Below are 42,968 nucleotides of genomic sequence, written 5' to 3'. Positions count from 1 at the left end.
CCCTCAACGCCCACAAGGCGGGCACCATCAAGGGCCTGACCGCGGAGGTCGGCGCCTCCGTCACCTCCGGCGCGGCGATCTGCGAGATCAAGGACGGGTCGTGAGCCGCGGCACCGGCCGTACGGACGCGGCCGCGCCGGGCTGGACAGTGCCGCTGCGCCGGGCGGACCGCCCGGCCACTCGCCGACTGCTCGTCCTTCCCCACGCCGGGGCGGGGCCGGGCACGTACGCACGTCTGCTCGACGTCCTGCCGCCCGACGTGGAACTGCTGGGGGTCACCCTCCCCGGCCGCGAGCACCGCACCGCCGAGCCACCCGGCACCACCCTGGCCGCGACCGTGTCCGGGGTCCTCGGTGAGCTCGGGCGCCGCGAGCCGCTGCCCACCGTCTACTACGGGCACAGCATGGGCGCGCTGCTGGCCGCCGCGACCGCTCGTGTCGACCCCGCCCGCTGCCGTGCCCTGGTGCTCACCGCGGGGGTGCCGGGGGCCGAGGCCCTGGACCTCCCCGTGGCGCTGGACAGTCCGGAAGGGCTGGAGCTGATGTTCGCCCGGCACCGGGTGCCGATGCGGGCGCTCGACACGGACCTGGCCCATACCCCCGAGGAGCACCGCCTCGCGCACGACCTGGTCCTGGCCCGGGAGGCCCTGCTCGCCGTCGGCGGGCTGCGGCTCGACTGCCCGGTCACGGCGATCGGCGGCCGTGACGACCGGCTGGCGCCGGCTGCCGTGGTTCCGGGCTGGCGGCGGTACACCACCGGGCCGTTCCGCCACGCGACCGTGAAGGGCGCCCATTTCTTCCCGTTCCTGCCCACCAGCGGACGCACCGTGCTGGCCGCGATCAACGAGGCGCTGGAACCGGCCCCCCTCGGCGCGGGGCCCGCCGAACCCGCCGGCGCCGTCCGGACCACCCTGACAGGAGCCATTGGATGACCACCCCTGCCAAGGAGCCCTTCCGCGGCGCGCTGAGACCGGTGACCGAAGAGGTCACCGCCTTCGACCTGCCCGTCACCGGCACCCTGCCCCCCGAGCTCACCGGCTGTTTCCTGCGCAACGGGCCCAACCCGCTGGTCCCGGACGAGCCCCGCAACCACCTGTTCCGGGGCGAGGGCATGGTGCACGGTGTGCGCCTGCGCGACGGCAGGGCCGAGTGGTACCGCAACCGCTGGGTGCGCTCCGCCGCGGTCTCGCGCGCCCTCGGCGAACGCCGGCGGCGCGGTGCTGCCGTCGCCCGCGCCGACATCTCGCCCAACACGCATGTCGTCGGGCACGCCGGTCGGATCCTCGCCCTCATCGAGTCGGGGTTCCGCCCGTACGAGCTGAGCCAGGAGCTGGAGACCTACGGCGCCTGCGACTTCGACGGGTCGCTGCCCGCCGGCTTCACCGCGCATCCCAAGCTGGATCCGGAGACCGGTGAGCTGCACGCCGTGGCGCACGCCACCCGGTTCCCCTTCGTGCAGCACCTCGTCGTCTCGCCGTCCGGGCTCGTCACCAGCGTGGTGAACGTCCCGGCGCCGCACCGCCCGGTGATGCACGATTTCGGCCTGACCCGGCGCTACGTGGTCCTGTACGACCTGCCGGTGGTCAACAGCCTGGCGGCCGCAGCGGCCGGGGAGCCGATGGTCTACGACTGGGACGACACCCGGCCGGCGCGGATCGGACTGCTGCCGCGGGGCGGCACCGAGGTGCGGTGGTTCGAGATCGAGCCGTGCTGGGTCTTCCACACGCTCAACGCCTACGACGACCGCGACCGCGTCGTGATCGATGTGATCCGCTATCCGCGGATGTTCGACGGCCTCCGGCTGGACGGCAACTCACTGCCGACGCTGGACCGTTGGGTGGTCGACACGGTCTCCGGGAAGGTCACCGAGACCCGGCTGGACGACCGTCCGCAGGAGTTCCCGGGCGTCTCCCCGGACCGGGTCTCGCGGCCGCACCGCTACGGCTACGCCGCCACCGTCCCCGATCTGCACGACTACTTCGGCCCGCACGCGTACGGGAGTGACGCGCAGACCGCCGGACCGGTCGCCGACGACACCCTGCTCAAGCACGACTTCACCACCGGCAGCACCGAGGTGCGGTCCTTCCGCCGGGGCCACTACACGGCCGAGCCGGTCTTCGTACCGGCGGCGTCCGCGCGCGGCGAGGACGACGGCTGGCTGCTCACCTATGTGTACGACCCCGAGCGAGGCGCCTCCGACCTAGTGGTGCTCTCCGCCGAGGACTTCATCGGCGCGCCCGTCGCGACCGTCCACCTGCCCGCCCGGGTGCCGCTCGGCTTCCACGGCAGCTGGATCCCCGACGAGGCCTGACCGGACCGCCCGAACCGAACCGACCGCAGGAGCCGCGTTGTCCGATCCGACCGACGCCCCCGCCGCCGTCGTCTCCGCCGCGCGGGCCGCCTTCACCGCGGGCCGCACCAGGCCCGCCGACTGGCGCGTCCGGCAGCTCACCGCCCTGCGCGCCCTGCTGGACGGCAACCGCCCGGAACTCGCCGACGCGCTCCACCAGGACCTGGGCAAGCCCCGTACGGAAGCCCTCGCCGTCGAGGTCGACTTCGTCATCCGAGAGATCGACCTCCTGCTCGGTCATCTCGACACCTGGATGCGGCCGCGACCGGTCGCGGTGAGCGGCTGCCCGACCGGTTCGGCGGCGGAGCTGCACCGCGAACCGCTGGGTGTGGTCCTCGTCATCGCGCCGTGGAACTATCCGGTTCAGCTCGCCCTGCTGCCGCTGGCCGGGGCGCTGGCCGCGGGCAACGCGGCGGTGGTCAAACCGAGCGAGCTGGCCCCGGCGTCGTCCGCGCTGCTGGCCCGGCTGCTGCCGCGCCATCTGGACCCGCAGGCCGTCGCCGTGGCGGAGGGCGGGCCGAAGGCGGCCCAGGAACTGCTCGCCGAGCGGTTCGACCACGTCTTCTACACGGGCAGCACGGCCGTGGGCCGCATCGTGATGCGGGCCGCAGCCGAGCACCTCACCCCGGTGACGCTGGAACTCGGCGGTAAGTCCCCCGTCTTCGTCGACCGGGACGCGCCGCTCGGGCACACCGCCAAGCGGCTGGTGCGCGCGAAGTTCACCAACGCGGGGCAGGCGTGCGTCGCCCCGGACTACGTCCTCACCGATCCCGAAACGGCCCGGGCGCTCGAACCGGAGCTGGTCCGGGCGCTGCAACGGCTCTACGGGCCGGACCCGTCGACGGCGCCCGGCTACGGGCGCATCGTCAGCACTCGTCACTTCGACCGGCTCACGGGGCTGTTGGGCGCGGGGCGGACCGTCGTCGGCGGCACCGGTGACCGGGCCTCCCGGTACCTGGCCCCGACCGTGCTGGCGGAGGTGCCGGCCGACGCCCCGGTGATGCAGGAGGAGGTGTTCGGGCCGGTGCTCCCCGTCACGGAAGTGGCCGGCCTGGACGAGGCCATCGCCTTCATCAACGGGCGGGAGCGTCCGCTGGCCGTCTACGCCTTCACCGGCAACGACGTCACCCGTCGGCGCCTGGCGGCGGAGACCACCTCCGGAGCCGTGGTGTTCGGCATGCCCGCGGTGCAGGTGATGGCCCCGGAGCTGCCGTTCGGCGGGGTCGGCCTGAGCGGCACCGGTGCCTACCGGGGTCTGCACTCGCTGGCCGCCTTCAGCCATGACAAGCCGGTGCTGGACGTGCCGTTCCGCGCCGTGCCCCGGCGCTGAGCAGCGCCCCGGCCGGCGTTCGCAACCGCCGCACACCCGCATTCCCCTCGTGAGGAGACAGACCGCGTGAAGATGCTGTTCGTGGCCGCCGGCAGCCCGGCGACCGTGTTCGCCCTGGCACCCCTGGCCACCGCCGCGCGCAACGCCGGACACCAGGTGGTGATAGCCGCCAACGGGGACATGATGCCGGTCGTCGCGTCCATGGGCCTGCCCGCCACCGCGACGACCGATCTGCCCATCAAGGAGTTCATCACCAAGGGCCGGGACGGGAAGCCCGTGGCGATCCCCTCCGGCCCGGACGAGGAGGCGCACTTCACCGGCAGCTGGTTCGCCCGCATGGCCCTGGCCGGACTGCCACCGCTCGAGGAACTGGCCGAGCGCTGGGGGCCGGACGTGATCGTCGGCGGCACCCTCAGCTATGTGGCGCCGCTGCTCGCGGCCCGGTTGGGCATCCCCCACGTCCGCCAGACCTGGGACGCCATCGACGCGGACGACATCCACGACGGCGCCCGGACCGAGCTCGCCCCGGACCTGCCCACACTGGGCCTGGACCGGATGCCCGAGCCCGACCTGCTCATCGACATCTGCCCGCCGAGTCTGCGGCCCGCCCAGGCCGCGCCGGCCCTGCCGATGCGGCACATATCGGCGGTCCGGCACGACGGTCCGCTGGAGTCGTGGATGTACACCCGGGGCGAGCGCCCCCGCATCTGCGTCACCTCAGGCAGCCGTGTCGCGAAGAACAGTTATGACGAGAACTTCGCCTTCCTGCGCACCCTTGCCCGCGATCTGGCCGCGTGGGACGCCGAACTGGTCGTCGCGGCCCCCGAGGCGGTCGCCGAGACCCTGCGTCCCGAACTGCCCGGGGCACGCGTGGGCTGGATGCCTCTGGACGTGGTGGCCCCGACCTGCGACCTGATGGTGCACCACGGCGGCGGCGTCACCACCCTGTCCGGTCTGGCCGCCGGTGTTCCACAGCTGCTGATCCCCAAGGGCGCGGTGCTGCGCACGCCGGCGCTCCGCGTCGCCGACCAGGGGGCGGGCATCACCCTGCTGCCCGGCGAGGACACCCCCGACGCCGTCGCCACGGCCTGCCGCGAGCTGCTGGAGAAGCCCGGCTTCCGGCAGCGGGCGGGTGAGCTGGCCGCCGAGATCACCCGGATGCCGGTGCCGGCACAGCTGGTCCCCGTACTCGAACAGCTCGCACGCAACTGACCCCTCAGCCACGCGAAAGGACCTCCCCCATGAAGGCACTGGTGCTGTCAGGAGGGTCGGGCACACGTCTGCGCCCCTTCAGCTACTCGATGCCCAAGCAGCTCATCCCCGTCGCCAACACTCCCGTCCTCGTCCACGTCCTGCGCAACATCCAGCAGTTGGGCGTCAAGGAGATCGCCGTGATCGTCGGCGACCGCGGTGCCGAGATCGAGGCGGCGATAGGTGACGGCTCCCGGTTCGGGGCCCGGGTGACGTACCTGCGGCAGGACGCCCCCAGGGGCCTGGCCGACACCGTCGCCGTGGCCCGCGACTTCCTCGGTGACGACGACTTCGTGATGTACCTGGGCGACATCATGCTGCCCGACGGCATCGCCGAGGCGGCCGCCGAGTTCACCGCCCGCCGGCCCGCCGCGCAGGTGCTGGTCCACAAGGTCGCCGACCCGCGCGCCTTCGGGGTGGTGGAGCTCGGCCCGGACGGCCAGGTGCAACGGCTGGTGGAGAAGCCCGAGCACCCCCGCAGCGACCTCGCCCTGTGCGGGGTGTACTTCTTCACCTCCGCCGTGCACGAGGCGGTGGCCACGATCGCCCCGAGCCCGCGCGGCGAACTCGAGATCACCGACGCGGTGCAGTGGCTGCTGTCCCACGGCGCGGACGTCCGGGCCCACGAGTACGACGGCTACTGGAGGGACACCGGCCGGGTGGAGGACGTCCTGGAGTGCAACCGGCATCTCCTCGACCGGGCGGTCCGTTCCGTGTCCGGCACGGTGGACGAGGACAGCGAGCTGGTGGGAGAGGTGGTGGTGGAGCAGGGGGCGCGGATCGTCCGCTCCCGCATCACCGGCCCCGTGATCGTGGGCGCCGGCTCGGTCGTCCGGGACAGCCGTCTCGGCCCGTACACCTCGGTGGGCCGTGACTGCGTGGTGACCGCCAGCCGCCTGGAGGACTCCATCGCCCTCGACGGCTCCTCGGTCACCGGCATCGACGGGCTGCGCCACTCCCTCATCGGGCGGTCCGCCTCCGTGGGTGCCGTCCGCGAGGACGGCGACCACGTCCGGCTCGTCGTCGGCGACCACACCCAGGTGGAGGTGGCGGCGTGAGGGTCCTGGTCACGGGCGCCGCGGGCTTCATCGGTTCCCATTTCGCGCGGAGCCTGCTGGACAACCACTATCCGCAGTGGACGGACGTCCGGGTCACCGCCCTGGACAGGCTCACCTATGCCGGGAACCGCGACAACCTGCCGGCCGCCCATCCCCGGCTGGAGTTCGTCCACGGGGACATCAACGACCGGGCCCTGCTGGACGAGCTCCTGCCCGGCCACGATGCCGTGGTCCACTTCGCCGCCGAGTCGCACGTGGACCGCTCCCTGGACGGCGCGGGCGACTTCTTCCGGACGAACGTGTGCGGGACGCAGACCCTGTTCGACGCGGTCGTGGCCGCCGGGACGCCCCGTGTCGTCCATGTGTCCACCGACGAGGTGTACGGCTCGCTGGCCGAGGGCTCATGGACGGAGGAGAGCCCGCTGCTGCCGAACTCGCCCTACGCCGCGTCCAAGGCCTCCTCCGACCTGGTGGCCCGGGCGTACTGGCGCAGCCACGGGCTGAACGTGTCCGTCACGCGGTGCTCCAACAACTACGGGCCGTACCAGCACCCGGAGAAGCTGATACCGCTGTTCGTCACCAATCTGCTGGAGGGACGGCCGGTCCCCCTGTACGGCGACGGCCGCAACGTCCGTGAATGGCTGCACGTCGACGACCACTGCCGGGCCATCGCCCTCGTCCTGGACGGCGGGCGGCCCGGTGCGGTCTACAACATCGGCGGCGGCAACGAACACACCAACCTCGACCTCACCCGGCGTCTGCTGGAGCTGCTCGGCGCGGGGGAGGAGAAGGTGCTGCGGGTGCCCGACCGCAAGGCGCACGACCTGCGCTATTCCATCGACGACACCAGGATCCGCCGGGAACTGGGCTACGCCCCGCGGATCGGCTTCGAGCAGGGCCTCGCCGACACCGTCGCCTGGTACACCGACCACCCGCACTGGTGGAAACCGGTGAAGCACCCGGTGGACGGTTCCGTCCGCTGACCCCCGCCCTCGCATCTGCCCGTACCGACCGGAACAGGACCACGGCATGCACATCGTGGGAAACGGCTTCCTCGCACGGAATCTGCGGCCCCTCGCCGGCCGCCACCCCGACACCGTCGCCCTCGCCGCAGGCGTCTCCTGGGCCAGCGGCACCCTCGAGAAGGACTTCGGCCGCGAGCGGGAGCTCCTCGCCGACACCGCCCGGCGCTGCGTCGGCACCGGCCGGCGGCTGCTGTTCTTCTCGACGGCCTCCGCGGGTCTGTACGGCCCCCTCGACGGCCCGGCCCGTGAGGACGGTCCCGTCATGCCCGCCACCCCCTACGGCGCACACAAGCTCGCCCAGGAAGACCTGCTGCGGGCCAGCGGAGCGGACCACCTGATCCTGCGCCTGAGCCACCTCGTCGGCCCGGGGCAGCCCGAGCACCAGCTCCTGCCGACCCTGGTGCGGAGTCTGCGCGAGGGCACCGTACGGATCCACCGAGGCGCCACCAGGGACCTCATCGCGGTCGCCGACGTGGTCGACGTCATCGACCGCCTGCTGGCGCTTCCGCTGCGGTCCGGCACGGTCAACGTCGCCTCCGGCACGGCGGTCCCCGTCGAGGAGATCGCCGGGCACCTGCGCCGCCGAATGGGCGTCCCGGCAGTCACCGAGTACGTGGACGCCGGTCCGGTCCACCCGCACACCGTGTCCATCGAGAAGTTACGCGCCCTCGTCCCCGGGACCGCCCCCCGGGGCCTGGACCCCGACTACCCACGCCGGCTCCTGGACGGCTACCTCGCCGAGGCGGAGTCGTGGCCCGCCCCCGTCTGATCCGCCCTCGCCGCCCCGAGACCAAGGAGACAAACGCGATGTCGCTCACGTCGCTTCACCCCGCCCCCGCCGTGCTCAGGCCACGCCAGAACGCGGACCTCGGCGCCCGCCTCGCCACCTCCGCCGCAGCCGTCGACGGCGTCCACCTGACCACCGCGGACATCGTCGACTGGCTGGCCGAACGGGGCCGCGCCCACACCTTCCAGGTCGACCGCATTCCCTTCGCCGCGCTGGACGGCTGGTCGTTCGAGCCCGACACCGGCAACCTGAGGCACCGCACCGGCCGGTTCTTCACCGTGGAGGGGCTGCACGTCAAGCAGGAGGGCGAGCCGCTCGGTGACGGCCCCGCCGCCGCCTGGCACCAGCCCATCATCGTCCAGCCCGAAGTCGGCATCCTGGGGATCCTCGCCAAGGAGTTCGACGGGGTACTGCACTTCCTGATGCAGGCGAAGATGGAGCCGGGCAACCCCAACCTCCTGCAGCTGTCCCCGACCGTGCAGGCGACCCGCAGCAACTACACCGGTGCCCACCGCGGCGCCGCCGTCCGGTATCTGGAGCACTTCCGGGGGCCCCTGCGCGGACGGGTGCTCGCCGACTCGCTGCAGTCCGAGCACGGCTCGTGGTTCTACCGGAAGTCCAACCGCAACATGGTGGTCGAGGCGACGGGCGACATCCCGCCGCACGAGGACTTCCGCTGGATGACGCTCGGCCAGATCAACGCGCTGCTCCACCACGACAACGCGGTCAACATGGACTCCCGCACCGTGTTGTCCTGCCTGCCGCCGGCCGGCGGCCCGCTCCCTCACGCCGTGCTCGGCGACACCGAACTGCTCTCCTGGATCACCGGTGAACGGTCCCGGCACCACGTGCGCGCCCGGCGTGTTCCGCTCGCCGGACTGCCCGGCTGGACCACGGACGAGCACGCCATCAGCCACGACGCGCAGCGCTACTTCCAGGTCATCGCGGTCGCCGTCCGGGCGGGCAACCGCGAGGTCTCTGGTTGGACCCAGCCGTTGATCGCCCCCGTGGGCCTCAGTGTCGCAGCCTTTCTGCGGCGGAAGTTCGGGGGCGTGCCCCATCTGCTGGTGCACGCCCGGGTCGAGGGCGGCTTCCTCGACACCGTCGAACTCGGACCGACGGTCCAGTGCACCCCCGGCAACCACGCCCACCTGGCCCCGGAGCAGCGCCCCCGTTTCCTCGACGCCGTGCTCGACGCCCCCGCGGAGGCCGTGCGGTACGAGGCCGTCCACGCGGAGGAGGGCGGTCGCTTCTACCACGCCGAGGCCCGCTACTTGATCGTCGACGCCGACGAGGACACGGCGCCCGCCGACCCGCCGCCCGGCTACGCCTGGGTCACGCCGGGCCAGCTGTCCGCCCTGGCACGGCACGGCCACTACCTCAATGTCCAGGCGCGCACCCTGCTCGCCTGCCTCAACGCCCTGCCGGAGGCACGGTAGATGACCGACGTCGTACGGATCGGCGTGCTGGGCTGTGCCGACATCGCGGTACGCCGGATGCTGCCCGGGTTCGCCGCGCATCCGGATATCCGGATCGCGGCTGTGGCCAGCCGCGATCCGGCCAAGGGCCGCCGGACGGCCGCCCGCTTCGGCGGCCGTCCCGTGCACGGCTACGCCGAACTCCTCGCCCGGGACGACGTCGACGCCGTCTACGTCCCGCTGCCCGCCGCCCTGCACGCCGACTGGACCCGCGCCGCCCTGGACGCGGGCAAGCACGTCCTGGTGGAGAAGCCCCTCGCCCAGGACGCGGCCACGGCCTCCGATCTGTGCGCCCGGGCGCGCGCGGCCCGACTGGCCCTCGTCGAGAACGTCCTGTTCGTCCACCACCCGCAGCACGCGGCGGTGCGGCGGCTGGTCGCCGACGGAGCGATCGGCGAACTCCGCTCGCTGGAAGCGGCGTTCGCCGTCCCCGCGCCGGGTGAGGGCGACATCCGCTACGACCCGGAGCTGGGCGGCGGCGCCCTGGCCGACATCGGCCTGTACCCGGTCCGCGCTGCCCTGCACCTCCTCGGCGGCGGGCTGCGGGTCGTCGGTGCGCATCTCTCCGCAGGCCCCGGCCGACGCGTGGAGACCTCCGGTGCCACGCTGCTGCGCACCCCGCACGGCGTCGCCGCCCAGCTGCAGTTCGGGATGGCGCATGCCTACCGTTCGGAGTACCAGCTGTGGGGTAGTGAAGGGAGTGTCCGGGTGCAGCGGGCCTTCACTCCGCCCGCCGACCACGTGCCCGACGTCGTCCTCACACGGGACGGCCGTACCGAGCGGATCCGGCTAGACCCGTTCGACCAGGTCGCGGCGGCGGTCTCGGCCTTCGCCGCAGCCGTGCGGGAGGCCGCCGCACCCGACGAGGACATGATCGCGCAGGCCGCGTTGCTGGACGCGGTCCGCACCTCGGCGTGACCCACGCCGAACGCGAGACACACACCCTGAGGAGAACCGGACATGGAGCAGCAGACCGCGGTGCGGGCGGAGATCGTGGTGGACGTGATCTGCGCCCACTCGTACATCGGCTGGACCCGGTACGCCCGGGCCGCCGCCCGCCTGCGCGAGGAGGGCGTGGACGTCCGGCTGGACATCCTGCCCTTCGAGCTGGCACCCGGCGCGCCGACCACCGGCGGCCCGCTGCTGGAGGTGCTGCGCCGCGTCTTCGGCGAGCACGCGGTGACCGATGCCCTGGCGCTCGCCGAGCGGGCCGCCGACGAGGGCCTGCGTCTCGACTACGAACGGGCCGTGGCCACCGGCACCTTCGAGGCGCACCGGCTGATCCTGCTGGCCGGCCGCCAGGGTCGCGCCGAGGAGATGACGGAGCGGCTGTTCCGTGCCCACTTCACCGACGGCCTGCACATCGGTGACCCCGAGGTGCTGGCCCGCCTGGCCGCCGAGGTGGGCGTCCGCACCGACGACGAGGCGTCCACCGGCAGCGCCGAGGAGCTGAAGCAGCGCCTGGAGTACGTCCGCGGCCAGGGCGTGCGGGGCGTTCCCGTGTTCGTCGTCGACGGGGTGCCGCCGATGTCCGGCGCGCAGTCCGAGGCCACCCTCTACGGGGCCCTGCGCTCCGGTGCGGCCCTCGGATAGCCCGGCCCGGACCGGCCGCACGGCATACCTGACACCCAGGCTCACACCCCCGCGCCCGTTCCCGGGCGGGGGGTGTTTTGCATTCACCTGATGTTCGTCTCACCCGTCTCTGTCGGCCCTGCGAATGCCTGACAAAACATTGCGCAGACCTGAAGGTGCGCGCATTGAAACGGCGTCCGATTCCGAAGAAGCTGATGTCTAGCCTCGCAATCCCTGGCGCGATCGACGCGTGGTTTCTCGCCCGCCATGTTGCCCGGGCACCGTCCGTCGGCCTGTTCCGCGGCGCCTCGTCCGCTGTGCGCCGGAACGAATTCTCTTTCTGACTTCGCAATTCCCATCAACAGCTCTCGCATCTCGTCCGCTGGCGTGCCCGCAGGTTCGTCCACACACGGATGCGCTGACTCGGAAGGAATCCCTTAGATGGCCGAGGAGAGGAACCTGGACGCCGAAGTGATCGTCGTGGGCGCGGGACCGGCCGGGCTCACGCTCGCCGCGGAACTGCGGCTCGCGGGGGTCGACGTCATCGTCCTCGAACGCCTCGACGAGCGCACCGGCGAATCCCGGGGCCTGGGTTTCACCGCGCGGACCATGGAGGTCTTCGACCAGCGGGGAATCCTGTCCCGGTTCGGTGAGGTCGAGACCAGCACGCAGGGTCACTTCGGCGGCCTGCCCGTCGACTTCGGTGTGCTCGAGGGGGCCTGGCAGGCCGCCAAGACCGTGCCGCAGTCCGTCACCGAGACCCACCTGGAGGAGTGGGCCACCAGCCTCGGCGCGGACCTCCGCCGCAGCCACGAGCTGCTCTCCCTCGACGAGGACGAGGACGGCGTCACGGTCGAGGTCCGCGGCCCCGAGGGCACCCACACCCTGCGCGCCGCCTACCTCGTCGGCTGCGACGGCGGGCGCAGCACGGTACGCAAGTCCGCGGGTTTCGACTTCCCCGGCACCCCCGCGACGATGGAGATGTTCCTCGCGGACCTGAAGGGCGTCGAGCTCCAGCCGCGCATGATCGGCGAGACCCTGCCCGGCGGCATGGTCATGGTCGGCCCGCTGCCCGGCGGCATCACCCGGATCATCGTCTGCGAGCGCGGCACCCCGCCCCGGCGGCGCGACACCCCGCCGCCCTTCACGGAGGTCGCCGACGCCTGGAAGCGGCTGACCGGCGAGGACATCTCGCACGCCGAACCGGTGTGGGTCAGCTCGTTCGGCGACGCGACCCGCCAGGTCACCGAGTACCGCCGCGGACGGGTCATCCTCGCGGGTGACTCCGCGCACACCCACCTGCCGGCCGGCGGACAGGGCATGAACACCAGCATCCAGGACGCCGTGAACCTCGGCTGGAAGCTCGCCGCAACCGTCAAGGACCGGGCCCCGCGGGACCTGCTGGACACCTACCACAGCGAGCGGCACGCAGTGGGCCGGCGGCTGCTGATGAACACCCGTGCCCAGGGCCTGCTCTTCCTCAGCGGCCCCGAGATCCAGCCGCTGCGCGACGTGTTCAGCGAACTCATCCGGTTCGAGGACGTCAGCCGGCACCTCGCCGCCATGGTCAGCGGCCTGGAGATCTCGTACGACGTGGGCAGCGGCACCCACCCGCTGCTCGGCAGGCGCATGCCGCACCTCGACCTGACCGTCGGCGACCGCCGGACCAGCAGCACCGAGCTGCTGCACTCCGCCCGCGGCGTGCTCCTGGACCTCGCGGACAACCCGAAGCTGCGCGCCCGGGCCGCCGCCTGGTCCGACCGGGTGGACGTCGTCACCGGCCTGCCGGCGGCCGTCTCCGAGGCAGCCGGGCTGCGCGGCACCACGGCCGTGCTGATCCGCCCCGACGGATACGTCGCCTGGGCCGCGCCCGGCACCCACCACGACCTGCCCATGGCGCTGGAGCGCTGGTTCGGCCGGCCCCGGTCGGCGTGACCGGCCGTGCACGGCAATCGGACCGTACATCGACCCAAGGAGCACTCATGGCCACGCCGACAGCAACGATCACCCGCGTCCAGGCGGGTTCGGCGGAGGAGCGGCGGGACGTCGTACAGGCGGCCCGTGACGTCTTCGCCCGCGAGGGCTGGACGCACACCACCGCCGAGGACATCGCGGCCCGGGCGGGCGTCGCACCGGAGACGGTCGAGCACTACTTCCGGGACAAGGAGCGGCTGCTGCTGTCCGTCCTGCTGGAGAGCGCCGCCCAGGTCGCCGCCGCGCTGACCGTCGCAGCCGAGGAACACCTGGTCGAGGTCACCGACCTGGAGCGGGACCTCGCTGCGCTCGGTCGCGCCTGGCTCGCGCCGCTGACGGACTTCCCCGAGCACTTCGCCATCATCCGGCACATCGGTGCCGAGATCGGCCGGCTGCCCGCCGGGCTGCTGGAGATGTGGCAGAGCGCCGGACCCCGGCAGGCCCGGCGGGAGCTGGGACGCCGGCTCGAACGCCTCGCGGAGCTGGGGCTGCTGGACATCACCGACGCCGACCACGCCGCCGAGCGGTTCATCCAGCTGGTCACGGGCGGCGTCGTCCAGCGCTCCTTCCACGGAGCGTGCCCGCTCCCGGAGTTCGAGACCGACATGCTCGTCGGCCGCGGAGTGGCCGACTTCATCCGTCTGTTCAGTCCCGCAGCTCCCCGTTGACCCACGAAAGAGAGACGAGATGCACAGCACCCTGATCGTGGCCCGGATGGACCTCGCCTCGAGCGCGGACGTCGCCCGGCTCTTCACGGAGTTCGACCGGACCGAAATGCCGCACCGCATGGGCACCCGACGACGCCAGCTCTTCGCGTACCAGGGCCTGTATTTCCATCTGCAGGACTTCGACGCGGACAACGGCGGTGAACTCATCGAGGAAGCCAAGACCGACCCGCGGTTCGTTCAGATCAGCCAGGATCTCAAGCCGTTCATCGAGGCCTACGACCCGGAGACGTGGCGTTCCCCGGCCGATGCCATGGCCACGCGTTTCTATGACTGGACGGCTTCTCGGTGAAGCCGTCGTACGCCGACATGAGGGGAGGTGCTCACTCGTGGGCCGCCGTGTAGTGATAACGGGAGTCGGGGTGCTGGCGCCGGGCGGTATAGGCGTCAAGAATTTCTGGAATCTGCTGAGCGATGGACGCACGGCGACCAGGGGCATCACCTTCTTCGACCCCACTCAGTTCCGCTCCAGGGTCGCGGCGGAGGCCGACTTCGACCCCGAGCTGCACGGGCTGACTCCGCAGGAGATCCGCCGCATGGACCGCGCCGCCCAGTTCGGCGTGGTGGCTGCACGTGAGGCGCTCGCCGACAGCGGGCTCGACCTGGCCGGGTTCGACCCGCACCGCACCGGGGTCACCATCGGCAGCGCGGTCGGCGCGACCACCGGACTCGACGACGAGTACCGGGTCGTCAGCGACGACGGCCGGCTCGACCTGGTCGACGACCGGTACGCCGCGCCGCACCTCTACAACTACTTCGTGCCGAGCTCGTTCTCGGCCGAGGTCGCCTGGGCGGTCGGTGCCGAGGGCCCGGCCACCGTGGTGTCCACCGGCTGCACCTCCGGGCTCGACTCGGTCGGTCACGCCGTCGAGCTGATCCGCGAAGGCACCACCGACGTGATGGTCGCCGGCGCCACCGATGCCCCGATCTCGCCGATCACCATGGCCTGCTTCGACGCGATCAAGGCGACCACGCCGCGCAACGACGATCCCGAGCACGCCTCACGCCCCTTCGATGGCACCCGCAACGGCTTCGTCCTCGGCGAGGGCGCCGCCGTCTTCGTCCTGGAGGAACTCGACAGCGCCAGGCGGCGGGGAGCGCACATCTACGCGGAGATCGCGGGCTACGCCTCCCGCTGCAACGCCTTCCACATGACGGGCCTGCGCCCCGACGGCCGCGAGATGGCCGAGGCGATCAAGGTGGCGCTGGCCGAGGCGCGGATGAACCCCGAAGAACTCGACTACATCAACGCGCACGGCTCCGGGACCAAGCAGAACGACCGCCACGAGACCGCGGCGTTCAAGCTGAGCCTCGGCGAGCACGCCTACCGCACCCCGGTGAGCTCCATCAAGTCGATGGTGGGCCACTCGCTGGGCGCGATCGGATCGATCGAGATCGCCGCGTCCGTGCTGGCCATGGAGAACAACGTGGTGCCCCCCACGGCGAACCTGCACACCCCCGACCCCGAGTGCGATCTCGACTACGTCCCGCTCGTCGCGCGGGACCAGCTGACCGACGCGGTGCTCACGGTCGGCAGCGGATTCGGCGGGTTCCAGAGCGCGATGGTGCTGGCCCGCCCCGAGAGGAGCGTCTCGTGAGTGCCAGGACAGTCGTCACCGGTATCGGTGTCGCCACCGCCAACGGGCTCGGCGTGGAGGAATTCTGGTCCGCCACCCGGGTCGGCAAGAACGCCATCGGCCCCATCGCACGGTTCGACGCCGCGCAGTACCCGGCCCGGCTCGCCGGTGAGATCCGCGGCTTCGAGGTCGGGGACCACCTGCCGAGCAGGCTGATCCCGCAGACCGACCGGATGACCCAGCTCGCCCTGGTTGCCGCCGACTGCGCCTTCGCGGACGCGGACGTGTCGCCCGGCGACATCCCCGAGTACGACATGGGCGTCGTGACGGCCTCCACCTCGGGCGGGTTCGAGTTCGGCCAGAACGAACTCAAGAAGCTGTGGAGCCAAGGCAGCCGGTACGTCAGTGCCTACCAGTCCTTCGCCTGGTTCTACGCGGTCAACAGCGGCCAGATCTCCATCCGCAACGGCATGCGCGGGCCCAGCGGCGTGGTCGTCAGCGATCACGCCGGCGGACTCGACGCCATCGCCCAGGCGCGCCGGCAGATCCGCAAGGGCAGCAAGCTGATCGTCTCGGGTGGCTTCGACGCCTCGGTCTGCCCCTGGGGCTGGGCCGCGCAGCTCGCCGGCGGCCGGCTCTCCACCAGCGATGAGCCCGACCGGGCCTATCTGCCCTTCGACGACCACGCCCAGGGCTATGTGCCCGGCGAGGGTGGGGCGCTGCTGATCCTGGAGGAGGAGCGCACGGCCCGCGAACGCGGCGCGGAGAACATCTACGGCGAGATCGCCGGCTACGGAGCCACCTTCGACCCCAGGCCCGGCAGCGGCCGCGAGCCCGGCCTGCGCCGTGCGATCGAGATCGCGCTCGCCGACGCCGGAGTCGAGGCCGGCGACGTCGACGTGGTCTTCGCGGACGCCGCCGCCACCCCGTCGCTGGACCGCCAGGAGGCCGAGGCCATCGCCGCCGTCTTCGGTCCGTTCGGGGTTCCGGTCACCGCGCCCAAGACGATGATCGGCCGCCTGTACTCGGGCGCCGCCCCGGTGGACGTGGTCTCCGCACTGCTCGCCATCCGCGAGGGGCTGATCCCGCCCACCACCAACGTCGAACGGTCGACCTCCTACGACATCGACCTGGTGACCGGGCAGCCGCGTACCGCCTCGGCACGCACCGCACTCGTGCTGGCCCGCGGCTACGGCGGCTTCAACTCGGCGCTCGTGGTCCGCGCGACCGACTGACCGCCTCTTCCCCGCATCCGCCCGGATGCGGCACACCTCATGAAAGGACCCCATGTCCGAGCAGAAGTTCACCCTTGAGGACCTCAAGCGCATCCTGCGTGAGGGCGCCGGCACCGACGAGGGCGTCGACCTCGACGGCGACATCCTCGACACCGACTTCGAGGAGCTGGGCTACGAGTCGCTGGCCCTGCTGGAGACCGGCGGCCGGATCGAGCGCGAGTACGGCATCTCGCTGGACGACGACGTCTTCACCGACCACCGCACCCCGCGCAGCCTCGTCGCGGGCATCAACGGCTACCTCCAGAAACTCGTCGCGTCGTAGCCCCACCTGGGCCCCCACCCCCACATCGGCCTCACCCCCACATATCGGCCGCCCCATCCCCACGCGGGACGTCCCAGCCCCACCGCGGCCGCCGGCCCCACCCGGCGGCCGCTTCCGTCACCTTGCCCCTCCCCCTTTGGAGAGAAGAGAACATGCCGCAGCAGGATCAGCGGGTCGCCCTCGTCACCGGTGCCACCAGCGGAATCGGGCTCGCCGTCGCCCGTCTGCTGGCCGCCGGGAACCACCGTGTGTTCATCGGCGCGCGCAACTCCGAGAACGTGGCCCGGACCGTCAAGGAACTCCAGGCCGAGGGCCTGGACGTGGACGGCACCACGGTCGACGTCCGCTCGGGCGACGACGTCGACGCCTTCGTGCAGGCTGCCGTGGACCGTTTCGGAACCGTCGACGTGCTGGTGAACAACGCCGGCCGCAGCGGGGGCGGGGTCACCGCCGACATCGACAGCGAGCTGTGGCACGACGTGATCGACACCAACCTCAACAGCGTCTTCCGGGTCACGAAGGCGGTGCTGAACACCGGCGGCATGCGCACCAAGGACCGGGGCCGCATCATCAACATCGCGTCGACCGCCGGCAAGCAGGGCGTCGTCCTGGGCGCTCCGTACTCGGCCTCCAAGCACGGTGTCGTCGGCTTCACCAAGGCCCTCGGCAACGAGCTGGCCCCGACCGGCATCACCGTCAACGCGGTCTGCCCGGGCTACGTCGAGACGCCGATGGCGCAGCGGGTCAGGCAGGGCTACGCCGCCGCCTACGACGCCACCGAGGAGCAGATCCTGGCGAAGTTCCAGGCGAAGATCCCGCTCGGCCGCTACTCCACGCCGGACGAGGTCGCCGGCCTGGTCGGCTACCTGGCCTCCGACACCGCCGCCTCCATCACCGCGCAGGCCCTCAACGTCTGCGGCGGCCTCGGCAACTTCTGACGGTCCCGTCCAACGTCCCGCGCTCAAGGAGTAGTTCACGATGACGACCCGTGAGGTCGAGCACGAGATCACCGTCGCCGCACCGGCCGAGGCCGTCTACCGGCTCATCGCCGAGGTGCGGAACTGGCCGCGCATCTTCCCGCCCACCATCTACGTCGACCACGTCGAACAGGACGGTGACACCGAGCGCATACGCATCTGGGCCACCGCCAACGGCGAGGCCAAGAACTGGACGTCGCGCCGGATCCTCGATCGGGAGAACCTGCGGATCGAGTTCCGCCAGGAGGTCAGCACCCCGCCGGTCGCCGCCATGGGAGGCACCTGGATCATCGAGCCCGTCTCCGCGACGGAGTCCCGGGTGCGGCTGCTGCACGACTACCGGGCCGTCGACGACGATCCCGAGGGTCTGGAGTGGATCGACGAGGCCGTCGACCGCAACTCCCGCTCCGAGCTGGCAGCGCTGAAGAAGAACGTGGAACTCGCCCACGCCGCCGAGGACCTGACTTTCTCCTTCGAGGACACCGTGCACATCGCGGGTTCCGCCAAGGACGTCTACGACTTCGTCAACGAGGCCGACCTGTGGTCCGAGCGGCTGCCGCACGTGGCGACCGTCCGGCTCACGGAGGACACTCCCGGCCTGCAGACACTGGAGATGGACACCCGCGCCAAGGACGGTTCGACGCACACCACCAAGTCGTACCGGGTGACCTTCCCGCACCGGAGGATCGCGTACAAGCAGGTCACCCTGCCGGCGCTGATGACCCTGCACACCGGCTACTGGACGTTCGCCGACACGGAGACCGGCGTCGCCGCCTCTTCGCAGCACACCGTCACGATCAACACCGCGAACATCGCGCGGATTCTGGGCGAAGACGCCACGGTCGAGGACGCCAAGACCTTTGTCCGGGACGCCCTGAGCACCAACAGCCGCGCCACCCTCGGCCACGCCAAGGACTACGCGGAAGCCCGGGCCTGACCATGGCCCAGGGCTGGATCACCACTCAGGTGATCGTGGTCGGCGCGGGTCCGGTCGGACTGATGCTCGCCTGCGAGCTGCGGCTCGGAGGCGCGGACGTCGTGGTCCTGGAGCAGCTGACCGAACCGACCACGGAATCGCGGGCTTCCACCCTGCACGCGCGCACCATGGAGATCCTCGACGGGCGGGGCCTGCTGGACCCGCTGGGGAAGATCCCCGACGAGCCGCGCGGCCACTTCGGCGGCCTCCCGCTGGACCTGACCCTTCCCAGCTCCCACCCGGGCCAGTGGAAGGTCCTGCAGACCCGGCTGGAGGAACTGCTGGGGGCCCGGGCCGCAGAGCTCGGCGCGGACGTGCGGCGCGGTCACGAGGTGACCGGGCTGCGGATCACCGATGCCGGGGTTGAGGCGGAGGTGCGCGGCCCGGCCGGGCGGATCCAGCTGCTCCGGGCCCCGTACCTGGTCGGCTGCGACGGCGAGGACAGCGCCGTGCGCCGGCTCGGCGGGTTCGGCTTCCCCGGTACCGACGCCGTCCGTGAACTGCTGCGCGCGGACGTGGCGGGCGTCCGGATTCCCAACCGGCGGTTCGAACGGCTGCCTGCGGGACTGGCCATCGCGGCCCGCCGTCCCGACGGCGTGACCCGGGTGATGGTGCACGAGTTCGGTGCCCGGCCGCGGCCCGGCCGGCCGGAGTTCGCCGACGTCGTGGACGCCTGGAAGCGGGTCACCGGTGAGGACCTCGGCGGCGGCACACCGCTGTGGGTGAACTCCTTCGGCGACGCGAACCGTCAGGTCACCGCCTACCGGCGCGGCCCCCTGCTGCTGGCCGGCGACGCCGCCCACCGGCAGATGCCGATCGGTGGCCAGGCCCTCAACCTCGGCCTCCAGGACGCGGTCAACCTCGGCTGGAAACTGGCCGCCCGGGTCACCGGGCGCGTCCCCGACGGCCTGCTGGACACCTATCACGCCGAACGGCATCCGGTCGGTGCCTGGGTGCTCGGCAACATCGCCGCCCAGGCGCGACTGCTGCTCGGCGGACCCGAGGTCAACGCCCTGCGCGAGGTGCTGGCCGAGCTGATGCCGCTGCAGGACGTCCGCATCCGGCTGGCCGGGATGATCTCCGGACTCGACGTCGCGTACGACATGGGCGACGGCGCCGGCCGGCCGCCGACCGGACGGCGGCTGCCGCCCCGCGAGGCGGCCCTCCGGGGCACCCCCGTGCGCACCGCCGAGCTGCTGCGCACCGGGCAGGGCCTGTTCATCGTGCCGCCCGGTGCCACCGAGCTGTACACCGCGGCAGCGCCCTGGGCGGAGCTGGTGCGCACCGTGGACGGCGGCCCCGGGGACACCGAGGCCCTGCTCGTGCGGCCCGACGGCTACGTGGCCTGGGCGGGCACCGGCGCCGCGCAGAGCACGGCGGCGCTGCGGCGCTGGTTCGGCGAGCCCTCCGCCGCGGGACCCGACACCGCCGGACCTGTCACCGCCGGGTCCGTCACCGCCGTCGTGGGTCCGGCGCGCGTGGCCCGGACGTCCGCCCCCGTAACCCCGAAGAACTGGAGAACCGACATGGCAAAGCTCACGGGCAGGACCGCGCTGGTCACCGGCGCGAGCCGCGGCATGGGGCGCGCCACCGCCCTGCGGCTGGCGGCCGAGGGCGCACTGGTCGCCGTGCACTACACCAGCAGCGAGGACGCCGCGGCCGACGTGGTCGAGACGATCGAGAAGGACGGCGGCCGTGCCTTCACCGTCCGCGCCGAACTGGGCGTCCCCGGCGACGTCCACGAGCTCTTCCTCGGTCTGGAGGAGGGGCTGCGCGAGCGGACCGGCTCCACCGATCTCGACATCCTGGTCAACAACGCGGGCGTGATGGGCGGCGTCAAGCCGGAGGACACCACGCCGGAGACGTTCGACCGGATCTTCGCGGTCAACGCCAAGGCGCCGTTCTTCCTCGTCCAGCGGGCCCTGAAGAACCTGCGGGACGGCGGACGCGTCATCAACATCTCCTCCGGCCTGACGCGCGTCGCGAACCCGGACGAGATCGCCTACGCCATGACCAAGGGCGCCGTCGAACAGCTGACGCTGCACTTCGCCAAGCACCTCGGACCGCGCCGCATCACCGTCAACAGCGTCGCGCCGGGCATCACCCGCAACGGCAACCCGGTCTTCGACATCCCCGAGGCGGTCGAGCAGATGGCGCAGCTGTCCGCCTTCGGCCGGGTCGGCGAGCCGGAGGACATCGCCGATGTGGTGGCCTTCCTCGCCACCGACGAGGCCCGCTGGATCACCGGCGCCTTCATCGACGCCACCGGCGGCACCCTGCTGGGCTGACCCGCCCGGCACCCCGACCGACCGGCCACGGACATCCCCCGACGTGGCCGGCCAACCTTCCCCACCCGGCCGCCGAGGCCGCCGCCGAAGCGGCCGGGCGCCCCTCGACCACCCTTCCGGCGGAGCGGGACCATGACCTTTTCGACGCACACGCGCACCACCACCCCGTCCGACGGCCGCCTCTCACCGGCCCTGTGGGGCCTGCTCTTCGTGCTCGCGGGCAACATGCTGATCGACGCCCTGGAGGTGTCCGTCGCCCTCGTGGCCCTGCCCGACATCGGCACTGACCTGGGGCTCGCCCCCACCCAGCTCCAGTGGGTGATCAGCGGATTCGCCGCAGGTTTCGGTTCACTGCTGCTGTTCGGTGGCCGCGTCGTTGCGATCCTCGGCCGCAGGCCCGTCTACCTGACCGCTCTCCTGGTCTTCGCCGCGGCCTCCCTGGCCGGCGCCCTCGCCGAGGGTCCGGAACTGCTCATCGCCACCCGGTTCGTCAAGGGATTCTGCGCCGCGCTCACCGCGCCCACCGGGCTCGCGATCATCGTGTCGGCGTTCCCGGAGGGCCCCGCCCGCAGCCGCGCGATCTCGGTCTACTCCCTGTTCGGCGCGGGCGGATTCGCCACCGGCCTGCTGGTCTCAGGGTTCCTCACCGAGATCGGCTGGCGCTGGACGTTCGCCTTCCCGGCCCCCGTCGCGCTGCTGCTGTTCCTCGCCGCCCTGCGTCTGGTCCCCGCCGACGCCGCGGGCCGCGCCAGGCCGCGCCGCTACGACGTGGCAGGCGCCCTCACCCTCGCGGCCGCGTGCCTGTTCCTGGTCCTGGCGATCAGCTGCGGACCGCGGGCGGGCTGGGACGACCCGCGCACCCTCGGCGGGTTCGCCCTGGCCGCGGTCTTCGCCCTCGCGCACGTACGGGTGGAGCGGACGTCCCCGGAACCCCTGCTCGGCCTGGACCTCCTCCGGCACGGCCCCCTGGTGCGGTCGGCGCTCGGCGCCGCGACGCTCAACGGCTCGTATCTGAGCCTGCTCCTGCTGAGCACCCTCCAACTGCAGCAGCGTGCCGGGCTCAGCCCCCTGCAGACCGGCCTCGCCTTCCTGCCGGCGAGTGCGCCGCTCGTGCTCAGCGCCCTGTTCTCCGGCCGGATGGCCGCCCGGTTCGGCACCGCCCGGCTGATCGCCGCCGGTGCCGCCGCCGCGCCGCTGGGCTATCTGCTCTACCCCGGTGACGCCTCCACCCAGCTTCGGTACGCGACGGATGTGCTGCCCACCATGCTGCTGCTCGGCGCCGCGTTCGTCCTCGCCTTCGCCGCCTTCCACATTCAGGCCACCGCAGCCGTTCCGGCACACCGTCAGGCGGAGGCGAGCGGGCTGTACCAGACCGCCGTCCAGCTGGGGGCCGCACTGGCCGTCGCCCTGACCGCCGCGGTGTACGCCTGCGCGGGCCACCGCCCGGCGCTGTGGCTGGTCATCGCCATCGGCCTGGCCGGTCTCCTCGTCGCCCTGCCGGGCCTGCGCCGCACCCACCGACCCTCTGCCCCCTCCTCCAGCACCACCTGAAAGGAAGCCCGATGACCAACGGACCCCTGCGCCTCGCGTTGATCAACAGCAGTGTCCGCGAGGGCCGCTTCGGCCCCGTGGTCGGCAACTGGTTCGCCGCCGAGGCAGCCGGACGCCCCGACCTGACGGTCGACGTGATCGACCTGGCGGACCACGAGCTGCCGCACGCGCTGTCGTTCAACCCGGCCCCGGCGGCCGCCGAGGCGCTGGCCCAGGTGTCGCCGCGCCTCGCGGAAGCCGACGCGTTCGTCGTCGTGACGCCCGAGTACAACCACAGCTTCCCGGCCTCGGTCAAGCAGTTGATCGACTGGCACTCCGTCCAGTGGCGCGCGAAGCCGGTCGGCTTCGTCTCCTACGGCGGTCTCTCGGGCGGTCTGCGCGCGGTGGAGCAGCTGCGGCCGGTCTTCGCCGAGTTGCACGCGGTCACGGTGCGCGACGTCGTCAGCTTCCACAACGCCTGGGAGCAGTTCGGGCCGGACGGCAGCCCGAAGGACGAGACGGGTCCGGCGGGCGCCGCCAAGGTCCTCCTCGACCAGCTCGTGTGGTGGGGCACCGCCCTGCGCGAGGCGCGTACCCGGAACCCGTACCAGGCCTGATGCGGCGAGCCCACCGGGCGGGGCACCGCGCCCTGCCCGGTGGCCCCGTCGAACGCCCCGCCCCGTGCCCACCCCCGCAGGGCCGCCGCCCGACCACCGACCCAGAAAGGGTGTGACCACACCATGCCTGCAACGCACGAGACGATCCAGTCCCGCATCGACGAGCTGGCCGAGATCAAGGAGTCCGCGCGGTGCGGTCCGGACCCCGCCGCCACCGAACGCCAGCACGCGAGGGGCAAGCTGACGGCCCACGAGCGCGTCGCGCTCCTGCTGGACAAGGGGTCCTTCAACGAGGTCGAACCCCTGCGCCGGCATCGGGCATCCGGCTTCGGCCTGGAGCGCAGGAAGCCCTACAGCGACGGCGTCGTCACCGGCTGGGGCACGGTTCACGGCCGTACCGTCTTCGTCTACGCCCACGACTTCCGGATCTTCGGCGGCGCGCTGGGCGAGGCGCACGCCGAGAAGATCCACAAGGTGATGGACCTGGCGGAGGCCGCCGGCGCCCCGCTGGTCTCGCTCAACGACGGGGCCGGTGCCCGCATCCAGGAAGGCGTCTCGGCGTTGGCCGGCTACGGCGGCATCTTCCAGCGCAACACCCGGGCCTCGGGCGTCATCCCGCAGATCAGCGTCATGCTCGGTCCGTGCGCGGGCGGCGCGGCCTACTCCCCCGCGCTCACCGACTTCGTGTTCATGGTCCGCGACACCTCGCAGATGTTCATCACCGGCCCCGACGTCGTCAAGGCGGTCACCGGCGAGGAGATCACACAGAACGGCCTGGGTGGCGCCGATGTCCACGCGGGCACCTCGGGCGTGGCCCATTTCGCCTACGACGGCGAGGAACAGTGCATCGAGGACGTGCGCTACCTGCTGTCGCTGCTGCCGGCCAACAACCGTGAGCTGGCGCCCGTGGTGCGCTCCGATGACCCTGCCGACCGGCTCACCGAAGCCCTCCTGGACCTGGTCCCGGCCGAAGCGGGGCGGGCGTACGACATCCGGCGCGTCATCGAGGAAATCGTCGACGACGGCGAGTACTTCGAGGTCCACCCTGCCTGGGCACCCAACATCGTCTGCGCCCTGACCCGCCTCGACGGCCATGTGGTCGGCTTCATCGCCAACCAGCCCGCCTCCATGGCAGGCGTGCTGGACATCGAGGCGTCCGAGAAGGCGGCGCGTTTCGTGCAGTTCTGCGACGCCTTCAACATTCCGCTGGTGACGCTGGTGGACGTACCCGGCTTCCTGCCGGGCGTGGACCAGGAGCACAACGGGATCATCCGGCGCGGCGCGAAGCTGCTGTACGCGTACTGCAACGCCACCGTGCCGCGGATCTCCCTGGTGCTCCGCAAGGCGTACGGCGGCGCGTACATCGTCATGGACTCCCGTTCCATCGGCGCCGACCTCGCGCTGGCCTGGCCCACCAACGAGATCGCCGTGATGGGTGCCGAGGGCGCTGCCAACGTCATCTTCCGCCGGGAGATCAACGCGGCGGCCGACCCCGACGCCGTCCGCGCACAGAAGATCAAGGAGTACCAGGACGAGCTGATGCACCCCTACTACGCGGCCGAACGCGGTCTGATCGACGACGTCATCGACCCGCGCGAGACCCGCTCGGTGCTGATCCGCTCGCTGGAGATGCTGCGCGCCAAGCACGCCGACCTGCCCTCCCGCAAGCACGGCAATCCCCCGCAGTGACGGAAGCGACAGCAGGGACAGCAGCGACAGTGACGACAGGAGTGTCAGAAGTGCCAAAAGGAGTGACAGGAGTGACCGGAGTGGCGGAAACGCAGGCAGGCGCGGCGACCGGAACCGGCTCCCTTCTCGACGCGGCCGGCGCCGTCCGCGTCGAGAAGGGGACACCCACGGAGGAGGAACTGGCCGCGCTCATCGCGGTTCTGCTGTCCTGCTCGGCCGGGGCGGCGGCCGAGGAGGACGTGTCCCCGGCGCCGCCCCGCTGGCGTCGGCCCGAGCAGGCTGCCGACCACCGCACCCCCCGCAGCTGGCGGGCGGCCCGTGCCCTGTGGAGCTGAGAGCCCCCGGGTGGACAGCCGGAACGACACGAAGCGTCATCGACACCGAGAGGTGCACTGCGTGACCACGAGCTTGGAAGGACCGACGGAGGAACTCGCGACCGAGGTGGCGGTGCTTCGCAGACAGGTTCGCGAGCTCACGGACCGGGCCGCGATCAGTGAGCTGATCGACCGCTATGTGATTCTGCTGGACACCCAGGACGAGAACGGTTTCGACGAGTCCTGGCCCGGCACCGTCTTCACCCAGGACGTGCGGCTGCACTTCCCCATCGGTACCCACGAGGGGATCGCGGGCGCGGCGGAGTTCCACCTCGCGGCCAAGCAGAAGTTCGACAGGACCCTGCACCTGAGCGCGAACCATGCCGTCCGCCTCGACGGAGACCGGGCGCAGGTCAGGTTCCATCTGATCGCGACCCATGTGCATCACGACGGTGGGGCGCCGCTCTTCGACATCGGCGGCCACTACACGGGCGAGGCCGTGCGCACGACGGCCGGCTGGCGATTCCGGGAGTGGGGCTTCCACCTCACCTGGGCGTCGGGTCCCGGTCCGGACGGCAAGCCCGTCATGTGAATCGCCTCCGGCGGCCGTTTCGCCGCCCGACCCGGCACGGGCGCCGGCGGCGGGAGCCCGGTGCCCCCGGCCGGCGCCCGGCGGGCCGTCAGCGCCCGGCGAAGATCTGCAGCAGCTCCGCGGGGAAGGCACCCGTCGCAGCGGCGGTGCCGGCGAAGACGCCCACCAGCTCGGTCAGCTGGGTCACGCCGGTGAGCCCCAGGGCCTCGTACGGAGCCCGGTCCAGCCGGTCCGTCTCGTCCTCGATGTCCTCGCGCAGCCGCACTCCCGCCGCCGTCAGGCGCCCCTCGGCGTCCATCAGGCCGCGGACCCGCAGCCGGTCCTCGGCGCCGGCCCAGTCCTCCTCCGTCCAGCCCCGCTTGCTCATGACGATCTCCTTCGGCATGCCGCTGCTGCTCGCCGAGTGGGAGACCAGGGCGTCGATGCCGCCGAGTTCGGCGGTCTGCAGCGCCGCGATGTGGCAGTCGCCGCGGTGCTCGCGCAGCAGCGTGGCGGCGTACCACAGCGTCAGGTGCGGCTCCTCGGGCACCGGCTGGTCGGCGTGGGCGGAGTACATCGGGCGCCCTGCCCGGACGCCCGCGCGGGCGGCCCGCAGGGCCAGCTCTGCGGCCTCGGCCATCTCCGGACCGTTGACGAGGGATTCGCCCAGATGGCGGCGGAGTGTGGCGTCGGCCGCGCGCAGCCTCAGTTCCAGGACGGTGGTGGGGGAGGCCTGGGCCCACACGCCCGGGATGTGCCGGGCGATCAGCTCGTGATGGAAGCCGTAGAACGCGGCCGTGACCACGCCGGGACCCACCGGTCCCAGGGCAGCGGAACGGCCCGCCAGATAGACGGCCATCGAGTCGTCGATGCCGTGGTCGGCCAGCCCGATTTCGAGGTCGGGGGAGAAGTAGACGGTCGAGTGCAGCGAGTTGAGGGTGTCCTGGCAGCGTCGCCCGACCTGCGCGGGCAGCGGGGTGATGGTCATGGTCATGCCGGTGACGCTATCGACGGACATCAGCCATTAGAAGCGGATTAACCAACATATATAAAAATTACAGCATATCTAATCTGAACTTATTGTATTTCATCGTCCCACCCTCTTTCCGAAACAGGAAGAACACCATGACGCTGCCTGTATCGCCTGAGGGCTCGCCAGTTCACGACATCGTCCTCGACGCGGCGGGCATCCCGATCTCCGCGCTGCTCGCCGAGCCGCGGCAGACACCGCCCCGCGCGACCGTGGTCGCCGTCCACGGCGGCGGAATGAGCGCGGGCTACTTCGACAGCCGAGCCCGGCCCGGGTACTCGCTCCTGGCACTCGGAGCCCAGCTCGGGTACACCGTGCTCGCGGTGGACCGCCCCGGCTACGGACACTCGGCCCTCCATCTGCCCGACGGGCAGGCCGTGCACGACCAGGCGGCCACCCTGCACGCCGCGCTGGCCCACTTCGCCGCCCGTCATGACACCGGCGCGGGCCTCTTCCTCCTCGCCCACTCCAACGGAGGCAAGCTGGCACTGGCCGCCGCCGCCCGGGGCGACAGCGCACTGCTCGGCCTCGACATCTCCGGACTGGGCAGCCGCCTCGCCGTGGAGCGGCACCAGCTGCCCGGCCCGGACGGGCGCGGAGACTGGCGCCGGCACTGGGGCGCCCTGCGGCTCTACCCGCCGGACGCCTTCCGGCTCAGCGGCGCCCTCGTACGGCCCGTTCCGCTCGAGGAGGCGCGCGAGGGACCGCTGTGGCCGGAGCTGTACCCCGACATCGCCGCGCGGGTCCCGGTACCGGTCCGCTTCACGTTCGCCGAGCACGAGCGGTGGTGGCGGTTCGACGAGGAGGCCGTCGCTGCCCTGAAGGAGCCGCTGGCCGCACCGAGGGTGACCGTCGACATCCAGCCGGATGCCGGGCACAACATCAGCCTCGGCTGGGCGGCCCGCACCTACCACCTGCGTGCCCTGGGCTTCCTGGAGGAGTGCCTCCTCGCCCGGGACGCCGCGCCGCCCGGCCGCGGAACGCAGCCTCCCGGCCCGGCGCCCCTCTCCCGCGGGCCCGCAGTGACCGTTCGGACCCGATCGCTCGCGAAAGGAAGGCAGACGTGACTCACGACGTTCTCGTGGAGGAGCAGCGGGCCTCCGAGGAGCCCGACACCCGACGGCCCGCGCTGCTCGCCGGGGAAGAAGGGGAGACCCCTGACCAGCACATCTTCCGTGGCATCGACTGAACCGCGGCGGACCGGGCCGCGCGGCGGCGGGGAGCGGACGGGGCCGCCCGGCGGCGGGAGAGCGGCGGCGAAGCGTGCCTTCGCCAGCGTCTTCCGGTCCTTGACGGTCCGCAACTTCCGCCTCTTCGCCACCGGCCAGGTCGTCTCCGTGGCCGGCACCTGGATGATGGTCGTCGCCCAGGACTGGCTGGTGCTCTCCCTCACCGGTGACTCGGGCGCGGCCCTGGGCGTGGTGACGGCTCTTCAGTTCGCCCCGCTGCTCCTGCTCACGCTCTACGCCGGAGCGGTCGCCGACCGGTACGACAAGCGCTTGCTGCTGACGGTGGCGAATCTCGCCTCGGCCACCCTCGCCGTGCTGCTCGCGGTCCTGGTCCTGACCGGCCGGGTACGGTTGTGGCACGTCTGTCTGTTCGCGCTCGGCCTCGGTGTGGTCAACGCGTTCGAGGTACCCGCCAGGATGGCGTTCGTCAGCGAGCTGGTCGGCGCCCCACTGCTGCCGAACGCGTCCGCGCTGAGCGCCGCGTACTTCAACTCGGCACGGGTCGTGGGACCGGCGGCGGCCGGACTGCTCGTCCAGTGCTTCGGTACCGGCTGGGTGATGCTGCTCAACGCGGCGAGCTATCCGGCGACCGTTCTCGCGCTGCGGATGATGCGCCCCGGTGAGTTGCACCGCGCCGAGCGCCGGCCGGAGCGCGCACCGGTGCGGGACGGTATCAGCCATCTGGCGGCGCGGCGGGACCTGGTGCTGCCGATGGTGCTCGTCGGCGTGGTCGGCATGCTGGGGTTCACCTTCCAGCTCACCCTGCCACTGCTCGCCAAGACGGTCTTCCACGCCGACGCCGCGGCCTTCGGCCTGCTGACGGCGTCGCTCGCGGTCGGCTCGCTGGCCGCGGCCCTCGCCACGACGCTGCGCCGCGGCCGGCCCGCCTTCACCCTGGTCACCTCGGCAGCGGCCGTGTTCGGAATCCTGCAGACCCTGGTGGGAATTGCGCCGACCCCGACCACCGCCGCGGTGCTGCTGTGCTGCACCGGCTTCGCGTCGGTGTTCTTCGCGCAGGCGGCCAACCACCGGATCCAGCTGGGCACCGATGCCCTGTACCGCGGCCGGGTGATGGCCCTCTACACCCTGGTGTTCCAGGGCACCACCCCGCTCGGGGCGCTGCTCGTCGGTTTCCTCACCGGCCGCTTCGGCGCCCGCGCCGGGCTACTCCTCGGCGGTACCGCCTCGCTGCTGGCGGCCGCAGCCGTCGGCTGGGCGGACCGCAGGGGTGTCCGGACGGCCGGGACATGACGGGCCGCCGCAGTCCATGGCGTGGGGTGGCCTGAACATAGCAACCCGGGCCGAGCGCGCTTGACCTGAACTTCGGTTCAGCTCTTAGCCTCGACCCGAGTCGATCAACCGGTCGGCTCTCTATGGCCTTGGGAGCACTCATGTCCGAACAGCCGCTGCGTATCGCCGTCATCCTGGGAAGCGACCGGGACGGCCGCTTCGGCCCCGTCGTCGCCAAGTGGTTCACCGAGCGCGTGCACGAGCACACGGGAACCGAGCCGGACCTGATTGACCTGAAGGAGGTCGGTCTGCCCACGTCCCTTCCCGCGTTCGGCGCGCAGCCGGAGGGAGACGTCGCCACTGCCGCCGCGGCGGTGCGCGAGCGCCTGCGCGCGGCCGACGCCTTCGTGGTCGTCACCCCCGAGTACAACCACAGTTACCCGGCCTCGGTGAAGAACATCATCGACTGGCACAACCCCGAGTGGCACGCCAAGCCCGTCGGTTTCGTCTCCTACGGCGGCCTGTCCGGCGGCCTGCGCGCGGTCGAGCACCTGCGCCCGGTCTTCTCCGAGGTGCACGCGACCACCGTCCGGGACACCGTCAGCTTCCACAACGTGTGGTCCCAGTTCGACGGCGAGGGCAGGCCCACCGAGCCGGAGGGCTGCAACACCGCGGCCAAGCTGCTGATCGACCGGCTGCAGTGGTGGGGGCTGGCGCTCCAGGAGGCGCGTGCCAAGAGCCCCTACACGGTCTGACCGGTCACGGACCGGCGAGCCGGCGGGCCCCCGGGCCCTCCTGGCTCAGGGTGTCCCCGGGGTTGGCGAGGGCACAGCTGCCCAGCGACATGCAGCCGCAGCCGATGCACTCCGCGAGCCGGTCCCGCAGGCCCTCCAGCCGCCGGATGCGGGCACTGAGGTCGTCGTGCCAGCAGTGCGAGATCCGCGCCCAGTCCTCCTCCGTGGGCGTCCTTCCCTCCGGCAGCAGGCCGAGCACCGCCTTGACCTCCGACAGCGGGATGCCCAGTTGCTGGGACATCCGTATGAAGGTGACCCGGCGCAGCGCGTCCCTCGGATAGCGGCGCTGGTTGCCGGCGGTACGGTCGCTCGCGAGCAGAGCGCGACGCTCGTAGAAGCGGAGGGTGGAGATGGGCACGCCACTGCGTGCCGCGAGTTCGCCGATGGTGAGCTGGGCCGGCTGCGGTGCGGGCGAAGGCGTCTTCATGGGGAACCTGGGGGTACGAGACGGCGAATGCGGGGCCTGCGCGGCCGAGTTCATCCCGTGCGTGCCGTGCGGCGCATCGCCTGGAAGCTGTCCTCGACGTCCTGGGCCCAGTAGTACGTGCGGCCCGCGCGCTTGTCGCGGCGCCACCGGTGCTCGCTGGCGAGCCGGTACACCGTACCAGGGGGGACGTCCCGCAGCCGGGCGACGTCGGCGGCGCTGAGCCACTGCGCGGCCCGCCGTGCGGTGCCCGCCGCACCGGCCTCGTCGAGGTGGCGCCCGAGGCGGGTCCACTCCGCGGCCGGCCAGCGGTGTGCGGGCTCGGCGCTGCACACGATCTCGGAGCGGGCCGGTCCCGCGGTGCGGACGAGGGCGACCAGGCTGCCCGTGCAGCCGGTCTCGGTGCAGGACCCCACCTCCATACGGCGGTTGGCGTCCGGCTCCACGACCCGGCGTGCGGCACCGACCAGCCGGCCCACCTCTGCCGTCGCCTCGGCCGCCGTCTCGTGCGCAGCGAGCCAGGAGGCGTGCCGGCGGAGGAACAGCGCGAGGGCCGTCACGGTCCGGGACGGCGCGGTGATTCCGCGCTCCTGGGCCACCAGCCCGCTCCAGGACCCGAGCACCGACAGGATCGACGCCCGCACGTCGGCGGCCCGTGCGTTGAAGGGCATTCCCGGCATCGGCCCGCCGGTGCTCCGCCCTTGCGGCGCGATCCCGCCGCTGCGGCTGCCGAGCAGCGCGGACTCGCAGGAGCGGTAGAGGCCGGGCAGCCGCTCCAGGTCCGTGAGGAACCGTCGCTCGCAGGCGGCGCAGAGCCGGCTGTGCGGGGCGGCGGGGTGCGGCTGTGCGGCGCACCCGGCCCCGCCGCACAGCCGCACCGTCGTTCGTTCCGTGTCATGGATGTCCATGGTCGAAAACGGTAGGCAGCGTGTTCGGATCCGGACAATGCGCGCGGCTCTAAGCTTTCGCTAACCGGTCTTCACTTCCCGGTGCGCGCCGGCCGGGCCGGATGCGCGGGAAGCGGCCGGACTCCGGTCAGTGCTCGACGGCGGCGGCGATGCTGTCCAGCACGCGTTCGAGCCCGAACCGGAAGCGGGTGTCCGCCTCCAGGCGCAGGGTGGCCGTCTCCGCCAGGATCCGGTTGAACATCGGGTACTTCCCGCTCTCCGTCAGGTGACGTGCGTACGGCTCGGACCGGCGGATCCACTCCTGCATGTCCACCTTGGTGCGCCGCGCCTCCTCGGCCCAGCCAACCTCGTTGCGGATGAATCCCTCGACGTATCCACTGAACAGCCCAACCACACTGAGCAGTTCATCGACGGACAGCCCGAAACCGTCCAGGGTTCCGAGGACGAACTCCTGCTGGCGCAGCGTGTTGGGCCCCCAGATGGGGTGTCCGGGGGTGCGGGTGGCCAGCCACGGATGCCGCAGCCACAGTGCGCGCCGCTGGTGGGCCGTGACCGTCAGGTCGGCCCGCCAGTCGCCGGAGGGCCGCTCCGGCAGCTCGACCTCTGCGGCGACGTGATCAACCATCAGTTCGGTGAGGTCGTCACGGTTCGGGACGTAGTGGTAGAGCGTCATCACCCCGGTACCCAACTCGGCGGCGATATGGCGCATCGACATGCGCTCGAGGCCCTCCTCGTCGGCGATCCGGACAGCGGCGGTCACGATGTCGGCCCGGCTCAGACCGCGACGCGGGCCCGGCCCCCGCCGGGTCGGGGCATCGGGGCGCATCCAGATGCTCACGTACTCCTCGTCGGCCACCGCTCTCCCTGTCATCCGCCACCTCGACAAGCGCTCGCACACTCGCGCACACGCTACCCCCCGGCACCGCCGCGCCGTGACCGGGCGCACACCGGATAAAGGTCGCCGCGCGATTCGACAAGGCTGTGTCATGTCAACTATATGAGAACGTCAGATTCTTGATCCTGTGCGAGTGGTGTTCTAACGTTCTGAGAGTCGCGACGGGGGGAAGCAAGTGTTGGCGACTTTTCGATACGTGCCGTGCGTGAATTTATCGTCAGGTAATTCCGCTGTCGGCTCGCTCCCCTGCCGTGTCCTTACCCGAAACGCACGGTCCTGGAATCCGGTCGGGAGTGAGTCCACGTGCTGATCCTGATAGTGACGAACGACTTCGAATTCGCCGCCGAACTGGCCCCGGGGCTGGAGAGCAGCGGCCACCGGGCCGAGGTGGAGCACCGGCCCGACGCGGCCCTGGCCCGTCTGGCCGAGGTGGACGCCGTCCTGCTCGATCTCCACCTCCCGGGTGCCGACGGCTTCGAAGTGTGCCGGGCGATACGTTCCGCCTCGCCGGTGCCGCTCATCGTGGCCGACGCGCACGACGACGTGTTCGACCGGGTGCTGAGCTTCAAGCTGGGGGCCGACGACCACGTCCGCCGCTCGTGCAGCGTCCGCGAACTCACGGCCCGCCTGGAGGCGGTGGTGCGGCGGGTGGACACCTCGTGGCAGCCCTGGAAGCAGGCCGGCGCCCAGCCCGATCGGGTCCACGAACTCGGCGAGGTGCGGATCGCCCTGCGGGATCGGGTTGTCACGGTGGGCGGCCGTGGGGTGGCGCTGACCCGCAAGGAGTTCGACATCCTCGCCCTGCTCGCCTCGGACGCCGGACGGGTCTTCGGTCGGGAGGACATCATGCGGGAGGTGTGGGGCCACGACGGGGCCGGCGACACCCGGACCCTCGGTGTGCACATGGTCGGGCTGCGGCGCAAGCTGGGCGCTCCCACCCTCATCGAGACGGTCCGGGGCATCGGCTTCCGCCTGAGCGTGCCGCGCCGCCCCGAGCGCATGGGCGAGAGGGGGGCCGCCGATGCCGCCATGCGTGCCGGATAGCACGGCCGTCCCCATACGGACCGCAGGCCGCGGTCACCGCTCGTCCGGCGGTGGCCGCGGTCTTTTCCGTATTCCGGCGGGAACGCGGAATCCTCGCAGGTCCCGGTGTTCTTGTGTTCCCGTTCTCCCGACCTGATTCCAGGGAACCTAATGAAAACCTAGAAAGCAGCTGCTTGTTCTTTGTGTGCTTACTCACGAAGCTGTTGATCAATGCTCCGTTGACTGATCACGGGGCGCAATCCCACGGACAAGCGGAGGCAGTCCATGACTGCGATGACGACGGACGACAAGCAGCAGATCAAGGAGATCATCTGCGACATTCTCGAGCTGGAGGAGGACGAGATCAGCGAGACCAGCCGGTTCGTCGAGGAGCACGACGCCGACTCCATGCGCCTGATCGAGATCCTCTCCTCGCTGGAGCTCAACCTCGGTGTCACCATCGAGCAGGCCGACCTGCCGCGCATGGTGAACCTGACCGGTGTGTACGAGGTTGTCGCGGAAGCCGGTCGATGACCGCGGCCGGCACGCCGCGCCCGCGGCTGGACATCGTCGGCTGGTCGGCGACCTCGCCGTTCGGCACCGGTCGCCGGGCCTTCGCCGACGGGCTCCGTGAGGACCGTGTCACCACGGCACCGCTCGACTCCGAGCGGTGGCAGGTCCCGCCCGGCCCCGCCTGCCTGGTTCCGGACTTCGACGTCCGCACCGTCCTGGGCAAGAAGGGCACCCGGGTGATGAACCGGGTGACCGGGCTAGCCGTCAGCACGGTCGGTGATCTGCTGGCCGGCCTCGACCGCACCGAGCTGACCCCGGAGAGCACCGGCCTGGTGCTCGGCACCACCGGCGGCAGCGTGCAGAGCACGCTCGACTTCACCCGGGGCTCCCTGACCGGCAGGCGTCCCTACCTCGTCGAGTCGGGCCTCATCCCGTACGGGGTGATGAACGGGGCCGCCGGCCAGGTCGCCATCTGGCACCAGCTGAAGGGCCCGAACGCCACGCTGGCGGCCGGGCGCTCCGCCGGGGTGCTCGCCCTCAACTACGCGCGACGGCTGCTGCTCACCGGCCGGGCGGGCACGGTACTGGGCGGCGCGGCCGAGGAGTACTCGACCGCGCGGGCCTGGCTGGCCCGGCACTCCGCGGAGGGTGACCCCGACGAGCTGGTCCTCGGTGAAGGCTGTGCGATGTTCGCGGTCAGCGCCGCTGCCCCCGACTCGCCCCCGACGGGGACCTCACTCGTCGGTGCCAAGGCCATGACGTGCAGCGACGGCGACTGGGAGACGACCGTACGGCGTTGTGTCGAGCGCCTGCTGTTCGACGCGGACGCCAAGCCGGACGACTTGTGGGCCGTCAGCCCTTCCGGCGCTGCCGGTGCCCCCGGCCGGGCGGAACAGGCACTGGCCGAGGAACTGGTCGAGGCCGGCGGCACCGTCCTGCCCGTCGCCCATCTGGTCGGTGAGGCGCACGCCGCCTCGGCCGCCTTCCAGCTCGCCGCCGTCCTCAGCCGGGCCGAGGAGGACGACCGGTCCGCGGGCCGGCTGTCGCTGGTCACGAGCACGGACGAGGGCGGAACCGTCGCCGCCGTACTGCTGCGCCACCACTGAGCACTCCCGGCGCACCCGGGACGGGTCCGCGTGCCGTCCCGGACGACCGAGCGGCGGTCTGTGTGCCGTCCCGGACGGGCGGCTTGTGCGTCGTGCAGGACGACCGGACGGATGGTCTGTGTGCCCACCGCGACGACGGGCGGTCCGCGTGCCGTCCCCGGCGGCCGCCGAGCAGGTTCCCGGCGCCGTATCCGCGCCCCAGCCCGTATGCCCCGGCGGCCGGACCCGACCGGACCGGGCCGGGCCGGGCGGCCACCACCCGAGAAAGGCCGCAGTTGATCACCCTGGAAGCAGTGGAGTCCCATCTCCCCGAGCGCACGGTCACGGTCGAGGACCGTGCGGCCGAGCTGGGTCTCACCCCGGAACAGACGCACATGTTCCGCCGCCACTTCGGGCTCGACCGCATGCACTACGACCGGTCCGTGGACCTGGTGGAACAGCTCGTGCAGGTCGCCGAGCAAGCCCTCGGCGACACCCCGCGCACCGACGTGCGCCACCTGATCCTCGGCCACGCCCTGCATGGCGCCGGCCACCTGGACACCGACATCCTCCAGGTGCTGGCCCGGCGGCTTGGCCTGGAGCACGCCACGGTCTTCGCTCTCACCCAGCAGAACTGCGCGGTGTCGATGTCCGCCGTGGACGTCGCGGGCGCGCTGCTGCAGACCGAGCCGGATGCGTCCGCGCGCGCCCTAGTCCTCGTCGGCGACAAGCCGCGCACCCGGCAGGCCCAGCTCATCATGAACACGTGCATCGTCGCGGACGGCACTGCCGCGGCGCTCGTGGCGTGGGACGGGCCGGGCGTGCCCGTGCGCTCCTTCGCCACCCGCACCCTCGGTCAGTTCTCCGACGGCATGCTCTCCTCTCCCGAGACCCTGCGTGCCTCCGCGGAACTGCGGCCCCGGGTGCTGGCCGAGGTGATGGAGGAGGCGGCACGGCGGGCCGGCCACACGCTCGCCGACATCCAGTGGTTCGTCCCCTCCAATCCCAACCTCGTGTTCTGGCGGGACGCCGTCCCGGACGAGGAACTGCGCGGCAGGTTCTTCCTCGCGAACGTTCCCCGGTACAGCCACTGCCTGGCCGCCGACGTACTCGCCAACTACGTGAGTCTGCGTGAGGAGAAGCAGTTGGAGCCGGATCGCCCGGTCATGTTCGTGGCCATCGGGGTGGGGATGACCTTCTCCGCGATGGTCGCCACCCCCCGAGTCGAGCACGGGGCGGTCCACCGATGAGCCTGCGCCTGCACAATGCGGTGGAGTACACGGCCGGGCCGGACGACCCCGACCTGCAGCCACTGCACCACGTGGACATCGTCGACCGGTTGCTGGAGCGGGCCGCGCAGCGGGAAACGGCCGTCGGGCCGGGACCGGACCTGGTGGTCCTGGTCTACTCCGACGCGGACACCCAGGGCCACAAGACCACCGCCTCCCACCTGAACCTGCGCACCGGCGGGGCGGCGCACAGCTTCGCGCTCACCGCCCCGGGCACGGGCGGGCCGTTCGCCGCGCTGCGGGTGGCCGACGCCTGCGCCCGGACCGGCCGCGGCTCGTCGTCGGTGCTGGCCCTCGTGGAACGCGCCGGCGCGGACGGGGTGTCGGTCGCGTCCGGTGTCCTGCTCCGCCTGGACGGGGGGCCCGGCTACGGCGTGGCCGCCACCCTTTCCGTCCCCCTGACCGAACTCGCCGATTCCTGTGCGGCCCTGGCGCCCGAGCGGGGCCGAATGCTGCTCGTCCTTGGTCCGGGAACGGACCCGGCGGCAGCCCCGATACCGCGGACGGACATCCGCACGCCGCCCGCCGACAGTTCGAGTACCGCCGTGTGGCGGCTGCTGGCGACGGAGTCGGAGGCATGGCGGGAGCAGTACCCGGTGGTGGCGCTGTGCGCCGCGGACCCGGAGACGGGCACCGGCCACCTCGCCGTACTACGTGACCTGGATCAATGAGACACGCCTGCGGGCGGGACCGAGGAAGAGAGATGCGACATGACTGACGTGACGGCGCCGGCCGGGCAGCGGCCTGCGCGGGACCGGGTGGTAGTGACCGGACTGGGGGTGTTCTCCAGCATCGGCGTGGGCGTCTCGGAGTTCAGCGAGGGACTGCGCGCCGGGCGCAACGGTGTCTCACCGATCACGGCGTTCGACACCTCGGGCTTCGACCACGCCAACGGCTGCGAGGTGCGGGACTTCGAGCCCGGCCCCTGGCTGCGCCGCTGGCAAGAGGAGGATCTGGGCCGGACCGCGCAGTTCTCGGTGGCCGCCGCGCGGATGGCCGTCGCGGACGCGGGCCTGACGGACGAGCAGCTGCGTGCCGCCCGCGTCCAGGTCACCGTGGGCACCACGGACGGGGAGTCGCAGGACCTGGACCGGCTGGCCGCCGAGTGGGTGGCCGAGGGGCCGCAGTCGTGGAGTGCGCAGACGGCCGGCCGGGTCGGCGCGGGCCGCCTCTCCGCCGCCGTGGCCTGGGAGTTCGGGCTCACCGACAGCGAGGCCGTCACCCTCGCCACGGCGTGCTCGGCCGGCAACTACGCGATCGGCATGGGCCTGGACGCGATCCGGGTCGGTGACGCGGACATCGCCCTGTGCGGTGGCGCCGACGCCATGTGCCAGAAGTCCTTCGCGGCCTTCTACCGGCTGGGGACCATCGCTCCGGACTTCTGCCGGCCCTTCGACAAGGACCGGCAGGGCATCCTCACCGGCGAGGGCGCCGGGGTGCTGGTGCTGGAGCGGCTGGAGTCCGCGCTGGCGCGCGGTGCGTGGATCTACGCCGAGGTGCTGGGCTACGGGCTGAGCTGCGACGCCCACCACCCGGTGCAGCCGGAGCAGTCGAGCATCGCCCGCTGCATGCGCGCGGCACTGGACGACGCGGGCGTGCGCCCGGAGGACGTCGACCTCATCTCCGCGCACGGCACCGGCACCCGGACCAACGACGTGACCGAGTCCCGTGCGATCCGCGAGGTGTACGACGGCGAGCCGCCGCGGACCGTCTCGCTCAAGTCGATGCTCGGGCACACGATGGGTGCCGCCAGCGCGCTGGCGGCGGTGGCCTGTTCGGTGGCGCTCACCGAGGAGTTCATCCCGCCGACCATCAACCACCGGGAGACGGACCCCGAGTGCGAGATCGACTGCGTGCCGAACCACTCGGTGCCGGCCCAGCTGCGGGTGGTGCAGAACAACGGCCTGGCGTTCGCGGGCAACAACGCGGTCGTGGTGCTGGGCCGTTACCCGGATTCGCAGGAGACGCCGACCGCGTAGCAGCTGCCTCCGAGGCAGGAGAACCGCTTGCGTACGTCGTACGAAGATGGCACAGTGAAGTATCTTCGTGCGGCGTACGAAAATAGCTGGCAACCGGCCGGCTCCCACGTCGCGGAAAGTGAAGGAGAAGCCATGGAGAAGGAAGAGGACTCCACGGCGGTGCTCGGCGACGCCCGTTCGCCCCGTGCGGTACCGGACGCGAAGGCGCCCGCGGCGCGCGGCAGCCGCACCGCGTTCGGTGTGCTGTCGCTGCTCCTGGGCATGGTGCTCGGCGTCCTGGACCAAGTGATCGTCGGAACCGCGCTGCCCACGATGGTCGGCGAGCTGGGCGGGCTGAGCCTGCTGCCGTGGGTGGTGACCGCCTACGGGCTCGCGACGGCCGTCACCACCCCGCTGTGGGGCAAATTCGGTGACCTCTACGGCCGCCGCCGCACCTTCATCAGTGCCATCGCCCTGTTTCTCGTCGGCTCCATGGCGGCCGGCCTGGCCCAGGACATGACCCAGCTGATCGCCTTCCGCGTGGTGCAGGGGCTCGGCGCCGGCGGGCTCATGGTCGGCGCCTTCGCGCTCATCGGCGACCTGATCCCCGACCCGGCCGACCGGGTCAAGGTGCAGTCGGTGATCGGTGCCGTCATCCCCGTCGCCCTCGTCGGCGGCCCGCTGCTCGGCGGAATCCTCACCCAGCACGCCAGCTGGCGCTGGGCCTTCTACCTCAACGTCCCGGTCGGCGCCGTGGCCCTGGCCGCTGCCGCCGTCGGCATCCCCGCCGCCGCCCGGAAGGCCAAGCAGCGCATCGACTACCCGGGGGCGGCGCTGCTCACCGTCGCCGTGGTCGCGATGACCCTGCTCGCCGGCTGGGCCGGCACCCGGTACGCCTGGGGCTCCTGGCAGATCGCGGGCCTCGCCGTCGTCGCGGCGGCGGCCCTGGCGGCCCTGGTCCGGGTCGAGCGCAGCGCCGCCGAACCGATCTTGCCGCCCCGGCTCTTCCGTTCACGGGACTTCAACCTCGCGCAGGTGCTGGGCCTGCTGGTGGCCGCCGGCATGCTGGCCGTCATGGTCCACCTGCCGCTCTACATGCAGAGCGTGCGGGGCGCCTCCCCGACCGTCAGCGGTCTGCTGCTGCTGCCCTTCATGGGCGGGATGATCAGCGCGCAACTGCTCTCCGCCCGCCTGGTGCTGCGCACCGGCCGGGTCCGGGTGCTGGCGCTCACCGGCACCGGCACCGCCGCCGCCGGACTGGGCCTGCTCACCCTCCTGGACACCGGGACGGCGACGGCACTTGCCGCCGGCCTCGGCCTCGTGGCGGGCTTCGGGATCGGCATGACCCTCCAGAGCACGCTCGTCATCACCTTCGGCAGCGCGGACCGCCGTGACATCGGGGTGGCCAGCGGCCTGCTCAACCTCTTCCGGGCCATCGGGGGCTCCCTGGGCCTGGCCCTGCTCGGTTCCCTCTACGCGTCTTCGGCCGAGGACACCCTCACCCAGCGGCTCGGTACCAAGGCGGGCCACGCCCTGTCCGCCTCCAGTCAGCACCTCGACCCCCAGGCCCTGACCCACCTCCCCGCCGACGCCCTGTCCGCCTTCCAGTCGTCAGTCGTCAACGGCCTGCACACCGTCCTGCTGGGCGGCGTCGCCCTCGCCGCCGTCGGCTTCGCTGTCGCGTGGCTGCTGCGCCCGCGCATGGCGGCCCCCGCCGCCCCGGGCAATGCCCCCGCCGCCACCCCGGCCGAAGGCGTCTGAGAACACCGAAAGGCCGGTGGGCCGCCGGGCCACCGGCCACTTCCTCGACGTGCAGATCCTCAACCCGGGCAATCGCCCACGCCGCTCAGGACTGGCCCGGCAGCCGGCCGATGCGTATCTGCCAGCGGTCGGGGCCCGACTCCATGTACTCCCAGGTGTAGGCCCCGGGGTGGGTCGCCTCGAACTCCCGGCGCAGGGGCTTGGGGTCGTGGTTGTTGATCAGGGTGAAGGACTCGCCCGGCGTGAGGCGGGCGAAGCGGGTGAAGACGCGGGGGTGTCGTCGGCCGTGCGGGATCTCGCGGACGTCGACGACCGGGGTCTCGGTCAGGACGCCGCCGTTCAGCAGGGTGTCCAGGTCCGACATGAGGGTGGGCAGGTCGGCGCCGGGGAGGCTGATGAGGGCCGGGAGCAGGACCGTCCGCTCCACCGCGAAGTGCGGTCGGAGCGTCGCCTCGATGGCTCGGGCGGTCGCCGTCGCCGCGGTCGCGTCGTCGGCCTTGGACACCTGGTCGATGTACTGGTCCAGTACGGCGGCGGTGGTGCGCAGGGCGCGCACCAGCAGTCGGGTCTCGGTCGCACCCGAGGCGGTCGTGTAGAGCGTCCGGTCGCAGGCGCTCAGGTAACGGCGCAGGTCGTCGGTGCAGAAGCTCGCCAGGGCCGCGCGGACGGCTTCCCCGGCTTCCGCCGTTCCTGGGTGGTGTGTCCGGCCGGGGAGGCCCCCGCTACCCGCGCTTCGCCACCGTCAGCAGTGCCGCCGCGTCCTCCAGCGCGTGCAGGCTGTGACGCGCCGGTGGGATGGTCAGGAGGTCGCCGGGCGTGCCCTCCCAGCTGTCCTCGCCGCTGCGCAGGGTCACCCGGCCGCGCAGGACCAGGAGGGTCGCCTCGCCGGGGCTGTCGTGTTCGGCCAGTTCCGTGCTGGCGCGCAGGGCCAGGAGCGTCTGGCGCAGGGTTTGTTCGTGGCCGCCGTAGAGGGTTTTTGCGCTGTGGCCGGTGGACGATGCCGTGGCCTTCTCGAGGTGCTCGCGGGCCTTGGCGTCGAGGGAGAGCGTCTGCGTGGTCATGATTCCGTGGCCTTTCCGTTCGGTCGGGGCCTCTGGGGCCGGTTCGCGTCCTCAGCGTCGTTCGCGTTCTTCGCGTACATCGCCCTGGCCGCCGTCGCCAGCATGGCCGTGAACGTCGCAGCCCAGACCGCCAGTGCCGCCCAGGCCTCGGTGGTCCCGACCGCGGTCATCCAGCCCCAGCCTGCCACCCGGCCCAGTTCGCCGGTCGCCGCTCCGTACATGCCGACCGGGAAGACCAGGCTCCACAGGCTCGTCTCGTACCGTAGGGGCCGGCGGCGCAGTGCGTGCCTCCACACCCCGAGGGCCAGCAGCAGGGGGATCAGCCAGGTGCAGAAGGACCACAGCAGGGTGGACAGGCTCAGCACCACCTGGTGGGGCAGCAGTTCGTGACCCGGGGGTAGTTCCAGGAGCTTGGCGCCGGCCAGCACGCTGATCGCGGCGGCGCCCATGAACACCCAGTACGGCGGGACGAGCTCCGCGGGCGTCATCGGCTCCAGCAGCAGCCGGGCCAGCGCCAGCGCCGCGATCAGGAGGTACTGCAGGAGCCCGACGGACCAGCACGCCGACGCCAGGGCGCCCAAGGCCGGGCCGCCGGTGTGCCGGGCGAGGGACGCGCTCGCGACGGCCACCGACTGGGTGCCCACCGCCCAGACGAACCACGTCCCGTTGACCTTGCGCAGTGAGAGCGGGGTCACCGGAGTGGATCAGCAGGAGCGGTACCCCGTAGCCGAGGAGCAGCCAACCGGCCGCGCCCACGGCGATCAGCGCGACGGCGATGCCGTGGAGCCGGGCGGCCAGGGCCCGGCTCGCCAGTACCTCGGACGCGGCCACCAGGGTAAGGAAGGAGAAGGCGCGCGGGCCGACGAGGTCCTCGAGGAACCGTCGCGGCCGCCACACGGCGCGCCAGACGTAGGCCACCCACAGCAGGGCGTACCCGGCGGCGATCACCGCCAGGACCGCCGACATGGTCGCCGCACCATCGCCGGCCAGCGTGGTGGAGATGATGCCGGTGGCCATCACGAAGGCGAACGCCCCCGGGCTGAGGTCCGCCACCGAGGAGGCCGTCCAAGAGGTCACCGCGGAGCCCCAGGTGCCAGGTGGCCTCCGACGACCGGACACGGCGGCCCTCATCACGAGCCCCACCTCCTCCCTGGCGTCCTCCTCCTTCGCTCCCTGCTCCGTCGGGGCCTACGGATTCCCTGCGCGGCCGATCTTGAAGCCGCCGTTCCCGCACGGCTGCCGGGCTCCCCGCACGGCGAGCGCGTAGGGTGGTGGTGCAGCACGGTGAACGGTTGGTGACGTCGTCACCGCCTCTACGGCGCCGGGAGGCACGCATGGCGCGCGATTCGCTGCAGCGGCCTGAGCGCCCAGACCGCCCGGAGCACGCACAGGGCCCGGAGCGCTCGGACGACGAGTTCCTCTCCCCAATTGCCCCGACAGTCGCGACCGGCCCGACGACCCCAAGTCCCTCCGCAGCCCCGACCGCCCTCGACCCGCGGCGCATCGGGCACCTGCTGGACGCGGTGGTGGCCCTCAGTGCCGACCTCTCTCCCCGGGCTGCGCTGCAGCAGATCGTGGACGCAGCCACCGGGCTGGTCGGGGCGCGTTACGGCGCACTGGGCGTCATGGGTGAGAGCCGCCGCCCCTGCGTGCCGAGCTCCCGGTATCGGCCGGCGGAGCGTGTCGTGCGGTGACGTGCACCGACCGGCTTCGTGGCTACCGTGTCCGGCGGGTGATGCCGAGGGCCACGGAGTTCTTGGCCCAGGCGTACCCGATGTAGATGAGCAGAGCGCCGTCGGCTCCGTACGCGGGGATCCGTCGGAGGCGGTGTGCCTCATCCAGGGTGGAGAATCCGGATTCGCTGTCCTGGCGGAACCCGATGAGGCGTTCTCCGGCTTCGGTGCCTGGCGGAATGATTCGGAGGTGCTCGGTCACGGCAACTGTAGTTCCGATCATGGCTGGTCCTGGAGTTCGTGTCGGCGCTGGTGGCGGGCTTGCGCGACGGCTTGATGGTGGCGGCGCCAGGCGATCCAGTGCAGGACGTGTTCCGCTTCCCGGACGGGCGGTGTGAGGACGAACGCCCGGAGAAGCCGGACGAGTTCGGGACAGGTCAGCGGGACGAG

Annotated in this window: 43 protein-coding genes and 2 pseudogenes; 36 read left to right on the top strand and 9 right to left on the bottom strand. The window is 72.0% G+C overall.

What is annotated here, in order from left to right; translation table 11 throughout:
• Positions 1–100: 100 nt before the first annotated feature.
• The 24 genes and pseudogenes from ACIBJF_RS39680 (at position 101) to ACIBJF_RS39565 (ending at position 25,666) form a co-directional block, all read left to right on the top strand.
• The gene (locus ACIBJF_RS39680) at positions 101–931 is read left to right on the top strand and encodes a thioesterase II family protein (protein WP_399181401.1); all 831 of its coding nucleotides are present in this window, start codon (positions 101–103) and stop codon (positions 929–931) included.
• Positions 928–2,310, top strand: a complete 1,383-nt coding sequence (locus ACIBJF_RS39675; RefSeq protein WP_399181399.1) for a carotenoid oxygenase family protein — start codon at positions 928–930, stop codon at positions 2,308–2,310. Before ACIBJF_RS39680 ends, ACIBJF_RS39675 begins: the two co-directional genes overlap by 4 nt.
• Before the next feature lie 28 nt (positions 2,311–2,338).
• Positions 2,339–3,679: pseudogene (locus ACIBJF_RS39670) on the top strand (aldehyde dehydrogenase family protein); the annotation flags it as partial.
• A gap of 72 nt (positions 3,680–3,751) precedes the next feature.
• Complete coding sequence (locus tag ACIBJF_RS39665; protein WP_399181407.1) at positions 3,752–4,891, top strand: glycosyltransferase; 1,140 nt, start codon at positions 3,752–3,754, stop codon at positions 4,889–4,891.
• A 29-nt stretch (positions 4,892–4,920) separates the two neighbouring features.
• Positions 4,921–5,988 (top strand): glucose-1-phosphate thymidylyltransferase, encoded by a 1,068-nt coding sequence (locus ACIBJF_RS39660; protein WP_399181397.1) that lies wholly within the window; start codon positions 4,921–4,923, stop codon positions 5,986–5,988.
• A complete protein-coding gene (gene rfbB, locus ACIBJF_RS39655) occupies positions 5,985–6,971 on the top strand; it encodes a dTDP-glucose 4,6-dehydratase (protein ID WP_399181395.1) in 987 nt (328 codons plus the stop codon). The genes ACIBJF_RS39660 and rfbB overlap by 4 nt, the downstream gene beginning before the upstream one ends.
• A gap of 46 nt (positions 6,972–7,017) precedes the next feature.
• A complete protein-coding gene (locus ACIBJF_RS39650; protein ID WP_399181393.1) occupies positions 7,018–7,782 on the top strand; it encodes an NAD-dependent epimerase/dehydratase family protein in 765 nt (254 codons plus the stop codon).
• 38 nt (positions 7,783–7,820) lie between these two features.
• Positions 7,821–9,239: an NDP-hexose 2,3-dehydratase family protein gene (locus ACIBJF_RS39645; RefSeq protein ID WP_399181392.1), complete on the top strand. Its 1,419-nt coding sequence runs from the start codon at positions 7,821–7,823 to the stop codon at positions 9,237–9,239.
• The gene (locus ACIBJF_RS39640; RefSeq protein ID WP_399181390.1) at positions 9,240–10,196 is read left to right on the top strand and encodes a Gfo/Idh/MocA family protein; all 957 of its coding nucleotides are present in this window, start codon (positions 9,240–9,242) and stop codon (positions 10,194–10,196) included.
• A 42-nt stretch (positions 10,197–10,238) separates the two neighbouring features.
• On the top strand, positions 10,239–10,871 hold the full coding sequence (locus tag ACIBJF_RS39635; RefSeq protein WP_399181388.1) for a DsbA family protein: 633 nt from the start codon (positions 10,239–10,241) through the stop codon (positions 10,869–10,871).
• Positions 10,872–11,309: 438 nt separating this feature from the next.
• Positions 11,310–12,785 (top strand): FAD-dependent monooxygenase, encoded by a 1,476-nt coding sequence (locus tag ACIBJF_RS39630; protein ID WP_399181405.1) that lies wholly within the window; start codon positions 11,310–11,312, stop codon positions 12,783–12,785.
• 47 nt (positions 12,786–12,832) lie between these two features.
• Positions 12,833–13,492 (top strand): TetR/AcrR family transcriptional regulator, encoded by a 660-nt coding sequence (locus tag ACIBJF_RS39625; RefSeq protein ID WP_399181386.1) that lies wholly within the window; start codon positions 12,833–12,835, stop codon positions 13,490–13,492.
• Between the two features lie 19 nt (positions 13,493–13,511).
• Positions 13,512–13,841: a TcmI family type II polyketide cyclase gene (locus tag ACIBJF_RS39620; RefSeq protein ID WP_399181384.1), complete on the top strand. Its 330-nt coding sequence runs from the start codon at positions 13,512–13,514 to the stop codon at positions 13,839–13,841.
• On the top strand, positions 13,819–15,147 hold the full coding sequence (locus ACIBJF_RS39615) for a beta-ketoacyl-[acyl-carrier-protein] synthase family protein (protein WP_399181382.1): 1,329 nt from the start codon (positions 13,819–13,821) through the stop codon (positions 15,145–15,147). Before ACIBJF_RS39620 ends, ACIBJF_RS39615 begins: the two co-directional genes overlap by 23 nt.
• A complete protein-coding gene (locus ACIBJF_RS39610) occupies positions 15,144–16,361 on the top strand; it encodes a ketosynthase chain-length factor (protein WP_399181380.1) in 1,218 nt (405 codons plus the stop codon). The genes ACIBJF_RS39615 and ACIBJF_RS39610 overlap by 4 nt, the downstream gene beginning before the upstream one ends.
• Positions 16,362–16,413: 52 nt before the next feature.
• Positions 16,414–16,683: an acyl carrier protein gene (locus tag ACIBJF_RS39605; RefSeq protein ID WP_399181378.1), complete on the top strand. Its 270-nt coding sequence runs from the start codon at positions 16,414–16,416 to the stop codon at positions 16,681–16,683.
• 152 nt (positions 16,684–16,835) lie between these two features.
• Positions 16,836–17,621, top strand: a complete 786-nt coding sequence (gene fabG, locus ACIBJF_RS39600; RefSeq protein WP_399181375.1) for a 3-oxoacyl-ACP reductase FabG — start codon at positions 16,836–16,838, stop codon at positions 17,619–17,621.
• 40 nt (positions 17,622–17,661) lie between these two features.
• A complete protein-coding gene (locus ACIBJF_RS39595; RefSeq protein WP_399181373.1) occupies positions 17,662–18,597 on the top strand; it encodes an aromatase/cyclase in 936 nt (311 codons plus the stop codon).
• Positions 18,598–18,599: 2 nt separating this feature from the next.
• Positions 18,600–20,924, top strand: coding sequence for an SDR family oxidoreductase (locus ACIBJF_RS39590; RefSeq protein WP_399181371.1), 2,325 nt, complete (start codon positions 18,600–18,602; stop codon positions 20,922–20,924).
• Between the two features lie 132 nt (positions 20,925–21,056).
• A complete protein-coding gene (locus ACIBJF_RS39585; RefSeq protein ID WP_399181369.1) occupies positions 21,057–22,475 on the top strand; it encodes an MFS transporter in 1,419 nt (472 codons plus the stop codon).
• Between the two features lie 11 nt (positions 22,476–22,486).
• The gene (locus tag ACIBJF_RS39580) at positions 22,487–23,071 is read left to right on the top strand and encodes an NADPH-dependent FMN reductase (RefSeq protein WP_399181367.1); all 585 of its coding nucleotides are present in this window, start codon (positions 22,487–22,489) and stop codon (positions 23,069–23,071) included.
• A gap of 123 nt (positions 23,072–23,194) precedes the next feature.
• Entirely contained in the window at positions 23,195–24,760 is a 1,566-nt protein-coding gene (locus tag ACIBJF_RS39575) for an acyl-CoA carboxylase subunit beta (RefSeq protein WP_399181365.1), read from the top strand.
• Between the two features lie 71 nt (positions 24,761–24,831).
• Entirely contained in the window at positions 24,832–25,095 is a 264-nt protein-coding gene (locus tag ACIBJF_RS39570; RefSeq protein ID WP_399181364.1) for an acyl-CoA carboxylase subunit epsilon, read from the top strand.
• Between the two features lie 61 nt (positions 25,096–25,156).
• A complete protein-coding gene (locus ACIBJF_RS39565; protein ID WP_399181363.1) occupies positions 25,157–25,666 on the top strand; it encodes a nuclear transport factor 2 family protein in 510 nt (169 codons plus the stop codon).
• 88 nt (positions 25,667–25,754) lie between these two features.
• Here ACIBJF_RS39565 and ACIBJF_RS39560 read toward each other — a convergent pair whose 3' ends face one another.
• The gene (locus tag ACIBJF_RS39560) at positions 25,755–26,633 is read right to left on the bottom strand and encodes a hypothetical protein (RefSeq protein WP_399181403.1); all 879 of its coding nucleotides are present in this window, start codon (positions 26,631–26,633) and stop codon (positions 25,755–25,757) included.
• Positions 26,634–26,770: 137 nt separating this feature from the next.
• Here ACIBJF_RS39560 and ACIBJF_RS39555 point away from each other — a divergent pair, with 137 nt between their 5' ends.
• The 4 genes from ACIBJF_RS39555 to ACIBJF_RS39540 all read left to right on the top strand — a co-directional run bounded on the left by ACIBJF_RS39555 (position 26,771) and on the right by ACIBJF_RS39540 (position 29,889).
• Positions 26,771–27,742, top strand: coding sequence for an alpha/beta hydrolase (locus ACIBJF_RS39555; protein WP_399181362.1), 972 nt, complete (start codon positions 26,771–26,773; stop codon positions 27,740–27,742).
• Positions 27,739–27,864 carry a hypothetical protein gene (locus ACIBJF_RS39550; protein ID WP_399181360.1) on the top strand — a complete coding sequence of 42 codons (126 nt, stop codon included), beginning with the start codon at positions 27,739–27,741 and terminating at the stop codon, positions 27,862–27,864. Before ACIBJF_RS39555 ends, ACIBJF_RS39550 begins: the two co-directional genes overlap by 4 nt.
• The gene (locus ACIBJF_RS39545; protein WP_399181358.1) at positions 27,851–29,155 is read left to right on the top strand and encodes an MFS transporter; all 1,305 of its coding nucleotides are present in this window, start codon (positions 27,851–27,853) and stop codon (positions 29,153–29,155) included. Before ACIBJF_RS39550 ends, ACIBJF_RS39545 begins: the two co-directional genes overlap by 14 nt.
• 140 nt (positions 29,156–29,295) lie before the next feature.
• On the top strand, positions 29,296–29,889 hold the full coding sequence (locus tag ACIBJF_RS39540; protein WP_399181356.1) for an NADPH-dependent FMN reductase: 594 nt from the start codon (positions 29,296–29,298) through the stop codon (positions 29,887–29,889).
• A 4-nt stretch (positions 29,890–29,893) separates the two neighbouring features.
• Here ACIBJF_RS39540 and soxR read toward each other — a convergent pair whose 3' ends face one another.
• The 3 genes from soxR to ACIBJF_RS39525 form a co-directional block, all read right to left on the bottom strand.
• Positions 29,894–30,355, bottom strand: coding sequence for a redox-sensitive transcriptional activator SoxR (gene soxR, locus ACIBJF_RS39535; protein WP_399181354.1), 462 nt, complete (start codon positions 30,353–30,355; stop codon positions 29,894–29,896).
• Positions 30,356–30,405: 50 nt separating this feature from the next.
• Positions 30,406–31,260, bottom strand: a complete 855-nt coding sequence (locus ACIBJF_RS39530; RefSeq protein ID WP_399181352.1) for a hypothetical protein — start codon at positions 31,258–31,260, stop codon at positions 30,406–30,408.
• A gap of 127 nt (positions 31,261–31,387) precedes the next feature.
• Positions 31,388–32,131 carry a TetR/AcrR family transcriptional regulator gene (locus ACIBJF_RS39525; protein WP_399181350.1) on the bottom strand — a complete coding sequence of 248 codons (744 nt, stop codon included), beginning with the start codon at positions 32,129–32,131 and terminating at the stop codon, positions 31,388–31,390.
• A gap of 327 nt (positions 32,132–32,458) precedes the next feature.
• On the opposite strand from ACIBJF_RS39525, the gene ACIBJF_RS39520 reads away from it, so the two are divergent.
• The 7 genes from ACIBJF_RS39520 to ACIBJF_RS39490 all read left to right on the top strand — a co-directional run bounded on the left by ACIBJF_RS39520 (position 32,459) and on the right by ACIBJF_RS39490 (position 39,784).
• A complete protein-coding gene (locus tag ACIBJF_RS39520) occupies positions 32,459–33,199 on the top strand; it encodes a response regulator transcription factor (protein WP_399181348.1) in 741 nt (246 codons plus the stop codon).
• 264 nt (positions 33,200–33,463) lie between these two features.
• Positions 33,464–33,712 (top strand): acyl carrier protein, encoded by a 249-nt coding sequence (locus ACIBJF_RS39515; RefSeq protein WP_399181346.1) that lies wholly within the window; start codon positions 33,464–33,466, stop codon positions 33,710–33,712.
• Positions 33,709–34,797 carry a beta-ketoacyl synthase N-terminal-like domain-containing protein gene (locus tag ACIBJF_RS39510; protein ID WP_399181344.1) on the top strand — a complete coding sequence of 363 codons (1,089 nt, stop codon included), beginning with the start codon at positions 33,709–33,711 and terminating at the stop codon, positions 34,795–34,797. The genes ACIBJF_RS39515 and ACIBJF_RS39510 overlap by 4 nt, the downstream gene beginning before the upstream one ends.
• Positions 34,798–35,090: 293 nt before the next feature.
• Positions 35,091–36,026, top strand: a complete 936-nt coding sequence (locus tag ACIBJF_RS39505) for a 3-oxoacyl-[acyl-carrier-protein] synthase III C-terminal domain-containing protein (protein ID WP_399181342.1) — start codon at positions 35,091–35,093, stop codon at positions 36,024–36,026.
• On the top strand, positions 36,023–36,736 hold the full coding sequence (locus tag ACIBJF_RS39500) for a hypothetical protein (protein WP_399181341.1): 714 nt from the start codon (positions 36,023–36,025) through the stop codon (positions 36,734–36,736). The genes ACIBJF_RS39505 and ACIBJF_RS39500 overlap by 4 nt, the downstream gene beginning before the upstream one ends.
• Before the next feature lie 39 nt (positions 36,737–36,775).
• On the top strand, positions 36,776–38,044 hold the full coding sequence (locus tag ACIBJF_RS39495) for a beta-ketoacyl-[acyl-carrier-protein] synthase family protein (RefSeq protein WP_399181339.1): 1,269 nt from the start codon (positions 36,776–36,778) through the stop codon (positions 38,042–38,044).
• Between the two features lie 132 nt (positions 38,045–38,176).
• On the top strand, positions 38,177–39,784 hold the full coding sequence (locus ACIBJF_RS39490; RefSeq protein ID WP_399181337.1) for a DHA2 family efflux MFS transporter permease subunit: 1,608 nt from the start codon (positions 38,177–38,179) through the stop codon (positions 39,782–39,784).
• 85 nt (positions 39,785–39,869) lie between these two features.
• On the opposite strand, the gene ACIBJF_RS39485 is transcribed toward ACIBJF_RS39490, so the two are convergent.
• The 4 genes and pseudogenes from ACIBJF_RS39485 to ACIBJF_RS39470 all read right to left on the bottom strand — a co-directional run.
• A complete protein-coding gene (locus ACIBJF_RS39485) occupies positions 39,870–40,340 on the bottom strand; it encodes a DUF2249 domain-containing protein (RefSeq protein WP_399181336.1) in 471 nt (156 codons plus the stop codon).
• A 166-nt stretch (positions 40,341–40,506) separates the two neighbouring features.
• On the bottom strand, positions 40,507–40,845 hold the full coding sequence (locus ACIBJF_RS39480) for a cupin domain-containing protein (RefSeq protein WP_399181334.1): 339 nt from the start codon (positions 40,843–40,845) through the stop codon (positions 40,507–40,509).
• Positions 40,842–41,540, bottom strand: coding sequence for a tellurite resistance/C4-dicarboxylate transporter family protein (locus ACIBJF_RS39475; RefSeq protein WP_399181332.1), 699 nt, complete (start codon positions 41,538–41,540; stop codon positions 40,842–40,844). Before ACIBJF_RS39475 ends, ACIBJF_RS39480 begins: the two co-directional genes overlap by 4 nt.
• Before the next feature lie 58 nt (positions 41,541–41,598).
• Positions 41,599–41,862, bottom strand: a pseudogene (locus ACIBJF_RS39470) (hypothetical protein); the annotation flags it as partial.
• Between the two features lie 317 nt (positions 41,863–42,179).
• Between ACIBJF_RS39470 and ACIBJF_RS39465 the strand changes: the two are divergent.
• Entirely contained in the window at positions 42,180–42,539 is a 360-nt protein-coding gene (locus tag ACIBJF_RS39465) for a hypothetical protein (protein ID WP_399181330.1), read from the top strand.
• Between the two features lie 22 nt (positions 42,540–42,561).
• Here the strand turns inward: ACIBJF_RS39465 and ACIBJF_RS39460 are convergent, their stop codons facing one another.
• Positions 42,562–42,780 (bottom strand): hypothetical protein, encoded by a 219-nt coding sequence (locus tag ACIBJF_RS39460; RefSeq protein ID WP_399181329.1) that lies wholly within the window; start codon positions 42,778–42,780, stop codon positions 42,562–42,564.
• Positions 42,781–42,968 lie beyond the last annotated feature (188 nt).

The organism is Streptomyces sp. NPDC050743, assembly GCF_044456925.1.
Taxonomy (GTDB): Bacteria; Actinomycetota; Actinomycetes; order Streptomycetales; family Streptomycetaceae; genus Streptomyces.
This window is presented reverse-complemented; position numbering and strand designations above follow the sequence as displayed.

Excerpts from the sequence above, each read along its gene's own strand:
- ACIBJF_RS39675 (WP_399181399.1), top strand. The coding sequence starts at position 928 with ATGACCACCCCTGCCAAGGAGCCCTTCCGCGGCGCGCTGAGACCGGTG.
- ACIBJF_RS39665 (WP_399181407.1), top strand. The coding sequence starts at position 3,752 with ATGCTGTTCGTGGCCGCCGGCAGCCCGGCGACCGTGTTCGCCCTGGCA.
- ACIBJF_RS39660 (WP_399181397.1), top strand. The coding sequence starts at position 4,921 with ATGAAGGCACTGGTGCTGTCAGGAGGGTCGGGCACACGTCTGCGCCCC.
- ACIBJF_RS39650 (WP_399181393.1), top strand. The coding sequence starts at position 7,018 with ATGCACATCGTGGGAAACGGCTTCCTCGCACGGAATCTGCGGCCCCTC.
- ACIBJF_RS39645 (WP_399181392.1), top strand. The coding sequence starts at position 7,821 with ATGTCGCTCACGTCGCTTCACCCCGCCCCCGCCGTGCTCAGGCCACGC.
- ACIBJF_RS39640 (WP_399181390.1), top strand. The coding sequence starts at position 9,240 with ATGACCGACGTCGTACGGATCGGCGTGCTGGGCTGTGCCGACATCGCG.
- ACIBJF_RS39635 (WP_399181388.1), top strand. The coding sequence starts at position 10,239 with ATGGAGCAGCAGACCGCGGTGCGGGCGGAGATCGTGGTGGACGTGATC.
- ACIBJF_RS39625 (WP_399181386.1), top strand. The coding sequence starts at position 12,833 with ATGGCCACGCCGACAGCAACGATCACCCGCGTCCAGGCGGGTTCGGCG.
- ACIBJF_RS39620 (WP_399181384.1), top strand. The coding sequence starts at position 13,512 with ATGCACAGCACCCTGATCGTGGCCCGGATGGACCTCGCCTCGAGCGCG.
- ACIBJF_RS39615 (WP_399181382.1), top strand. The coding sequence starts at position 13,819 with ATGACTGGACGGCTTCTCGGTGAAGCCGTCGTACGCCGACATGAGGGG.
- ACIBJF_RS39605 (WP_399181378.1), top strand. The coding sequence starts at position 16,414 with ATGTCCGAGCAGAAGTTCACCCTTGAGGACCTCAAGCGCATCCTGCGT.
- fabG (WP_399181375.1), top strand. The coding sequence starts at position 16,836 with ATGCCGCAGCAGGATCAGCGGGTCGCCCTCGTCACCGGTGCCACCAGC.
- ACIBJF_RS39595 (WP_399181373.1), top strand. The coding sequence starts at position 17,662 with ATGACGACCCGTGAGGTCGAGCACGAGATCACCGTCGCCGCACCGGCC.
- ACIBJF_RS39590 (WP_399181371.1), top strand. The coding sequence starts at position 18,600 with ATGGCCCAGGGCTGGATCACCACTCAGGTGATCGTGGTCGGCGCGGGT.
- ACIBJF_RS39585 (WP_399181369.1), top strand. The coding sequence starts at position 21,057 with ATGACCTTTTCGACGCACACGCGCACCACCACCCCGTCCGACGGCCGC.
- ACIBJF_RS39580 (WP_399181367.1), top strand. The coding sequence starts at position 22,487 with ATGACCAACGGACCCCTGCGCCTCGCGTTGATCAACAGCAGTGTCCGC.
- ACIBJF_RS39575 (WP_399181365.1), top strand. The coding sequence starts at position 23,195 with ATGCCTGCAACGCACGAGACGATCCAGTCCCGCATCGACGAGCTGGCC.
- ACIBJF_RS39560 (WP_399181403.1), bottom strand. The coding sequence starts at position 26,633 with ATGACCATCACCCCGCTGCCCGCGCAGGTCGGGCGACGCTGCCAGGAC.
- ACIBJF_RS39555 (WP_399181362.1), top strand. The coding sequence starts at position 26,771 with ATGACGCTGCCTGTATCGCCTGAGGGCTCGCCAGTTCACGACATCGTC.
- ACIBJF_RS39540 (WP_399181356.1), top strand. The coding sequence starts at position 29,296 with ATGTCCGAACAGCCGCTGCGTATCGCCGTCATCCTGGGAAGCGACCGG.
- soxR (WP_399181354.1), bottom strand. The coding sequence starts at position 30,355 with ATGAAGACGCCTTCGCCCGCACCGCAGCCGGCCCAGCTCACCATCGGC.
- ACIBJF_RS39530 (WP_399181352.1), bottom strand. The coding sequence starts at position 31,260 with ATGGACATCCATGACACGGAACGAACGACGGTGCGGCTGTGCGGCGGG.
- ACIBJF_RS39525 (WP_399181350.1), bottom strand. The coding sequence starts at position 32,131 with ATGACAGGGAGAGCGGTGGCCGACGAGGAGTACGTGAGCATCTGGATG.
- ACIBJF_RS39515 (WP_399181346.1), top strand. The coding sequence starts at position 33,464 with ATGACTGCGATGACGACGGACGACAAGCAGCAGATCAAGGAGATCATC.
- ACIBJF_RS39510 (WP_399181344.1), top strand. The coding sequence starts at position 33,709 with ATGACCGCGGCCGGCACGCCGCGCCCGCGGCTGGACATCGTCGGCTGG.
- ACIBJF_RS39500 (WP_399181341.1), top strand. The coding sequence starts at position 36,023 with ATGAGCCTGCGCCTGCACAATGCGGTGGAGTACACGGCCGGGCCGGAC.
- ACIBJF_RS39495 (WP_399181339.1), top strand. The coding sequence starts at position 36,776 with ATGACTGACGTGACGGCGCCGGCCGGGCAGCGGCCTGCGCGGGACCGG.
- ACIBJF_RS39490 (WP_399181337.1), top strand. The coding sequence starts at position 38,177 with ATGGAGAAGGAAGAGGACTCCACGGCGGTGCTCGGCGACGCCCGTTCG.
- ACIBJF_RS39480 (WP_399181334.1), bottom strand. The coding sequence starts at position 40,845 with ATGACCACGCAGACGCTCTCCCTCGACGCCAAGGCCCGCGAGCACCTC.
- ACIBJF_RS39465 (WP_399181330.1), top strand. The coding sequence starts at position 42,180 with ATGGCGCGCGATTCGCTGCAGCGGCCTGAGCGCCCAGACCGCCCGGAG.